Below are 56,184 nucleotides of genomic sequence, written 5' to 3'. Positions count from 1 at the left end.
CGATCATCGCGCGGTTGCGCATCATCGCCGGTTGCAGGTTGCGACGGTTGTTTGGGTTGTAGGTCGGCTGGTTAACCATGGCGAGGATCTCGCCGGTCTTCACGTCCATGATCACCAGGCTGCCAGCCTTGGCGCCGTTCTCGATGATCGCGTTACGCAGTTCGCGGTTGGCCAAATATTGCAGACGCAGATCAATGGACAACGCCAAGGGCTTGCCGGCCTTGGCGTTTTTGGTCACCTGAACATCTTTGATAAGTCGACCGCGCCGGTCCTTGATGACCTGCCGCTTGCCGGGGACACCGGCCAGCCATTCGTCATAAGCCAGCTCGACACCTTCTCGACCGTGATCATCGATGTCGGTGAAGCCGACCATATGGGCGGTGACTTCACCGGCCGGGTAGAAACGGCGGAATTCTTCGATGCCGTAAACGCCCGGCACTTTCAGGTCGAGCACAGACTGCCCCTGCTCGGGGGTCAGCCCGCGCACCAGGTAGATGAATTCTTTATTGGCTTGGGCTTCGAGACGCTCGGCCAGGGCTTTAGGGTCCTGGCCCAGAGCGGCCGCCAGTGCAGGCCACTTCTCTTTGGCCAGCTGCATTTCCTTGGCGTTGGCCCACAGCGTGGTGACCGGCGTACTGACGGCCAAAGGCTCGCCGTTACGGTCAGTGATCAGACCACGGTGAGCCGGAATCGGAATATGACGAACGCTGCGCGCATCGCCCTGACCTTTAAGGAAGGCACGGTCAACCACTTGCAGGTCGATAATGCGCCAGGCAATCGCCGCGACCATAACGCCAAGCAAACCCAGCACCAAGCGGAATCGCCACGGAAAGAGTGCGCCCTCGAGTTTCATCATGGCGCCACCATCTGCACTTCAGCTGCGCCAGGAATACGCATCTTCAGTTGCTCGGTCGCCAGGACTTCGATACGGCTGTGGGCGGTCCAGGTGCTCTGTTCGAGAATCAAACGGCCCCACTCCGCTTGCGCCTTGTCACGCACGCTCAATTCGTTGTACAGCGAATTCAACAGCTGACGGTTCCAGTGGGCGCTGTAGGAAACACCGATGGCCGACACGAGCACGCCAATAAACAGCAGCAGCATGAAAAAGCTTCCGCCGGGAAGTGGCTTGGCGAAAAGCTTGCTCACCGCAGCTTCTCGGCGACGCGCATGACGGCGCTACGGGAACGTGGGTTGGCTTTGAGTTCGGCCTCGGAGGCGGACTGGGCTTTGCCATGGATTTTGATGATCGGTTCGAAGGCGACGTGACGTACCGGCAGGTTGCGCGGCAGGTTGTCGGCTTCGCCTTTCACCAGTTTGCGCATGAACAGTTTGACGATGCGGTCTTCCAGCGAGTGGAAGCTGATGACGACCAGACGGCCGCCGACTTCAAGGCATTCCAGTGCGGCTTCGAGGCCGGCTTCCAGATCGCCCAGTTCGTTGTTGACGTGAATCCGCAAGCCCTGGAACGCACGGGTCGCCGGGTTCTTGCCCTTTTCCCACGCCGGGTTGGCCACTTTCAGGACTTCAGCCAGATCGGCAGTGCGCTCGAACGGCTTGATGTCGCGACGCTCGGCCACGGCACGGGCCATCCGGCCGGAGAAACGTTCTTCGCCGTATTGCTTGAACACCCGGGCGATTTCTTCCACCGGGGCGGTGTTGACGAATTCGGCAGCGCTGATCCCGCGGGACGGATCCATGCGCATGTCCAGCGGGCCATCATTGAGGAAACTGAAGCCGCGCTCAGGGTCGTCGAGCTGCGGCGAAGACACGCCGAGGTCGAGCAAAACGCCGCTGACCTTGCCGGCCAGACCCCGTTCGGCGACTTCCGAACCGAGCTCGGCAAAGCTGCGCTGTACAACGACAAAGCGGCCGTCTTCGGCCGCTAGCGTTTGCCCGGTGGCAATCGCTTGAGGATCTTTATCGAATCCGAGTACCCGTCCATCGGGACCGAGCTGGCTCAAGATCAACCTGCTGTGTCCGCCACGCCCGAACGTACCGTCCAGATAGCAGCCATCAGGACGTACGGCGAGAGCCTCCACGGCTTCGTCAAGCAGTACGGTGATGTGGTTAAAGCCGCTATCAATAGTCACAGGATCAAATCACGCAGTTCATCAGGCATGGCGCCCGGTTGTTGAATGGCAGCCAGGTCAGCGGCAGAAACCGCATCCCAGGCATCCTCGTCCCACAATTGGAACTTGTTCAGTTGGCCTACCAACATCGCGCGCTTATCCAACTTGGCATATTCACGAAGACGCGGCGGAACCAGAAAACGACCACTGCCATCGAGCTCGAGGTCGACGGCATTACCAATCAGTAAACGTTGCAGGCGGCGGTTCTCTTCGCGAAGCGAAGGCAGTGCGCGCAGTTTGGTTTCAATAATTTCCCACTCATCGAGGGGGTAAACACACAAACACGGATCAACGGCATCGATTGTGACGATTAACTGACCGGAACTACGCGAAACGAGTTCGTCACGGTACCGGCTCGGCATAGCGAGACGGCCCTTTGCGTCGAGACTGATAGCGTTAGCTCCGCGAAACACGTCAGCGTTTCTCCAAATATTAGCGTTTTGAGTTCAAAAAACCCACTTCATGCCACTTTCCGCCACTTGTGCACACTATAGGAATGCGGCCACTGCACCGTCAAGGCGCGGATTAAAGGAAAAGCCTTACAGAACTGAGATTTAGGAGCGTATTAGGAGGGGCAAGGAGAATCAGACGTGTCTTTCGGCTCAATAACTTGAACCAGCACTGATGGCTGCGTTCGAAAGTTAAAGTAATTTATTAAGAGTAAGATTTTTTTGGTATTACGAAAGTGCTTCTGCCGACGATTGTGTAAGGAAGGGAATTGCCATCACCAGCGCCCTGCTCAATGATTTAAGCAGAGGAGAGAAAAAGGTGGAGAGTCGATCTGTAAGCCGGGTTCTGTCTTGAACAGTCATTCGTCTACGATGGCCATCACTGGACATCTTTAGCAACCTACCCGGTCCCAGCGCGGGCCACGCCTTGGGACCCTATTTGGTCTTGCTCCAAGTGGGGTTTACCTAGCCACGAACTGTTGCCAGACGTGCGGTGCGCTCTTACCGCACCTTTTCACCCTTACCGGCGCCGAAGCGCTTAGGCGGTTATTTTCTGTGGCACTTTCCGTAGGCTCACGCCTCCCAGGCATTACCTGGCACTTCGCCCTATGGAGCCCGGACTTTCCTCCCCCCCCTAATTTTCATAGAGGGCAGCGACTGTCCGATCGACTCTCCGCCGCAAAGGTTAACGGCAGAGCGTCTGAAGAACAAGTGCTAAACGCCTTGAACCCCTTCTACACGTCGGGTTTTACTCGCCCTTCTGTTTGTCCAGCGCAACCTGGTAGAGAACATTTTTGCGCTCCCCGGTAATTTGCGCCGCCAAGGCTGCGGCACGCTTGAGCGGCATTTCTTCAAGCAACAGATTCAGAATGCGCATCGCTTCACTGCTGACGGCGTCCTCGGTCTCGGGGGCAGACCAACCCGCCACCAACACCACGCACTCGCCGCGCTGCTGATTGCTGTCTGACTCGACGAACTCGCGTAATTCGGCCAGCGGCAAGCCTTTAAGGGTTTCGAAAGTCTTGGTCAGCTCGCGCGCCAGCAACGCTGGACGTTCGCCGCCGAATACCAGCTCCATGTCTTGCAGGCACTCAAGGATCCGGTGCGGGGCTTCATAGAAGATCAGCGTGCGCGGTTCTTCCTTTACCAATTCAAGACGAGCGCGCCGACCGACAGCCTTGGCCGGCAGGAAGCCTTCGAAGATGAAACGGTCCGACGGCAGCCCCGCCGCCGACAACGCCGCGATCAGAGCGCAGGCGCCCGGAACCGGCACAACATTAATTCCCGCAGCACGGGCCTGACGCACGAGGTGATAACCCGGATCGGAAATCAACGGCGTGCCGGCATCGGAAATCAGCGCCACATCGTCGCCGGCGAGCAAGCGGGCGATAAAGCGGCTACCTTCATCCCGTTCATTGTGTTCATGGCAGGCCGCCAGCGGTGTAGGAATGCCGAAATGCTGCATCAATCGCTGGGAATGGCGGGTATCTTCGGCGGCGATCAGGGCGACCTCGCGCAGGATCTTCAGCGCACGCGCACTGATATCGTCCAGGTTGCCGATGGGCGTCGCCACCACATAAAGCGAGCCAGCAGCGGAATTCAAAGCACCTGGAGCAGTCAAAGCGCACACCTCATGATCGGTAAAAGCCGCCATTGTAGCGCGTCGTGACGCTCGCGATACGCGCAAGCAGCCCTCGGCTTTGCAGCTTTTTTTGCAGTGCCGCAACATTTGCACGAGCTAAATTGATCGATTCACACCAGTAACATCGCGCCCCGGCCAGTGCTTGGGTACAATTCCACGCTAATTTGATCGAGTATCAGGAACACTTACATGATCGCTTGCCTGCGGCTGCTCACTGCCCTCTGCCTCGCTGCCTTGCTGGCGGCTTGCGCCAGCTCGCCCTCCTCCAGCCTTGGCGAACTTCCACGGACCCCGGATGCCAGTATCGAGCAATTGCTCGCACAGGCCGCCCAAAGCAAAGACCCGGAAAAAGCCGCCCTGTTGCGCCTGAGCGCGGCTGACCTGGCTTATCGTCAGGGGAATGCCGGCCAGTCCGCGCAAATCCTGCAACAAGTCCCCGTCGAACAACTCAAGCCTGGCCAACAGGTTTTCGCCAGCACCCTGGCGGCTGAACTGGCCATGGTTCGCAATCAGCCCAAAGCGGCGCTGACGGCCTTGAGTCATCCAAGCCTGCAACGCCTGAGCGAACTGCCGGTCGAGCAACAGGTTCGCACCGGCACCGTTCATGCACGCGCCCTTGAAGCCGATGGCCAGACCCTGGCCGCCGCACGGGAGCGCATCTTTATTGCGCCAATGCTCGAAGGTGAAGCGGCCAGCAAAAACCACGAAGCGATCTGGACCCTGATCGCTTCGTTGCCAACCGATCAATTGCAGCCAACCTCCACCGACGACCTCGGCGGCTGGATGGGCCTGGCACTGGCGGTGAAAACTGCCGGCACCCTGGAACAGCAGCAAGCCGCGATCGACAACTGGCGCGCGCAGAATCCAAAGCACCCGGCCGCCATTCAATTGCCGTTGCCACTGACCAAGCTCAAGGAGCTGGCCAGCCAGCCCCTGGGCAAAATCGCCCTGCTGCTGCCACAAGACGGCCCGCTGGCGTCGGTCGGCAAAGCACTGCGCGAAGGCTTCATGGCCGCTCACTACCAGGCGCAACAAGCCGGGCAGAAGCCGCCAGCCATCGAGTTCTATGACAGCTCGCGCCTGACGTCCATGGACGAGTTTTATCGCAAGGCGCAGGCCAATGGCGTGCAACTGGTCGTCGGCCCGCTGGAGAAGCCGCTGGTCAAACAGCTCAGCGCTCGCCCACAACTGCCGATCACCACCCTGGCGCTGAATTACAGCGAAGGCGAACAAGGTCCGGCCCAGCTGTTCCAGTTTGGTCTTGCTGCTGAAGACGAAGCTCGCGAAGTGTCGCGTCGTGCTCGCGCCGATGGCCTGCATCGCGCAGCCATCATGGTGCCAAAAGGCGAATGGGGCGATCGCGTGTTGAGAGCGTTCAGCCAGGATTGGCAGGCCAACGGTGGCAGCATCGTCGCTACCGAACGGGTCGACCAACCGGTTCAACTGGCCCAGCAGATTGCCGACATGTTCCAGCTGCGTCAGAGCGAAGGTCGTGCCAAGAGCCTGCAAAGCACCGTTGGCTCGCAGGTAGCCGCACAGCCTTCGCGTCGCCAGGACATCGAGTTCATCTTCCTGGCCGCAACGCCTCAGCAAGCCCAGCAGATCAAGCCGACCCTGAACTTCCAGTACGCCGGTGACGTGCCGGTTTACGCCACCTCCCACGTGTTCAGCGCCAGCGGTGATGTGAATCAGTACAACGACATGAACGGCATTCGCTTCTGCGAAACCCCATGGTTGCTGGAGGCCAACGATCCATTGCGCAAACAAGTGACGGCTCAATGGCCGCAAGCTGCTGGCAGCCTGGGCCGCCTGTACGCGATGGGTGTCGACGCCTATAGCCTGGCACCACGCCTGGGGCAACTCAAGGCCTTGCCCGACAGCCGCATCGAAGGTCAATCAGGCAGCCTGGGCATGACTCAGAACCAACGTGTCGTGCGTCAGTTGCCGTGGGCACAGTTCGTGAACGGTCAGGTTCAACGCCTGCCGGACACCTCGCGCTGATGCCCGACAGGTCACGCCAGCAAAGCGGTAAAGATGCCGAGCGTCATGCGCTCGAGCATCTTCAACAACAGGGTCTGTGCCTGCTGGCGCAGAACTGGTTGTGTAAACGCGGCGAGCTTGATCTGGTCATGCTTGATGGCGATACAGTAGTATTCGTCGAAGTCCGCTACAGAAAAAACACTCAATGGGGTGGCGCGCTTGATAGCATCGATGAGCGCAAACGGCAGAAACTGATATTTGCCGCGCAGTATTTTCTTCAGCGCGAGTCGCGTTGGGCCAATTCCCCTTGCCGTTTCGACGTGGTTGCCATCGACAGCAACCTTGATCAGCTGAACTGGTTGCAGAATGCCTTCGACAGCTGATCGCGTGCGTCCCGAACCGGATACTTTCACCCAACACTTTTGCTCTTTGCTTTGCGGGCTGCACATTCATGTGCCGAGTAGCCGCGCTAATTAAGGTCACACAGATGGACATGCAATCCCGAATTCGCCAGCTTTTTCAGGCCAGTATCGACACCAAGCAAATGGCGATGGACGTACTTGCACCGCACATCGAGCAAGCCAGCCAGGTGATGGTCAACGCCCTGCTCAACGAAGGCAAAATGCTGTCCTGCGGCAACGGCGGTTCCGCCGGTGACGCCCAGCACTTCTCGTCCGAGTTGCTCAATCGCTTCGAGCGCGAACGTCCGAGCCTGCCAGCCATCGCATTGACCACCGACAGCTCGACGATCACCTCGATTGCCAACGACTACAGCTACAACGAAATTTTCTCCAAACAGATCCGTGCCCTCGGCCAGCCGGGTGACGTATTGCTGGCGATTTCCACCAGCGGCAACTCGGCGAACATTATTCAAGCGATCCAGTCCGCACATGATCGCGAAATGATTGTCGTAGCATTGACGGGGCGCGACGGCGGCGGCATGGCGTCGCTGCTATTGCCCGAGGACGTCGAGATTCGCGTACCGGCCAACGTCACTGCACGTATTCAGGAAGTCCACCTGCTGGCGATCCATTGCCTTTGCGATTTGATCGACAGCCAACTGTTCGGGAGTGAAGAATGACCCCTAATCGCCTAGGCCTTCTGGCCTTGACCCTGTGCCTCGGTATCAGCGGCTGCACCTCGGTGGTTAACGCCAGCCGTGAAGCGCCGATTGAAGATGACCGCGGCACCCGCACCTTCGGCAGCAAGATCGACGACTCGCTGATCGACACCAAGGTCGGCGTGAACATCGCCAAGGCCGATCCAGCCCTGGACAACGACTCGCACATCGTTGTCACCAGCTTCAACGGTGTCGTACTGCTCGCCGGGCAAACCCCGCGCGCAGACCTCAAGGCCAAGGCCGAACAAGCCGCTGCGGCTGTTCAGCGCGTGAAGACGGTCCATAACGAACTGCAGGTCCTGCCACCCTCCGGCTTCCTTGCCCGCCAGAACGACACCTGGCTGACTTCCAAGATCAAGACCCAAATGCTCACTGACCCGAACATCCCGGGTTCGCGCATCAAGGTCGTCACCGAGAACGGCATCGTCTACCTGCTGGGCCTGCTGACCAAGCAGGAGGCGGCTCAGGCCACCAACCTGGTGCAAGGCGTTTCCGGCGTGCAGAAGATCGTGAAGCTGTTTGAATACATCGACTGACACGCAAACCGCAGGCACAAAAAAGGCGATCCATCCGGATCGCCTTTTTTATTACTTCACCACTTTCAAACTGGGTCGACCGCTGGGACGCGGCGGCTCGCTGTCGGGTGGCGGAATATCGTCCTCCGGCTCGATCTCTTCCTCGTCTTCCCCAGGCGATTCAAGATCGAACACCATGCCCTGACCGTTCTCCCGAGCGTAAATGCCCAGGATCGATGCGATAGGCACGTACAGGGTGTGCGGCACGCCACCGAAGCGCCCCTCGAAGCTGACCGCTTCGTTGTCCATGTGCAGATGACGCACGGCTGCCGGCGATACGTTCAAGACAATCTGTCCGTCACTGGCAAAACCCTGAGGCACCTGCACCGACGGATACTCAGAATTGACCAGCATGTGCGGGGTGCAATCGTTGTCCACAATCCACTCGTAGAGCGCGCGGACCAGATAAGGTCGACTGGAGTTCATAGCGGCTCCTTAAGCCTTAGCGCATATCGCGTTCGACACCAGACAGACTCGCCTGGAAAGCCTCACGCGCAAACGAGCGCTCCATGTAATCAAGCAGCGGCTTGGCAGGCCGCGGCAGTTCTATACCCAAAATCGGCAATCGCCAGAGTATTGGTAATAGGCAGCAATCCACCAGACTTTGTTCCTCACTGAGGAAAAACGGCTTGTCGGCAAACAACGGCGATACGCCGGTCAGGCTTTCGCGCAGCTCTTTACGAGCCACAACACGGGCTGCTTCCTTGGTCTTCGAATCCAGGATCAGATCCACCAGACCACACCAGTCACGCTGAATACGATGAATCAGCAGACGGCTGTTGGCACGCGCCACAGGATAAACCGGCAGTAACGGCGGGTGCGGGTAACGCTCATCCAGATATTCCATCACCACGGTCGACTCCCACAACGCCAGGTCGCGATCGACCAGGGTAGGCAGGCTGCCGTAAGGGTTCACTTCAATCAGTTTAGGCGGCTGGCGACCAGCTTCCACGTAAATGATCTCGGCGCTGACACCCTTCTCTGCAAGTACGATACGTACTCGGTGGGAATAGTGGTCGGCGGGGTCGGAGTAACAGGCCAACCGATTGGTCACGCCCATGGCGGTCCTCCTCGCTTGTTGAAATTATCGGAAGCGGAAAAACGCGCGCGCCCAGAGGGCGCCTCCCGTAACGCCTGGTTCACCAGGCTCGTTACACCTTCAGAGACGCCCTTGGGCGCGCGCGATTAACAGCAATTGCTTACAGCTTTATCAATGGACGTCTTTCCAGTATTCACGCTTGAGCAAGTAAGCGAATACGAAGAAGAACGCCAGGTACAGCAACACATAGGTACCGATGCGCTGATGCTGCAGCTTCACCGGGTTGGCCGAGTAGGCCAGGAAGGTCACCAGATTCTTGACCTTCTCGTCGAACTGCTCTTCGTTCAGCGTGCCGGTTTTCGGCAGTATGGTCAGCTGGTCGCAGGCTTCATGAGTCAAAGCCGTACCGGTCAGCGGATCGTATTGCTTCTTGCCGTCTTCGACGATTTGAACTTGTTTACAGCCTACCACCTGACGCCCCTGCAGGCCGACCAGAACGTTAGGCATCCCGACGTTCGGGAACACCTTGTTGTTCACGCCCCAAGGACGCGACGGGTCTTCGTAGAAGGACTTCAGGTAACCGTAGAGCCAGTCAGTGCCGCGAACGCGGGCGACCAGGGTCAGGTCGGGCGGTGCCGCACCGAACCAGGTTTTGGCGTCAGCCGGTTGCATGCCGATGCTCATGTGGTCGCCGATCTTGGCGCCGGTGAACACCAGCTTCGAGAGCATCAGGTCGTGCGGAATGCCCAGATCATCGGCGACACGCTCGTAGCGCTGGAACTTGGCGCTGTGGCAGCCCATGCAGTAGTTGGCGAAGGTACGTGCGCCGTCCTGCATGGCAGCTTTATCGGAAACGTCGATGTCGACTTTTTCCATCTCCGGACCACCAGATGCAGACGCAAAGGACAGTACAGGCATCGCAGCAAGAATCAGTACAGCAAATAGCTTTTTCATCAGCCAGTCACCCTTTCCGGAACCGGTTTGGTCTTCTCGAGCCTGGTGTAGAAAGGCATCAGAATGAAGTAGGCGAAGTACAGGAAGGTACATACCTGCGACAGCAGCGTACGGCCTGGCGTCGGGGCCAGAACACCCAGAATGCCGAGGATCACGAACGAAACGCAGAACACCACCAGCCAGATTTTGCTCAGCCAGCCTTTGTAGCGCATCGACTTGACCGGGCTGCGGTCCAGCCATGGCAGGACGAACAGCACCGCGATGGCCGCCCCCATGGCGATAACGCCCAGAAGCTTGTCCGGAACCGCCCGCAAAATCGCGTAGAACGGCGTGAAGTACCAGACCGGGGCGATGTGCTCTGGCGTCTTGAAGGCGTTCGCCACTTCAAAGTTCGGCTTCTCGAGGAAGTAGCCGCCCATTTCCGGGAAGAAGAACACGATCGAGCAGAAGATGAACAGGAACACCACCACGCCGACGATATCTTTCACGGTGTAGTACGGGTGGAAGGCAATGCCGTCCAGCGGTACGCCGTTTTCGTCTTTGTATTTCTTGATGTCCACGCCGTCCGGGTTGTTCGAACCGACTTCGTGCAGCGCCAGAACGTGCAGCACCACCAGACCGAGGATCACGATCGGCAAGGCAACAACGTGCAAGGCGAAGAAGCGGTTCAGGGTAATACCGGAAATCAGGTAATCACCACGGATCCACTGAGTCAGGTCGTTGCCGATGACCGGGATCGCACCGAACAGCGAGATGATCACCTGGGCGCCCCAGTAGGACATCTGCCCCCACGGCAGCAGGTAACCCATAAAGGCTTCCGCCATCAGCGCCAGGTAAATCAGCATGCCGAAGACCCACACCAGCTCACGCGGCTTCTGGTACGAACCGTAGAGCAAGCCACGGAACATGTGCAGATAAACCACGATGAAGAACATCGAAGCGCCGACCGCGTGCAGCAGACGCAGGATCGAGCCGTACTCGACGTCGCGCATGATGTATTCGACGGAAGCAAACGCCTCTTCCGCCGACGGGGTGTAGCTCATGGTCAGCCAGACACCGGTAACGATCTGGTTGACCAGAACGAGCAGCGCAAGGGAGCCAAAGAAATAGAAGAAGTTGAAGTTTTTCGGAGCGTAGTACTTGCTGAGATGGTCTTCCCACATTTTGGTCGCGGGAAAGCGCGCATCAACCCAATCCATGAACTTGCTCATCACGCTTTCTCCGTATCGACGCCAATGACAATGACGTCATCGGTCTCATAGGAATGCGGGGGAACTGGCAGGTTCAAAGGCGCAGGTTGCGACTTGTAGACGCGACCAGCCAGATCGTAGTGGGAACCGTGGCAAGGGCAGAAATAACCACCTACCCAGTCCTTGCCCAGATCCGCAGGCGCCACTTCTGGACGGAAGGTCGGCGAGCAACCCAGGTGTGTGCAGATACCGATCAGCAGCAGAACCTCTGGCTTGATCGAACGCGTTTCCGGGTCGACATAAGTCGGTTGTGTCGAGTTCTTGGAGGTCGGGTCAGATAGCTGGCCCTCGATCTTTTTCAGATTCCCCAGGATTTCCTCGGTACGGCGGACAATGAACACCGGCTGACCGCGCCACTCAGCAATCATCTGCTGGCCTGGCTCGATTTTGCTGACATTCACCTTCACCGGTGCACCTGCGGCTTTCGCCTTGGCACTGGGAAACCATGACCCCACGAACGGGACCGCAGCCCCCACCGCTCCTGCAGCACCCACCACGGATGTGGCTGCTACCAAGAAGCGACGCCGGCCTGCATTCACGCCGTCATTGCTCATTCAGTCCTCTCCCATCAGCTTTGTGGCCTGTTAAATCAGGCGTCTACTAAGTAAAAATCTGAACTTATAAAAATTTTGCCGAATGGTAATGAAAAGCCCCAATTCTGACAAGGTAATTACCGAGGGGCTCCACTGCCAAGCCTTGCAGTATAGGGCTTCTACGGCTGTGGCAAGTTGTCACAGAGCAATTCCCTGGTAAATCGCGCCCATAAAAAAACGCCCAGCTTCGCGAGGAAACTGGGCGTTCTTTTTGAACGCGAAAGCGAATTAACGCTTCGAGTACTGCGGACGCTTACGCGCTTTACGCAGACCAACTTTCTTACGTTCAACTTCACGAGCATCGCGAGTAACGAAGCCAGCTTTGCGCAGAGCGCCACGCAGGGTTTCGTCGTACTGCATCAGTGCGCGAGTGATACCGTGGCGGATTGCGCCAGCTTGACCACTTACACCACCACCGATCACGGTGACGTAGATGTCGAATTTCTCGACAGTCTCAGTCAGTTCCAGCGGCTGACGAACTACCATGCGGGCAGTTTCGCGGCCGAAGAAATTTTCCAGGGTGCGGTTGTTGATGGAGATGTTACCAGTGCCCGGACGCAGGAAAACGCGTGCGGTTGCGGTCTTGCGACGGCCAGTGCCGTAATTTTGAGTCGCCGACATAATGAACTATTCCGTTAAAACTTCAGTTCTTGGGGCTGCTGAGCAGTATGAGGGTGTACAGCGCCCGCATAGACTTTCAGCTTACGATACATGTCGCGACCCAGCGGGTTCTTAGGCAGCATGCCTTTGACCGCGGTCTCGATCACGCGCTCAGGGGCTTTAGCGATCAGCTTTTCGAAGTTGATCGACTTGATGCCGCCCGGAAAACCGGAGTGGGAGTAGTAGATTTTGTCGGTGGTTTTAGCACCGGTTACACGAATCTGCTCGGCATTGATAACGACGATGTAATCGCCGGTGTCAACGTGAGGCGTGTACTCAGCTTTATGCTTGCCACGCAGACGGCTCGCGATTTCGGTGGCCAGACGACCCAGGGTCTGACCTGCAGCGTCGACGACAAACCAGTCGCGCTGTACTGTTTCCGGTTTAGCAGTAAAAGTTTTCATTCTTTATAGCCTCAGGGGCCGCCCTGTAAATTAGACGGCGGATCTTACTGAATAGTGCGTACTTTGACAAGTCAAAGGCAGCCGGATACAGACGCTTTCGGGGGCTCGGGTCGGCGCGTCCGTTCAACGGCAAGATTCTTCGGCGGCGGCGCATCACTTCCACTGCAGAAAGAGGTGCGCAATTATGCAGATTGCGAAAAATAATTCAACCTGCTTTTATGATTGTTTTGCCAAGGGAGCACCCGATGGACTATCGCCAGCTAGGCCGAACCAATCTGAACGTGAGTGCAATCTGCCTCGGCACCATGACCTGGGGCGAGCAAAACAGCGAGGCTGAAGCCTTCGCCCAGATTGAACGGGCCAAGAGCGCCGGGATCAATTTCATCGATACCGCCGAGATGTACCCGGTGCCACCCAAAGCCGAAACCTACGCCACCACCGAACGCTACATCGGCAATTACTTCAAAAGTCGCGGCGATCGGGCCGACTGGATCCTGGCGAGCAAGATCGCCGGCCCCGGCAACACCATCGACTACATTCGCGACAAAAACCTGCGGCACAACCGCCAGCACATCACCGAAGCCGTGGACGCCAGCCTCAAGCGCTTGCAGACCGATTACATCGACCTCTACCAGCTGCACTGGCCGGAGCGCAGCACCAATTTCTTCGGTCAGCTCGGCTACAAACACAAGATCGAAGCCAACCTCACGCCACTGGAGGACACCCTCGAAGCGCTGGACGAACAGGTCAAGGCCGGCAAAATCCGCCACATCGGCCTGTCCAACGAGACGCCGTGGGGCACCATGCGCTTCCTCGCCCTGGCAGAAGCCCGTGGCTGGCCACGCGCGGTGTCGATCCAGAACCCGTACAACCTGCTCAATCGCAGCTTCGAAGTCGGTCTGGCGGAAATCGCCATCCGCGAACAGTGCGGCCTGCTCGCCTATTCGCCGCTGGCGTTCGGCTTCCTGTCGGGCAAGTACGAAGGTGGCGCGCGTCCACCTAAAGGTCGCCTGAGCCTCTACAGCCGCTTCAGCCGCTATTTCAACCCGCAGTCGGAAGCAGCGTGCAGCCGTTATGTCGCACTGGCGCGTGAACACGGCCTGGACCCGGCGCAAATGGCGTTGGCGTTTGTCACTCAGCAGCCGTTTGTGACCAGCAACATCATTGGCGCCACGACAATGGAGCAATTGGACAGCAACATTGCCAGCTTCGACTTGAAGCTGTCCGATGAAGTGCTGGCGGGGATTGAGGCGATCCACAAGGATCACCCGAACCCGGCACCTTGATCGATTTCTAGAGCCATTCGCGAGCAGGCTCGCTCCCACAGGAGATTACTTAACCTGTGGGAGCGAGCCTGCTCGCGAAGGCGGTCTAACGATCACGCTGCATTACAGCGACCGCGCAATAATCTCCTTCATGATTTCGTTGGTGCCGGCATAGATCCGCTGCACCCGCGCATCCGCCCACGCCCGGGCGATCGGGTATTCCCACATGAACCCGTAACCGCCATGCAACTGCACGCACTCGTCGAGCACCTTGCATTGCAAGTCTGTGCCCCAATACTTGGCCATCGCCGCTGTCGGCACGTCGAGCTTGCCTTGCAGGTGCAGCTCCAGACAACGATCGACAAAGACCCGACCGATCTGAATCTCGGTTGCCATCTCGGCCAGTTTGAAGCGGGTGTTCTGGAAGTCAGCGATCGCCTTGCCGAAGGCCTTGCGTTCACGGGTGTAGTCGAGCGTCCATTGCAGCGCAGCTTCAGCCGAAGCCAGCCCGCCAATGGCAACGGTGAGACGCTCCTGCGGCAACTCCTGCATCAGGTAGGCGAACCCCATCCCGGCCTGACCCAGCAGGTTTTCCTTCGGCACACGCACGTCCTGGAAGAACAGCTCCGACGTGTCCTGGGCTTTCATGCCGACTTTTTCCAGGCGCTTGCCCTTGGCGAAGCCAGGCGTGTTCGCTTCCACCAGAAACAGACTGGTGCCCTTGGCGCCGGCCTTCGGATCGGTCTTCGCCACGACAATCACCAGGTCAGCCAGAAAGCCGTTGGTGATGAAGGTCTTCGAACCGTTGATCACGTACTCATCACCCTCCAGCACGGCGGTAGTTTTCACCCCTTGCAGGTCGGAACCGGCACCCGGTTCGGTCATGGCAATCGCGGTGACCATCTCTCCGGACACCAGCTTCGGCAGGTATTTGTGTTTCAGCGCTTCACTGCCGTAATGCAGGATGTATGGCGCGACGATGTCCGAATGCAGGGAAAAACCGATACCGGTCAGACCGAGACGGCCTATCTCTTCGATGACCACCGCGCTGTAGAGAAAGTCCGCCCCCAGCCCGCCGTATTCTTCCGGCAGATGCGAGCACAACATTCCCGCCTCCCCTGCCTTGTTCCAGAGTTTACGGTCGATATAGCCTTGTTTTTCCCATTGTCCATGGAACGGCACGGCCTCTTTTTCGAGGAACGTTCGCACGCTGTCGCGAAAAAGTTCGTGCTCGGAACTGAACAATGTTCTGGGGATCATGCGGCACCTGTCGTTGTTGTTAGCCGGAATTGACCTTCAGAGACTAGCCTTGTATCCGATACAGGACACTGGACACATCCGACAAAAAATAAGACGATCCAGCCGTCTGGTGACCACTTTCCCCTATAAGAATAAAGTTGAATTATGTCTAACCAAGTCTCCACGCCCTTGCGGCGCGTCAGCATCCTGGCTATCGACCGGGTTTTCGCCTCCACCCTCATGCAAGCCAAGGATTTCTTCCACCTGGCCAGCCTGCGTTACGGCAAACAACTGGGCCACGGCCTGACGCCGGCGTTCGAAACCCGCCTGGTCAGCCCCGACGGCAAACCGGTGAACAGCTTCAGTGACGTGATCATGGCGGTGGACGGCGGCCTGGAAAACGCCGACATCATTGTCCTTCCAGCCTTCTGGGACGATTTCGACACCCTTTGCCAACGTTATCCACAGGTCCTGCCTTGGTTGCGCCAGCAACATGCTCGCGGCGCCGTGCTCTGCGGCGAAGCCACCGGGGTGTTCTGGCTGGCCGAGGCCGGGCTGCTCGATGGCAAGGAAGCGACCACTTACTGGCGCTTCTTCAATGCGTTTGCCGAACGCTTCCCACGGGTTCAGCTCAATCAGGACAAGCACCTGACCGACGCCGACAACCTGTATTGCGCTGGCGGCACCACCTCGGCCTGCGACCTTTACATCTACCTGATCGAACGCTTTTGCGGCGCCAACGTGTCCCAAGCCGTGGCGCGGGACATTCTCTATGAAGTGCAGCGCAGCTACTCGCCGGGACGCATCGGTTTCGGCGGCCAGAAGCTGCACCAGGACGTGATCATCCTGCAGATCCAGCACTGGCTCGAAGAACACTTCGCCGACAAATTCCGCTTCGAAGACGTGGCTCGCGAACACGGCATGAGCATCCGCAATTTCATGCGGCGCTTCCAGACCGCCACCGGCGACAAGCCGCTGCATTACCTGCAACGACTGCGTATCGAGACGGCCAAGGGCTTGCTGTCCGGCAGCCGCAAGAGCATCAAAACCATCAGCTATGAAGTCGGTTACGACGATGCGAGCTTCTTCGCGCGGTTGTTTCGCCAGCACACCGAATTGTCGCCGAACCAGTATCGGCAGCAGTTTCAGCAAGCGGCGTAGCCCAATACCGCAGGGATCCTTAGCCGGAGCCCTGCTGATCTTTTCCCACGCTAAAAAACGAATAAAGAGTATCTGCGAGCCTTGCTTGTCTCCTATACGCTGCGCGTTCAGAACCTCAACATCGTCCCTGAAAACACCATCAGGGACGATCAACAGTGACTATCGGATCAAGCTACAACTACCCCTCCTGTGCCACGAAGGATGCCGCTCGCCCAAAACGCTCGGCGGAAAACAAGTGGAAGGCCCGTTTCCCCAACCCGCCAGATTTGTGCTTCGACTATCGAGCATTGGTTGAACAGGAAAACGGCATCGCCAAGGCAACTGACCCACAACATAAAATTTGCATTATTGGCGCCGGCGTCACCGGACTGACTGCCGCCAGAGAACTTTATCGTTGCGGGTTCACCCATATCACCCTCATAGAACAATCCAGACGCATAGGCGGCAGGCACCTGACTGTCCCTGGAAGCCCGAGCTCGGCGATGAGTCATACACCGTTTGAAATGGGGGCCATGCGCATGCCCTTCTTCAACCGGGCGGACGAGTCACCGACAGAGGGCCGGTCGCTGATGGCTTACTACGCCAAGGCGTTCGACCTGGCGTTCTCAGATTTTGCCAATCCCGGAAGCCAATGGGTCACTTCGACCGGGATCTATCTACGAGAGGGCAGCATGGGCGACGGACCGGCTCCGCAGATGTTGATCTGGAAAAATGAAGATGGGCAGACACCACCTCCCGGTGAAGAACTGCAAAAGGTTTATGCAAAGTGGAAGGCCTTTGCCGATCGCATGACCCGGCACGTCGCAGAGGTTTACGCCCGTCAGGAATGGGAAGCCATGTGGGCCGCTATCGTCGAAAAATACGAGAGCGTTTCGTTTCGCGACCTGGTCAGCATGCCCGCCCTGCAAGCTTGGGATGAACGCTCACCGGGGGACTTTGGCGGAATGGGAATGTCCGCGCAGGAGTCCGCGATCTTCTATGCCATAGGCATCGGCGACGGTAGCTGGGGGGCCTTTTACGATGTCTGCTCCCTTTATCCCCTGCGCACTGCCATTTTTGGATTCAGCAGCCAATTGCAATTGATCCATGGTCGGGTCGACTCAACGGGCGATCCGCTGGATTCACCCTGCCTGCACAACGAAGCCGTTTTTGACTCAAGCGGGCAGAGTTTCGACAGGCCACGCTACATCGGACTCGCAGCGCTGGACGAATGCCTGCTGTTCATGAAAACCGACGAAACCGGAAAGTCCTTCTACGAACACTGCCAGGAAAGAAACAACGGATTGCTCATGGACTCATCCGTTACAAAACTTAAAAAACTGACGAACCAGAAAACACGCGTCTACTACAACTCGAAACATAGCCAACCCGAGCAAATCCAGGAGCACTACGATGACTTTGATTCGGTCATCATGACCCTTCCCTCCTGGCTGATCGAAACTCGCATCAAACTTGAAAACTTCACACCACAGATGCTGCCATTCGAGACGATCAATGCCTATAAAACCGCGCACTGGGAAACCAGTTGCAAAGTCTTCGCACCGTTAAAAAAATCCTTTCTTTCGAAGAACAGCAAAATCCCGCAAGCCATCGTCACTGACAGCTTCATTCACGACGTCTACACCTACCGCTACAACGATAACTACAGTTATGACTGCATCCTTTTAAGTTACACATGGGAGGATGACGCCACCAAACTGGCCTCTTTCACCGACAAGGAACTGGTGAACAAGTGTGCCAAAGAGCTGGACCGGATCCTTATGCATTCCGCCAATATCCAGGAGAAAATCACTCCCTACATTGGCTTGGATCAAGCCGTGGTCCAACGTTGGATCACCGATAAAAATGCGCTGGGTTGTGCAAAGTTATACCGACCCGGCACCTACTACGACGCCGTCAGCCTGATGAAGTACAACCGGGACTTCGCGCATGTTTCAGGTCTCCATTTTTCCGGGGAGTCGTTTTCAGTCGATGCTGGCTGGACCGAGCCGTGCTTTCGGGGCGCCGTCGATGCGGTCATTCATATCTGCAACAAAACCGGGGCAGCCTTCCATGGCGGTTTTTCCATGAGCGACTATCCGCACTATAACGTCAGGACCTGATCAACTTCCTTGCCCTGGAGCCATGCACGACGTGCATTGGCTTTACTTTGGCGACCCTCCTGTCAAGCGCCTCGCGCAATCATCTTGGGATACGGACTACACCCTAAACGGAATTAGCTGACTTACGCGCTCTCGCCGATTCGACTCTCATAAACACGCAATTAAACAGCGTGAACAACAATAAAAAAGAGGTCATCGACAATGAGCGATCCAACAAGCCCTGTTCGTGTAGCAGTCGTGCAATTCGATCCACAAGTCGGCATACAAAATCGCGAAACAAATCTGCGCAACAGCCTGGAATTAGCATTGGAAGCGGCAAATGACGGTGCGAATCTCATCGTCCTGCCTGAGCTTTCAAGCACAGGTTACTTCTTCGAAACCCGGCAGGATGCGTTCGAGCATTCGGAGGCCGTTCCCAGCGGGCCGAGCGTGCAGAGTTGGATGGACTTTGCCCGCCAACACAAGGTTTATCTGGTCGCCGGTTTGACGGAGCGCGACGGCATGCAGCTGTTCAACACCGGCGTTCTTGTCGGGCCTGACGGCTTCATCGGCAAGTACCGAAAAGCACATTTATGGAGTCTGGAAAAATTGTGGTTCACGCCGGGCGATCTAGGCTTCCCGGTTTTCGACACCCCCATCGGTCGCATAGGGTTGTTGATCTGCTGGGATATCTGGTTCCCGGAAGTCCCGCGCATTTTGAGCCAGCAAGGCGCCGACATTATTTGCAGTCTGAACAACTGGGTCTGGACCCCGCCGCCCCTGTTCGATGACGCCGGCAAGTGCATGGCGTCGTACCTGACGATGACGGCGGCTCACGTCAACAATGTGTTTATTGCGGCGGCGAGCCGGATCGGCGAAGAGCGAGGTGCACGTTACCTGGGTTGTTCGCTGATCGCGGGCACCAACGGTTGGCCGATTGGCCAGGTGGCTTCAGCGGACAAGCAGGAGATCCTGTTTGCCGACATCGACCTGACCAGCTCGCGCAGCGCGCCGATCTGGAACAACTTGAACGATTTGCATCGAGATCGTCGAGCCGATCTCTACGATCAAATGCTCGGTTACACCCAGCACCCTTGTCTGCCGCGCTGATAGGGGGGATGAGTGATGGAAACTGCAAACGAAAAACCGCAAAACCGGCTTGCCGCCAGGTCACCGCTGGATACGGCGATCATCTGGCTGATGCTCGGCACGGCACTGTTGATCATCTGGCTTTCATTCACCTACCGGGCATCCTGGTCAGCCCATTGGCCAGACTACAGTCACATGGTATCGAGCCTCCCGGAGCCGAGCGCCTGGCTGCGTTGGGTTTTGGGAGACATCAGCGAGGTGGCGTTCTACAAACATGAGTTCGCTTCGATCGGGCTGCTTGCAGGCGCTTATTTGGCCTACTGGGCGAATCGAACGGGAAAAGCCTGGCAAGGTTTTACCATTTGCTACGGCAGCGGATTATGGCCGTGGCTCGTCACCAGCTCGTTGCTTGGCCTGTTGCTGAGCAACCTTCTGTGGGGCTGGACGGTGACGGCCAATAGCTGGCAACCCACGTTTGCCGCCTTTGTTTCGTTGCCAGCGGCGATGGTGCTGATGTTTGGCGGCGGCTGGAAGGTCACGATCAATGGCGCAATCATGGGCACCGTGTTCGTCACGCCGATGTGCTTGTTGATCGTCAATTACGTCTGCAATCCCCTCGGATTGCCAGCTGTAATCGGCAACGTCACGGGAATGGCAGTCGCCAGCGTCGGCGCTTTTCTGCTCTGCCGTTACCTGCCGAGCCTGGTGAAGTCCGACCCACTCAAGGAGCCGCCCGCCCCTGTGTCCGCACCCGTCATCACCAAGACGCCGGACTATGGCGTCGTATGGAGTCTACGCCGGGTGCTGGCCGATTTTTCGGAAGCGCCGTTCTTCGGCAATGAATGGGCCAGTCTCGGCTTGATCGCGGGCGCCTTGCTGGCTTACACCTTGAACCCGACAAGCCCGGTGTATGGTACGGGCTTGCTGCCCCAACTGATCGCCGCGCAGGCGTTGACCTCGGCGTTAGGGGTAGTGATCTGGCGTCGGCAATGGATATTGCGCGGCTGGTATCCCACCTATGTTCCGTTGGTGTCAGTCGTGCCGGCGGCCGTTCTGACGTACGGTGGCAGTTGGCAGGTTATCGCCTCAAGTGCACTGTTGGGAGCACTGATTGCGCCACCGCTGGCGTGCGCGATTGCCAAGCGGTTACCGGCCGACATGCACGGCTTCATCGGCAATGTACTGGCCATGGCCATCAGTACGTTGCTGATCATTCCGTTTGTCGGACTGCTGGTAGCCCGCTGACGAACGTCGCGATTGGGCTGTATCACGGTCTCAAATCCGGATACAGCCACTTTTCATCACACGCAAATGAGGTATCACATGGACCTGCCCAAACTGGCCATCGCGGCGCTCGGCGGCACCGTGAGCATGCAAGCCAGGAACGCCGGCGAAGGGGTAATCCCGACCGTCAGCGGCGAAACCCTGCTGGCCTCGGTGCCAGAGTTGGCGACCTTGGCACGGGTCACCGTAGAAACGCTCGGACTGTTGCCCAGTGCCTCGCTGGATTTCGACTTTTTGCTGAGCGTCCTTTCCTGGGCGAAGTTTCAAATCAGGCAAGGTGCGGTGGGTGTTGTCATCACTCAAGGCACGGACACCCTCGAGGAAACCGCCACATTTTTTGACTATTTGTGGGACCACGACGAGCCATTGGTCCTGACCGGCGCCATGCGTTCGGCAGCCCAGGCAGGGGCCGATGGTCCGGCGAATCTGCTGGATGCTTGCCGGGTTGCACTGGCTGAAAGCAGCCGTCAACGAGGCGTTCACGTGGTGATGAACGGACAGATTCATTCAGCGAACGCCGTCCGCAAAACCGACTCATTGGCATTGCAGGCGTTTTCCTCCCCCGTCGTTGGTCCTGCCGGCATGCTGATGGAAAACACCGTCAACTATCTGCGCCTGCCAGGCCGGCGCAGGATCCTGCCGTTGCCACAGCTGACCACACAGAAGATTGCCCTGCTGGAAGCGTCGCTTTGCGCCGATACCCTGTTAATCGAGAACATCCTCGAACTGGGTTACGACGGGCTGGTGATTGCGGGTTTCGGTGCAGGACACGTTGGCGCGAGCTGGGTGGAAGTCATTGAAACCATCGCCAGAAAAATCCCTGTCATCGTTGCGACCCGGACAGGTTCCGGCTCCACGGCTCAATCGACCTACGGATTTACTGGCAGCGAGATGGACCTGATCAGCAAAGGTGCATTGATGGCTGGATTTCTCTGTCCACGCAAAGCCCGAATCCTGCTGTGGCTGCTCGTCGGCTGCCAGCGACAAGATGAACTGGCACGCTTTCTCGTTCAAAACTGACACACAGCGCACCCAAAAAAAGGGCCTGCAATGCAGGCCCTTTTTCATTTTTCAAAATATCCTACGGCCGGTGCGCCCGGGACAGGAATTCGTGAGACTGCATTTCCAACAGACGGCTGAGGGTGCGCTGGAACTCAAAGTTCAGGCGACCGCCGGTGTACAGATCCTTGAGCTCGACTTCAGCGGAAATGATCAGCTTCACGTTGCGGTCGTAGAACTCGTCGACCATGTTGATAAAGCGTCGGGCGATGTCGTCGGTGGTGACGCTCATCTGCTCGACACCGCTGAGCAACACGGCGTGGAAGATCTTGCCCAGCTCGATGTAATCGTTCTGGCTGCGCGGGCCATCGCAGAGTTCGCGGAAGTCGAACCAGGCCACGTCATCGCAGGTGCGCAGGGCACGGATTTCGCGGTTCTCGATCATCAGCACGTCGTTTTCGATGGCTGCCGTGCATTCCGGCGTCAGGGCGCGGAAGCTCTTGCGCAAACTTTCGTGGGATTCATCGTCGAGCGGGAAGTGAAACAGCTCCGCTTGTTCAAGGTGGCGCAGACGATAATCGACGCCGCTGTCGACATTGACGATGTCGGTGTTCTGCTTGATCAGCGCAATGGCCGGCAGGAAGCGCGCACGTTGCAAGCCGTCCTTGTACAGACCGTCCGGCACGATGTTCGAGGTCGCGACCAGGGTCACGCCGTTCTTGAACAACTCTTCCATCAGCGTGCCGAGGATCATCGCGTCGGTGATATCGGACACGAAGAACTCATCGAAACAAATCACCCGGGCTTCGTCGGAGAAGCGCTTGGCAATGATGGTCAGCGGGTTTTTTTCGCCGCTGAGGGTCTTCATCTCTTCGTGCACGCGCTTCATGAAGCGGTGGAAGTGAGTGCGGACCTTTTCCTTGAACGGCAGCGCTTCGAAGAAAGTGTCGACCAGATAGGTCTTGCCGCGACCGACGCCACCCCAGAAGTACAGACCCTTGACCGGCGTTGCGTCTTTCTTGCCAAACAGTTTGCCGAACAGACCCGGTTTGCTGTGCGAGGCCGCGACCAGATCGTCGTATAGGCGCTGCAAATGACGCACCGCAGTTTCCTGCGAAGCGTCATGGAAGAATTCCGGGCGTTTCAGATCAGCTTGATATCGTTCTAGGGGCGTCATAATTCGTTAGCAAGGCAACAAAAACGGGCCGTCACTGTAGCGATGGCCCGTGGGAATGGCAATCGGCCCTTGGTCGGACCGAGCCGTTGATTATTCCTGAACCGGCGTCAGGGCAACCCGCAAGGTGTCGATGGCGACGTCGCGAGCGGTGTCGTCAGCAAACGTCGGGCTGTCGGCCACGCACTCGCCTTCCAGCCAGACGCTGAAACTGCGGTCTTCACTGCGCACATCCAACGGCTGACCCGATTGCAACTGCTTGGTCACTTGACCTGCGGTTTTGCCGTCGGCGAAGTTGCGCGACAACAGCAGCTGCTCGCCATCGGCCGCCAGCAGACGGAAACGGAAACTGCTGTCTTCTTCGCGGAAGCTGACAAAACGCGCGGCTTTCGCGGTTTTCTTCTTGGTGGTGGCCGCGACTTGGGTCTGAGCGACGAAAGAGCGCAAGCCAACCGCTTCACGCAGTTCGTGTAGGAACGGTGTCGCCACCGAGCGAGCCTTTTGGGCGCCGATTTGCAGCATGTCTTCCAGGTCTGCCGGGCGTTCAATCAGCTGGTGATATCGCTCGCGGGACTCACCCAATTCGTTGTCCAGCAGCTGGAACAGACGATTCTTCGCCTCGCCCCAACCCAGACCCTGCAGCAGTTCGCTGCGGAATTCGTCGGCCTGCGCCCCCGTGGCGAATGCCTGGAACAGGGTGAACAGGTGCGAATTGTCCGGATCTTTCGCCTCGCCCGGCGCGCGGGAGTCAGTAACGATTCGCGAAATCGCGTCCTTCATTTCCTTGGCGCTGCTGAACAACGGAATGGTGTTGTCGTAGCTCTTCGACATCTTTCGACCGTCGAGGCCTGGCAGCGTCGCGACGCTTTCTTCGATCAGTGCCTCGGGCATGGTGAAGAATTCTTTGCCCTGGCCGAACAAGTGGTTGAAGCGCTGGCCGATGTCACGGGCCATTTCCACGTGCTGGATCTGGTCACGACCGACCGGCACCTTATGGGCGTTGAACATCAGAATGTCCGCCGCCATCAGCACCGGGTAGCTGTACAAGCCCATGGTGATACCGGCGTCCGGGTCTTCGCCGGTTTCAACGTTCTTGTCCACCGACGCCTTGTAGGCGTGGGCACGGTTGAGCAGGCCCTTGGCGGCGACGCAGGTCAGCAACCAGGTCAGCTCGGGAATTTCCGGGATGTCGGACTGGCGATAGAAAGTCACGCGGTCCACGTCCAGGCCACCGGCCAGCCAGGTCGCGGCGATTTCCAGACGCGAGCGCTGGATGCGCAGCGGGTCATCGCATTTGATCAGGGCGTGGTAGTCGGCCAGGAAGTAGAACGAATCGGCATTGCTGTCACGGCTGGCCACGATCGCCGGGCGGATGGCGCCGGCGTAGTTGCCCAGGTGCGGCGTGCCGGTGGTGGTGATGCCGGTGAGGATACGGGTACGAGTCGTCATGGGTAATCGCTTGTCAGACTGCAATCAATTCGAAAGACGCGGCAGGATCAGATCCTTGAGATCGGTCAGCTTGCCATGAAAAAAGTGTCCGCATTCTGCCACTTTCAGCAGCTCATGGGGGCGCTCGAGTTGGTCGGACCAGTCGTAGACAGCTTGCGGATCGATGACTTCGTCGGTTTCCGGCTGGATCAGGGTCAACTCGCCTTGCTGCGGCAGTTGATCCTGATCACCCAGGCGCATGACCGCTGGCGCCACCATGAACAAATGCTTGAGTTGTTCGCCCTTGGCTTCCAGGCGTCCACCGAGACTTGCGGCAACAAAACCGCCGAAGGAGAAACCGAACAGTGTCAGCGGCAAATCTGGATGTTTGGCCCGCAGCCATTCGGCGACCGCTTGAGCATCGTCCACTTCACCCGTGCCCATATCGTGGGTGCCTTCGCTGGCACCGACGCCGCGATAATTGAAGCGCACAGTAATAAAACCGGCATCGCGCGCGGTGCGCTGCAAGGTCGAGACGACTTTGTTGAGCATGGTGCCGCCCTGCACCGGGTTTGGGTGGCAGATCAGCGCCAGGCCGCGGGGCTGGTCGTTGTCCAGGCTCTCGTTATTTAAGTACAGGGCTTCCAACTGGCCGACCGGGCCATCAATCACTACAGGGGTTTCGCGCATAAGCAAGGAAGGAACTCCGTGACCTCGAATCGGGTCGACTCGTCTAGCAAATTGTCTGTGCCAATCTATTGCGAGTGAATCGCGGTATACAGCGCAGGTTCGAGCCGTTAACGTAAAGCAAAGCCGTTTATAGAGGAAGGACTCGTGGAACACTCGCTCTTAGTTTGGTTGTTGCCGACTCTTGCCCTGGTTGTGGGTGTCGCCATTGGATTCCTGATCGCTCGCCTGGTGCCGAATGCCGCTCCCAGCAGCACACAACGTCAGCTGGATGACGTTCAGGAACGTTTCGACAGTTATCAGAACGAGGTGGTCACCCACTTCAACAGCACTGCAACCCTGGTCAAGAAGCTGACTCAGAGCTATCAGGAAGTGCAGGATCATCTCGCCGAGGGTGCCAACCGCCTGGCCCTGGACGAGCAGACTCGTCAACGCTTGCTGGCCTCCCTGCACGCCGATGCGTCAGTGGCCCCACGGGAACGTCTGACGCCGCCGCGCAATCAGGAGCCGCCTCGTGATTACGCCCCCAAAGCCCCGAACGCGCCGGGCATGCTCGATGAGCATTACGGCCTGAAAAAGTAATCAGGTTTCGCGCGATACAAAAAAACCCGCCCGATCTGTTGAGGATCGGGCGGGCTTTTTTACGCCTGGGGTTCAGTCAGGCTGTTACTGGTACTGCTGAGTCGGTTGCTGATACTGCTGGCCCGGAATCGCCTTCAGGTTGACCTCGACCCGACGGTTCTGCGCCCGGCCATTGACGTCGCCGTTGCTGGCAATCGGGTTATCCGGCCCGGCACCGCGAGCCGACAGGTTGGCACCGCTCACGCCTTGCGACGTCAGGTAGGTCGCCACGCTCTGGGCACGACGCTGGGACAGGTCCATGTTGTGCTGGCGGCTGCCGGTGCTGTCGGTGAAACCGACGATCTCGATCTGGTTCTGACTGAACTCCTTGAGCGAGCCTGCCAGATTGTTCAGCGGCTGGTAGAAACTCGACGCGATGTTCGCCGAATCGGTAGCGAAGGTGATGTTGCCCGGCATGATCAGTTTGATCTGATCGCCCTGGCGCTGCACCTCTACCCCGGTGTTGGCCATGCTGGCGCGCAGCTTCTTCTCCTGCTGGTCGGCGTAATACCCGTAACCGGCGGCGGAAGCACCGACCACCGCGGCGCCAATCAGCGCGCCCTTGCCACGGTTGTCGTGACCGATGGCGGCACCGGCCAACGCACCGGCCAGAGCGCCGAGGCCGCCGTATTTGGCGGTTTTACTCATGCCCGTGGAGCCACCGTCGGCCTGACCCTGATTGTCGTAAGGGTTAGGCGAGGCGCAGCCAGACAACAAGGCCACGGCAGTAGCGACAATAATCAAACGACGCTTGGTGAACATGAAGAGCTCCTGATTTTTGCATTCTGTGGTGCAACGGACCAAGGCATTAAACCTTTGCGGGCGTTGGATCATTGTGGATGAAAAAAATTCCGCGACGCGTCCTCCCAACAGCAGAAATCAGGCCCGCACAAAAGGGTTCTCGCGCATTTCGTCGCCCAGACGCGTGTCCGGACCATGCCCGGTTACCACCGTCGCCTCTTCATCGAGGGTGTACAGCCGCTGCTTGATCGACCGCACGATGGTCGCCTGATCGCCACCCCACAAATCCGTGCGCCCTACCCCGCGACGAAACAACGTGTCACCGGCAATCAGCAGCTTAGCCTCTGAAAACCAAAAGCTCATGGAGCCCGGCGTATGACCCGGCGTATGCAACGCTACGCCGCAACCGCACGCCAGTTCTTCATCATCGGCCAACCAGCGATCCGGCGACGGCACCGGCGTGTAAGGCACACCGAACATCTGGCACTGCATCTCCAGGTTGTCCCAGAGAAATTGATCTTCTTTATGCAAATGCAGGGTTGCACCGGTTTTCTCCTTCAACTGACCGGAAGCCAGGAAGTGATCGAGGTGCGCGTGGGTGTGAATGATGCTGACCACCTTCAGCCCCAGAGCGTCGAGCCGCGCGAGGATCAATTCGTGATTGCCACCAGGATCGACCACGATGGCCTTTTTGGTGATCGGATCGCCGATGATCGTGCAGTTGCACTGGAGAGGGCCGACGGGGAAGGTTTCGCGGATGAGAGTGGGCTGCAGGGACATCGGGGCATGCTCGAGAAACGGGGATGGGCAATTTTCGCACACATTTGCATCGAGTCATTTGCGGTCATGCACTTCAAAAAAATACGCTACCCCAACACCCCCAGCTCCTTCGCCCGCGCCACCGCCTGCGTACGCCGCTCCACCCCAAGCTTGCTGTTGATATGGCTGGCATGGGTTTTCACCGTGTGCAGCGAAATAAACAGTTGATCGCTGATTTCCTGATTCGAACAGCCCTGGGCGATCAGTCGCAGGACGGCCATTTCCCGCGCACTGAGTTGTTCCGCCGTGGCGGATGACTCCGCTGCGGGACGGGCTGTCACTGCCGGAAGTTTTTCTGAAAGGCTCAATGAAACGGGAGTCGGCACACCGAGTTGAAGTTGGTTACGCAGCCAGTCCGGGTGTACAGCCAACAACCCGTCAAACGGTTGCAGCACCCCACCGGCCGCCGCCTCCAGGGCTTGAGCCAGCGCTTTGCGGGCTTCGGGTTCGCGCCCGCCCCCCAGCAACAACGTCACTTTCTGAGTCAACGCCATCACGCAGAGCATCTGCCTGCCGGTTTGCTGCCCATGCTCAAGCAACGCATTCAATCGACCTTCGGCCAGCATCGGCTGCCCTTGAATGACCTCCAGCAAGGCCTGCTGCAACTCGATATGCAGCGGCAGTTGCGGATGGAACTCCGGAGGCGCTGCAGCGTGTTCGCCGTTATAGGTCTGGCCCAAGCGAGCGAGCCAGGCTTCGGCCAGATCGGTGCGACCCTGGGCTAGCCAGAGCTCGCATTTGACCAGCGTAATCATCGCCAGGTAGTAAATCGGCGGTACGTCCCAGATGTGCATCAAGCGCTCGGCTTCGGCGAGTTCGGCAAAGGCTTTGGCGAATTCGCCGCTGCTGCCCTCAAGCCTGGCGATCACGCAGTGACCGATCAATACGCTGATGTCGCGACAGGCTCGTGCTTCATTCAAACCGGCTTGCAAACGTGCCCGTGCAGCTTGCGGTTGCAAGCGCAGGGCCAGTAAAAAGCCCTCGTACAAGGTCAGTCGGGCGCGCACCGCATAGAGCCGTTGCGGGGATAACTGTTGCAGGCGTTGCAGCCCCTGACGCACTTCATCCAGCGAACGGAGGATTTCCCCTCGCGCTTGCAGCACGCGAGCGCGGTCGTAATGGGCCAGCGCTTCGAACAGCGGGTTGCCAACCCGTTGCGCCAACTCCAGGGACTCTCGGTTCAACCCGCGTGCGCGCCACAAGTCGCCGTCGGCAATGGCCAGGTTGGACAGGGTCGAGAGGCACATCAGGCGTTGCCCGTAGCGTTTGGCCGGCAGGCTCTCCTGCGCTTCGGTGCAATAGAGCAACGTCAGTTCGCGATTGCCGCGCCCGCGAGCGATAATTCCGCTCAGGGCCAGCCATTGCGCCAGCATGGATTTCTGCGCAGTGGCTGACGGGGCCGGCAGGAAGCGGCTTAAATGACTGACCAGTTCCTCGGCGGCGTCCAGCTGACAAGCCAGCCCCAATGCCCAGCTGTACAGCACGATCAGCCGTGGCGTGCTGATCAGCAGGCTGTCGGGCAAGTCCATTTTCCAGCGCAGCAACATGCCGACGTTCTGTTCGGCCAGCAGTTGTTCTTCGGAGAGGTTCTGGACCAGGTTCGCCGCGACATCCAGGTGCCCGGCACGCAACGCCTGCTCGACCGCCTCATCGAGGAGCCCCTGGGCATTGAACCATCGACAGGCGCGCAGGTGCAGGCTGGCCGCCGGCATCATCGCCTGCGCGGTAGGCCGGGTGCGCAGCAGGTCGGAAAACAAATGGTGGTAGCGATACCAGTGACCGTTTTCATCCAGTGGCACCAGGAACACCTGATGGGCCAGCAGAAAACGCAGGATCTCGGCACTGTCATGGGCTTCGCGAACCGCGTCGCACAGTTCGCTGCAAAAGCGTTCCTGGGGTGCGGTGTCGTAAAGGAATGACTGCACCTCGGCGGGCAGACAATCGATGACTTCTTCGAGCAGGTAATCGCGGATCAGCCCTTCCCCGCCATGCAGCGTCTGCGGCAAAGCACCCTGGGTGCCCGCTTCGGACGCCGCCAGCAGCCAGAAACGCAGTCCGGCGACCCAACCTTCGCTGCGCTGGATGAGGCTCTCCAGCGCTTCGCCGCGCAAGGAACTGCTGTGGCGATCAAGCAGGGTCAAGGCTTCATCGTGAGTCAGGCGCAAGTCCTGTTCATTCAACTCGAGCAGTTGCCGTGACAGCCGCAGACGCGCCAGATGCCAGTCCGGCCGCTGCCGACTGGTGACCATGACCAGCAAGCCGTCGGGCAGGTGATTGAGGAAAAATTGCAGGCAGCGATCGAGCACCGGGCCCTGTGCCAAATGGTAGTCATCAAGCACCAACAGCAGAGGCGTACTCGATGTCAGGTGCACGACCAGCTCATCGAGCAAACCGTCCAGCCATTCTTCAAAAGCAAACGGCTGATGCCGCTGCCGCATTTTCAGCAGGCCCAGGGACTGGCTGCCGAGTTGCGGATAATAGTCCTGGAGGCCTTCGAGCAACCGCTCAAGAAAACGCCCTGGGTCGCTGTCTCGCGGACTCAACCCCAGCCACAGGCTTTGCCAGTGAGCCGGCAAGCCCTGACAGAACTCCACGGCCAACGAACTTTTGCCAAACCCCGCCGGTGCGCTGACCAGCAACAGCCTGCCACCGAGCCCCGCACTCAGGCGCTCGCACAGACGAGGCCGCAGCACATGGCCGTCGGGCAACGGAGGCCGAAAAAAGCGCCCGTCCAGTGCCGCGACGGAAACGCTTGCAGGGCCCGGGTGTGGGGACAGATCAGTCATGGCCGGCTCTTGTTTGAATGGCGGTTGGCGGCGTTGCAGATGTCCGCAGCCTAGCGGTAAACGAAGAGGGAATGAAGGTTATTGCTACAAATGGCTACAAAAAGAATACAAGCAAAGGTATCGGTAAAACCCGACAGCCACGCCTGACCTGAATTCGACCGCTACAACGGATCGTTATGAGATTCAAAAAAAACGCCCCAAACCAGTCGGGGCGTTTCTCGAGGATGCGGCCTCTGTTCAGTACCGCTTAGCGAACACCCTCCTGGCGCAGCGCGGCCGGAGTGAAGTCGCTGGTGGTGGTGGTGAAGCCGAAGTCATACGCCGATTTCTCTTCGTTCTTCATGCCCAGCGCCAGGTAGCGGCCCGATTGCAGGTCGTACAAGGTTTCCAGGGTGTACCACGGCACCTGAACGTTGTAGTAGTTCTGGGAGTGAGCTTCCGCCACACGCCACAGTTGATTACGACCGTCGTAGTGGTCGATCACGGCCGCCTGCCAGGTGTCTTCGTCGATGTAGAAGTCACGCTTGGCGTAGATGTGACGCTGACCTTCCTTCAGGGTCGCAACCACATGCCAGACCCGGCGCAGCTCGTAACGAGCCAGGTCCTGGTTGATGTGACCGGCCTTGATGATGTCGTCGTACTTGAGTTGAGGTGAGTCGAGTTTGTAGCTGTCGGAGGCGATGTACATCTCTTTCTTGCCTTCGAGCTTCCAGTCGTAACGATCCGGCGCGCCGTTGTACATGTCCAGGTTGTCGGAGGTACGCAGGCCATCCGCCGCAGTACCCGGTCCGTCATAGGACACTTGCGGTGCGCGGCGCACGCGACGTTGACCGGCGTTGTAGACCCACGCCGAACGCGGCTCCTTCACCTGGTCGAGGGTTTCGTGCACCAGCAGCACACCACCGGCCAGACGTGCCGGCGCGGTCACTTTCTGCTTGAAGTAGAACAGGATGTTGCCCGGGTTCGCCGGATCGTAATCCTTCATCTTGTCGCGGAACACGAACTGGTCCTGGAAGTACACCAGGCTGTACGAGCCATTCGGTTGTGGCGTGGCCTGGGTTACCAGGCGGGTCACGCTGCCACCGCGATAGCGGGTGATGTGGTTCCAGATGACTTCAACGCCGGTCTTCGGGATCGGGAACGGAACTGCGGTTTCGAAGTTTTCCAGGCCGTTGCCGCCAGACACCAGGTTGGTGCTGGTGGCGTTTTTCTTGATGGAGGCAAACACGGCATCCGGCACGGTGGCGCCGCGATGGGACGGGTAGACCGGGATCTTGAAGGTTTCCGGGTAGCGCTTGAACATCGCGTACTGGCCCGGTGCGAGCTTGTCCTTGTACTGGTCGACGTTCTGCGCAGTGATGGTGAACAGTGGTTTTTCACTGGCAAACGGGTCAGACAGGAAACCTTTGCCGTCGACAGCGCCGGCGTTTTTCGGCAATGGTTTCCAGGCCGGAATCGAACCGTCAGCATTGCCCGCCATTTCGGCGCCCATCGGGGTCAGGCTCTTGCCCAGTTTGTCCGCTTCGGCCGCAGGGACCGCCGCCATCACGCCGGTCGCCAGCAGCGAAAGCCCCAGAACACCGACTTGGAACAGACTCTTGGTTATTTTCATAGGTGTGTTCGTCCTGATAATCAGTGCTTAGAAGTTCACGCCGAAGCTGAGCGCAACGAAGTCGCGGTCATCCACGGTGGTGTACTTGCCGTCGAAGAAGTTGGTGTACGCCAGGCTTGTGGTGTAGGTGTTCTGGTATTCGGCATCGACACCCAGGCTCACTGCTTTGCGACCTTCCTCGAAGTTGCCGCCAGGGCCAGGCGAGTAACCGCTCACGTCATGGGACCAGGCCACGTTCGGCTTGAGGTTCACGCCGGCGAATACGCTGTTGTATTCCCAGATGGCACGACCGCGGTAACCCCAGGAGTTTGCGGTGGTGAATCCGTCGTTTTCACAATAGCGGCTCACGTTGTTTTGTGGTCCACCGGCCAGGGTGCCGCTGTTCAATGTCTGGCACTGACCACCTGGCAACGGGCCAGGGCCGTAGCTCGGGTCACGACCGTAACGCGCTTTGGAAGTGCTTTCCAGACCGCCAACGTGAGTAAAGCCGACCTCGCCAACCAGGGTCAGTCGCTCGGCGCCCATCACCTGGTCGAAGAAGTGAGTAAGGGTCGTCTGGAGCTGGGTCACTTCTTTGCGGCGATAGCCTTTTTGATCCTGCCCTGGCGTACCCTGGAGCACGGAAACGTTAGGGTTCAGAGGCGTCAGACCGGAAAAGAGAATGTCGGTGGTGTTGAGCTGAACCGGCGCATTCGGCCGGTAGCTGACTTCACCACTCCACGCAGTACCTGTCGGTAACGTGGTGGAGAAGCTCAAGCCATACAGACGAATATCTTCAGGGTACTCGACGTAATAGCTGGAGTTACCCGCCACTGCCAATGGCAACAAGGTAGGTGCCAGGTTACGCGCGACAGCGAGAGGAACACCCCTGGCCACCAGCGAGCCCACCAAGCCCGCCGCGCTGTAAGCGCTCGCCGGAGCACCTTTGCCGCTGAAAATCGGCGCACGGCTGTGGTAGTTCATGAAGTAGGCGCCGAACTCGGTGTCCAGCGGATCGAACATGTATTTGAAGGACACGCCAAATTGACCGCTGTCACGGGCATCGCGATCCGGACCGCGACGAACGATGACACCTTCATCCGGGTCACCCCAGGTCACGCCCCTGGCAGCCAGTGTGTTGATGCTGGCATTACGCAGCGAAGCCGGCAGCCTCGCAGCCGTCAGTGCGTTGTTGAGTCCGTTACGGGTACGCAGTACCGCCAGGTTGTTGTCACAACCATCCGAAATCACGTCCGGTTGCGAGAAGAAGGTGCCGCAGTTGTCGGTAACGGTCTGGTCCCATTCGAGCTGGTAGAAAGCTTCGGTCGAGAGGTTCTCGGTGAGGCTCTGGGACACGTAGAACATGTTGACCGGGATCAGACCTTCCTTGATCTCGGCACCTGGACGACGGAACGCGGACACGTCGATCGGGTTGATCGAATTGATACCGCCGCCGATGAAGGTACTTTCACCCCAACTCACTACTTGCTTGCCCAGACGCACGGAGCCCGGCTGATCGGCAACGGAGTAGTTGTGGTAGACGAAAGCGTCGAGGATTTGGCCGCCGGAGGACTTGGCGCCTTCCTTGCGGTTGCTGTCGCTGATGTCCTTGAACGGACGGCTTTCGTCCTTGAGTTCAAAGTCATACCAGTATTTGCCACGGACGAAAACGCCGGTGTCGCCGTATTTCAATTCAAGGTCATGGATGCCCTTGAAGATCTTGGAGAACGTTTCGCCGCTCTTGAAGTTCAGGTGACCGTCGTCGGAAGTCTGGGACAGGCCGCGGCCGCCGTTGTTGACGCCGATGAGGTTCTTGTTGGCACCTTCAGTAGACCAACTGGCACCGACCGACAGGGATGAGTCGAACTGACCTTCGATTTCACCAACATTGAAACTGACGCCGAATGCTGGCCCGGCGAGCGTAGAGGCAAGACTGACCGCCAGGGGCAGTTTAGCCCGGCGCCAGAACTGGTTTACTGATGTCATCGACGCTACTCCATGTGCATTATTGTTATGGCAGTGAGCACTTCTAAAAACGCTGTGGATGACTGGGAGCCAAACTGTCCTTAAGTCATTCCAAAGATGCATCGCCCCGTTTTGTGCGTTTGCTCCGTTCTTAAAAATCCTTGAGCGGACTATAGCCAGCAGGTAGTACTGCTTGATCCCTCTAAAGTGTGATTTGCAGCTGCCAGCCACTCTGGAACAGTCCTTTGCCAAGCCGACACCTGTCGGCCCGGCAAGGATGGCTGAAAATTCAGATTTAACAAGCCAAGCGCTTGCTTGGTGGGGCTGGCGTGCCCTTTCGGGCACGCCAAATGACGCTTAAAGCGTCGAGAGGAAGGTGCTGTTGTTGGCTTGCCATTCGGTGATGTCGACGCGAATACGCTTCTTGTCGAGCTTGCCGACACTGGTCTTGGGAATTTCAGTAACAAGAGCGATCTGGCTCGGGATAGCCCACTTGCTCAGGTGCCCCAATTCCACGAATGGCTTTAGGTGCTCCTTCAGCTCCTTCGCCCCAATCACATGGCCTTCGCGGACCACCAGCAGTGCGAACGGACGCTCGCCCCACTGCGGATCGGCAATCCCCACCACTGCTACTTCGCGTACCGCCACGTGGCGACTGATCAGGTCTTCCAGGTCCAGGGAGGAGATCCACTCGCCGCCGGTCTTGATCACGTCTTTGATCCGGTCGCGAATATCGATCACACCCATGCTGTCCAGGGTCGCAACGTCCCCGGTATGCAGCCAGCCGCCGGCCCAGAGCTCGGCGCCTTTCTGTGGCTCGTTGAAATAGCCTCCGGTGAGCCACGGCGCACGCAGCACCAGTTCGCCTTGAGTCTCGCCATCGGCGGGCAGAAAGTTGCCATCGGTGTCGACGATCGCCGCTTCCACCAATGGCCCCGGCACACCGGCCTTGATCCGATACGTGGTGCGCTCGTCTTCGGTGCCCGCCATCAACTCGTCGTTGAGGTGCGCGCACGAGATCAGCGGTCCGGTTTCCGACATGCCGTAAGCGGCGGTCAGCTGAATGCCATTGGCCTTGGCGGCTTCGTACAACGTGCGGTTCAACGCACTGCCGCCGATCACAATTTTCCAGCCACCAAAGTCGGTACCTTGCGCGGCCTTGGAATTAAGGAGCATTTGCAGAATGGTTGGCACGCAATGGGAAAAAGTGACCTTCTCCTTGCGCCACAGCTCCACCAGATATTCCGGGTCGTAACGGCCGGGATAGACCTGCTTGAGCCCGAGCATGGTCGCCACATACGGTAGGCCCCAGGCGTGCACATGGAACATCGGGGTGATCGGCATGTAGACGTCGTTGGTGCCCAGCAAACGTACGCTGTCGATGGCACCCATGATGGTCGACACGCCCATGGTGTGCAGCACCAGTTGCCGATGGGTGAAGTACACGCCTTTGGGATTACCGGTGGTGCCGGTGGTGTAGAACGTGGTCGCGACCGAGTTTTCGTCGAAGTCCTGGAAGTCGTACTGCGTGCTCGCGGCCGCCAGCAACTGCTCGTACTCGCCGATGAGGTTCGGCAAGTCGGCGGTTTTTTCCGGCAGGTCGGTCAGCAGCAGGGTTTTCTCTACCGTGGTCAAGTGCCCGGCAATCGCATTGTACAGCCCGACGAACTCGCTGTTGACCAGCACGAAGCGGTCCTCGGCGTGGTTCATGGTGTAGAGGATCTGTTCCGGCGACAGGCGCACGTTGATGGTGTGGATCACCGCGCCGATCATCGGGATGGCGAACATGCATTCCAGATAACGATGGCTGTCCCAGTCCATCACCGCCACGGTATCGCCAGCCTTGACGCCGGCGGCCGTCAGCACGTTGGCCAGCCTTGCAACCCGTTCAATCAGGGTCGGATAGCTGTAGCGCAACTGGTCGCGGTAAATGATCTCGCGGGTTTTCTCATAGCGAGCGCCGGACATCAGCAGCCGTTTAATCAGCAGCGGATACTGGTAAGCGCCTTCGGCTGGGGGGATAACGCGAGTCTGCAACATAAGAGTCCCTTTTCTGACTGCACGGTCGTGGCTGAAAGTAAGCACTCTAGTGACCTTGGTCGACAGCCAAATCAGCCAAAGGAATGATTTGCAGATCCGGGTAAAATGCTAGCTTTGCGCCACTACTTGGCGTGTTTCGTCGGGAGTTCGGAATCTGCGCTGTAAAACGTTGCAACGCATGCACGTGACACTTGCCTGTGAGCCTACGTACCATACGTACACGATGAGCCGATGGGTTGGCAGCCGAACGGTTGCCCCAAGTCGCACGACCTCCACCTCATCTTCAAGAGAAGGATCTTGTTCACTAGACCTGTCTGGTCATACGCCATCGGTATTGCATACAAAAATGAGTATTGAACTGACCACCCCCGAGAACGGCCCCTTCAAACAAGCGCCTCTGGTGTCCATCGTGGCGCCCTGTTTCAACGCGCAAAAGTACCTGGAAGACGCCATCAAGAGCATCTTCGCCCAAGACTACCCGAACATCGAAGTCATCATCGTGGACGATGGCTCCAGCGACGACAGCCTCGCAATACTCAAGCGTTTACAACAAACCTATGACTTCCAGCTGTACTCGCAACCGAACCAGGGTGTGAGCGCGGCGCTCAACCACGGTTTGCGATACGCCAAAGGTGTCTATGTGTCGACACCGGACCTGGATGACATCATGCTGCCGGAGTCGGTGCGCATTCGCGCCGACTATCTGGACCAGCACCCGAACGTCGGCTGCGTGGGTGCGCTGATCAGCTACATGGACAGCGATGGCAACACCATCAAGCAGCAGCAACGCGACCAGATCCACACCTACAACTTCGATCAGGTCCTCAGAGGTGCCGTCGTGATCGGCGCCCCTGTTGCGCTCTATCGCATGAAAGCAATGCGAAGTGCCGACTTCTACGCGCCGAAGCTGCGGGTTCAGGACTTCCAGATGACGTTGCGAATTGCCCGGCTGGGTTATGAGATCCATGAACTGCCGGTCTGCATAACCCGCTATCGCCGCCATGCCAACAACCTGTCGAGGAAATACCGGATATTGCTCCAGGCGGACCTTGAGGCCATCGAACCGTACGTGAACCATCCCGGCTACCAGAGCGCCCGCACCAAACTGGTGAACAAGGCTCTCAAATATGCCGTCGTCGAAGACAAGAAAGAGGCCTGGCAGCTGTTGCGCTCGATCCCCTGGCGACACCTCAACAGAACCAGCTTCAAACGTTTTAAGCGGCTGGTATTACATCGCTAGCCGCATCACAGGGCCTCAGTGCATCTCGGTAAACGCGAGTTTCACACCGATGGCGATCAGTACCGCGCCCATGGTCCGGTCGAACCAGTGGCCCATCCGGGCAAAACCGGCGCGCACGCGCTGCTGGCTGAACAGCATCGCCACCAGGCAGAACCACACAGCGGTGGCCACCGCGAGGTAGACGCCGTAGCCAGCCTGTACTGCCAGCGGCGTGTGCGGATTGATCACCACGGTGAACAGCGAGAGGAAAAACAGCGTCGCCTTCGGGTTCAGACCGTTGGTCACGAAACCCGAAGTGAAGGCGCCACGAGCAGTGCGCTCACCCGTTTCCTTGTGCAGATCGTCAGCCGCAGGTTGGGCCGGTTGTGCTCGCAACGCCTTGAAGCCGATATACAGCAGGTACGCGGCGGCAGCCCATTTCAGGGCATTAAATAACACGATCGACTGGGACACGATCAGGCCGATGCCGAGCAGCGAATAGCCAACGTGCAGGAAAATCGCCATGCCAACACCCAGCGCCGTCCAAGTACCCGCTTGACGACCATGGGTCACGCTCTCACGCACCACCACAGCAAAGTCCGGGCCAGGGCTGGCCACGGCCAGCAAGTGAATCAGGGCAACGGTCAAAAACTCTGTCCAGTACATGGGGGCTCCTTTTGGCCAAGCGTAACTGTTTGTTTCATCTGGTAGGCTCGGCAGGTTACGCCTTCAGTTCACTGCACAAAAGGTACAGTTGATGACGAACACTCACCGCGCCGTTTTCCTCGACCACCCGTCCCTGGACCTGGGCGACCTCGACCTCAGCCCGCTGCAAGAGTGTTTCAGCGACTTACAGCTTTTCGCCCAGACCACGCAAGACCAGGTGATCGAACGCCTCAAGGGCGCCACCGTCGCCATCAGCAACAAGATCCTGATCGATGCCGCCGCCATCGCGGCCAGCCCCGCGCTGAAGCTGATCCTGATCACCGCCACCGGCACCAACAACGTTGACCTCGCGGCTGCCAGCGCCCACGGGATTACCGTCTGCAACTGCCAGGGTTACGGCACGCCGTCGGTGGCGCAGCACACGATCATGTTGCTGCTCAATCTGGCAACGCGCCTGACCGATTATCAAAAGGCTGTGGGCGAAGGTCGCTGGCAGCAGGCGAAACAGTTCTGTCTGCTGGATTACCCGATTGTCGAACTGGAAGGCAAAACCCTCGGCCTGCTCGGCCACGGTGAACTGGGCGGCGCGGTCGCACGACTGGCTGAAGCCTTTGGGATGCGCGTACTGCTCGGTCAAATTCCCGGGCGCCCTGCCCGGCCGGACCGTTTGCCACTGGAAGAGCTGCTGCCGCAGATTGATGCGCTGACCCTGCACTGTCCGCTCAACGAACACACGCGCCACTTCATCGGAGCCCGTGAGCTGGCTTCGATGAAACCCGGTGCGTTCGTGATCAACACCGCACGCGGTGGTTTGATCGACGAACAGGCACTGGCGGATGCCTTGCGCAACGGTCACCTGGGAGGTGCGGCCACCGATGTGTTGAGTGTCGAACCGCCGACCGCCGGCAATCCGCTGCTGGCCCACAACATTCCACGGCTGATTGTCACCCCGCACAACGCCTGGGGCAGTCGCGAGGCTCGGCAGCGAATCGTAGGCCAGTTGACCGAAAACGCTCAGGGATACTTCAGCGGTAAAGCGCTGCGGGTCGTCAGTTGATAAACTGCGGCACTTTTTTTCACAGGAGCAGATTATGGATCCGCGCAGTGAAGTACTGCTTCGTCAGGCCGAGTTATTCCAGGGTACGGTGCTGCTGGCCGGTTTGCCCGCTGATGACCTGCTGGGCCGTCTGCCCGACGCTCATGGCTGGTGCTGGCATGCCGGCGATCAAGCAGCGCTGGACGCCCGCTTCGCCGAGCGCAGCCATTTCGGTGTGACTGTACCGGAGCGCGCGTTCGACACCGCCGTGGTGTTTCTGCCCAAGTCCAAGGACCTGACCGACTACATCCTCAACGCCATCGCCTCTAAACTGGCCGGTCGTGAACTGTATCTGGTGGGTGAAAAACGCAGCGGCATCGAAGGCGCGGCCAAGCAACTGAACCCCTTCGGCAAACCGCGCAAGCTCGACAGCGCGAGGCATTGCCAGCTGTGGCAGGTCACCGTGGCCACTGCGCCAGAAGCCAAATCGCTGGAAAGCCTGGCCGAGACTTATGAGTTGCCGCTGGCCGAAGGCCCGTTGAAAGTCATCAGCCTGCCGGGCGTGTTCAGCCACGGGCGGCTGGATCGCGGCAGCGCGTTGCTGCTGGAACATCTCGATAAGCTGCCGAGTGGCCATTTGCTCGACTTCGGTTGCGGCGCGGGCGTTTTGGGTGCGGCGGTCAAGCGGCGTTATCCACACAACCAGGTCACGTTGCTCGACGTTGATGCCTTTGCCGCCGCCAGCAGTCGCCTGACATTGGCTGCCAACGGTCTGGAAGCTGACGTGATTACCGGTGACGGCATCGACGCTGCACCGATGGGCTTGAGTGCAATTCTGAGCAACCCGCCGTTCCATGTCGGCGTTCACACCGACTACTTCGCTACCGAGAACTTGCTGCGAAAAGCAGCCAAACATCTGAAAAACGGTGGCGAACTGCGCTTGGTGGCGAACAGCTTCCTGAAGTACCAGCCGCTGATCGAAGAGCACCTCGGGGTGTGCGCAATCAAGGCTGAAGGACAGGGTTTCAGAATCTATCGGGCCAAACGCGGCTAGGTCTTCTTTCTAAAAAAGAGGCTTGCCCAATCGGATTTGTCTAGGCAGAATCCGCTCCGTCCTAGGGGAGTAGTCTCCCACGAGCGCCATGCTCGTCCGGCATACGTCAACATACTTGGTCAACAGACCATGGCGTATGCGACCCAAGCGTCCGCATCAGACGGATCGCAGGGTTTGACAAGACCTATGACACGAACACCTTACCCGGGGCGGGAAGGCTGTACGTGTCATAGCCGTGTCGACCCGCCCCTTAGGAAAACCCTGATGCTGGACTCTCTACTCGTTCCCACCGCAATCGTTGCCTTGGCCGAAATCGGCGACAAGACGCAACTGCTCGCACTCATTCTCGCCGCTCGCTTTCGCAAACCCTGGCCGATCATCGCCGGCATCGTTGCCGCAACCCTGGCCAACCACGCGGCAGCCGGTGCGGTAGGCGCTTGGGTCGGTGGCTTCTTCTCGAATGCGATGTTGCACTGGATCCTCGCCGCGAGCTTCACCGCGACGGCGTTGTGGACCCTGGTGCCGGACAAAATGGACGACGACGAAGCCAGCACCGCCCGCAAGTTCGGACCGTTCCTGACCACGTTGATCGCGTTTTTCCTTGCGGAGATGGGCGACAAGACCCAGGTCGCCACCGTGATGCTCGCTGCGCAATACCCGGAACTGTGGCTGGTGATTATCGGCACCACCGTCGGGATGTTGATTGCCAACGTGCCGGTGGTTTTGGCGGGTAACTTTGCCGCGGATAAATTGCCGCTCGCCCTGATCCGTCGCCTGGCGGCGTCGGCGTTCTTCATCCTCGCCATTGTCGCGGTGTACAAGGCGATGCAGAGCAGCGGGTGGGTTTGACGCGGTAGGTCGGTAGACCGCGTTATCGTTCTTCGCGGGCAAGCCTCGCGCCTACAGATCAGCGTAATCCTGTAGGAGCGAGGCTTGCCCGCGAAGGCGTCAGCAGCCGCGCTGCATGAACATCAGGACTTTTTGGCTTTCTCGTACAGCGGCATGACTTTCGGAATCGCCGCTTGCAACGAAGCAACCCGACTGGCCGACGCCGGGTGCGTGCTCATGAACTCTGGCGGCGAACCTTGCGACGCCTTGCTCATCTTGTTCCACAAAGTGATCGCCGCGTTCGGGTTGTAGCCGGCGCGAGCAGCCAGTTCGAGGCCGATCAGGTCCGCCTCGTTTTCATTGGAGCGACTGTTGGGCAAGGTCATGCCGTAGTTGGCCACAGTGTCAGCCAACGCCAGGCTGTCCTGACCCAGACCGAACAAGGCACCGGCGCCCTGCTTGGCCATTTCGATGCCGTACGCTTTGGACATTGCTTCACGACCGTGCTCGCGCAGGGCGTGGGCGATTTCGTGGCCCATGATCGCGGCGATTTCATCGTCGGTCAGTTTTAGGCTGTCGATCAGGCCGGTGTAGAAGATGATCTTGCCGCCAGGCCCACAGTTGGCGTTGAGTTCGTCGCTCTTGATCAGGTTGACCTCCCACTTCCACTGGGCCGAATCCGGTCGAAAAATCGGCGCCTGGGCAATCAGCCGGTCGGCAATGGCCTGGACACGTTTGGCCTCGTTACTGGTCTTGTCCAGCACGCCTTTACTGCTCGCCTCGCCGACTGTCTTTTGATAAGACTGGGCGTACATCTGATTGACCTGATCGGTCGACAGCATGCTGAACATGTACTGTTTGCGCTCAACGCCCACCGCGCCACCGCTGGTGGTGTTGACCGACTGACAACCCGCGAGCAGCAGACCTGCGCTCAGCGCACACAAAACCAATGTCTTATTCATCAAAAATTTCCCTGAAAACATGCCGGTTATCCTAGGCGGTGAATTGTATTGGCGCCAGATACAACAGAGGTGTAGACGCACATTTCAGACAAAGCTCTCATGACCGTAGGAAAAAATTCACCTAACAGCGCCCACCGCGGTCGATAACGGACCGTAATGATTCATTTGCGACATTAACGCCTGCAAAACAGCCAATTCGCCAAACCCCGCTCATGGCCATCGACACCCCTGCCGATACAGCACCGCAGACGTCCTCTTGCGTGCGGAGCACCCATGAAATTCAAGTCGATCCAGTTTTCCGTGGCAGCCCTCGCTGGCGCCATCGTACTTAGTGTCGTGGCAGCCCTGGTGCTGTACGCGCTGTTTTCCGGCGCACGGACACAAGACATGGTCCAGGAGCGGACCCAGGCACAATTCGAGCAAGTCATCGAACAGCGCTTGACGTCACTGGCGCAAACCCAGGTCAGCCAGATTCAACGTGAGCTCGAAGCGCCACTGCTGATTGCCGGCGGGCTGGTGCGAGTCAACGCATTAATCGGTACACCGGGCGCCGATGGCCAGCCACAGTTGAGCCTGAGCCGTGAGCAATTGATCAGCCTGATCAAGGAAAACGTCACCAAGAACCCGAAAATTCTCGGCACCTACGTCGGTTGGGAAAAAAACGCCCTCGATCACAACGATGCGGCCTACGTCGACACCAAGATTGTCGGCATCGACGCCAGCAACGGCCGCTTCCTGCCGTGGTGGTTCCGCAACGAAGACGGCAGCCTGGGCCTGGACAAACTGGTGGACGTCGACGACCAGAAAACCCTGTCCACCGGCGTGCGTGCCAGCGAGTACTACCTGTGCTCAAAAGAAACCAAAAAATCCTGCGTGATCGATCCGGCGCCCTACAAGGTCGGCGACAAGATCGTCATGCTCGCCTCCTTTATTGAACCGATCATGCTTAACGGGGCCTTTCAAGGCATCGTCGGCGCCGACTTGTCGGTGAACTTCATTCAGGAAATGCTCCTCGGCGCAAATCAGAAGTTGTACAGCGGCTCAGGTGTTATGGCCTTGATCGGCGGCAACGGTCGGATCGTCGCCTACACCAAGGACCCGAGCAAATTTGGTGAGAAGGTCAGCGACATCCTCGATAGCCAGCAGATTGCCAACATGGCCAATCTCAAACGCGGTGAAGTCACCTACACCGTCGACAAGGCCCAGGGCCGGATCGAGTTGTACCTGCCGTTTGGCATCGGCCAGACCGACGCTCGCTGGACCCTCATGCTGCAACTGCCGCTGAACGCGGTGATGGCCGACCTGCAAACACTTCAGGGCGATCTGGATACTCAGCGCAAGTCCGACACCTTTGGCATGGCCATGGTCGGTTTGTTGATCGCGGGTATCGGTTTGCTGGTGATCTGGCTGGTGGGCCACGGCATTGCCCGGCCGTTGAAGCAGATGGTCGCCATGCTCGACGACATCGCTCAAGGCGAAGGCGACCTGACTCGCCGCCTGACCAGCGACCGTGCCGATGAACTGGGCTCGATTGCCAAAGGCTTCAATACTTTCCTGGCCAAGTTGCAGGCGATGATCACCCAGGTGGTGACTTCGGTGCAGAGCGTCAGCGACTCGTCGGAACACACCGCCGACATCGCCATCCGCACCAACATTGGCGTGCACAAGCAAATGGCCGAGATCGATCAGGTGGCCACGGCGGTGCATGAAATGACCACCACCGCCCAGGACGTCGCGCGCAACGCGACCCAGGCTGCGCAAGCCGCCAGCCATGCGGATCAGGCGGCGGCACAGGGCATGCAGATCGTACGGGACACGTCGAACTCGATCGGCGTACTGGCGGTGGAAATCGGCAAGGCCGTCAGCGTGGTACAGACCCTGGCCAAGGACAGCGAGAACATCAACGCAATCCTCACCGCCATTCGCGGGATCGCAGAACAAACCAATTTGCTGGCCTTGAACGCGGCCATTGAAGCGGCCCGTGCCGGTGAGCAGGGACGTGGTTTTGCGGTAGTGGCCGATGAAGTGCGCAATCTGGCGCAGAAAACCCAGAAAGCCACTGAAGAAATTCAGACCATGATTCAGCAGCTGCAACAAGGCACGCGCGATGTAGTGCGGGTGATGGAAGACAGCCAGAACCGCACCGACGAAAGCGTGCAGCATGCGGCGAAAGCGGCCGAGGCGTTGGAGACGATTACTCAGGCGGTGTCGGTGATCAACGACATGAACACGCAGATTGCCAGTGCAGCCGAGGAACAGAGCGCGGTGGCTGACGACATTAATCGTAATGTGATCAACATTGGGCAAGTGGCCAATGAAGTGGCAAGTGGAGCAGATGAATCGAGTGCGGCGAGTGCGGATTTGACCAAATTGGCGGAACAGCAGCGGCGGTTGATTAATCAGTTCAAGGTTTGATCCTAAGGCCTCTTCGCGGGCAAGCCTCGCTCCTACAGGGGATCACATAACCCGTAGGAGCGAGGCTTGCCCGCGAAGGCGTCCGCACAGACGCCACATCAGTTAGCCGGGGGTCAAACACTCCGGCCCATTCAGCTTCGGATCATTCACCAAATTCGCCAACACCCGCTCGCGCAACGCAGCAGGTTCACTGGCGAGCAATGCCTGCAAAGTATGCAACGGCGTTTCGGGATTGAGCCACGCTTCCTGCCCCTGCGCATCGAGAATCAACGGCCGGCGCTGACTCGCCGCCGGCTGCGTGATCACCGCCGTGCTCAGCCACACCTGCTCCTGCACCGGATACGCTTCCCAGATCGCTGCAAAGAACAGCGTCGAACCCTCCCCCGGTGTCAGCCAGAACGGACGCTTACGAGTCGTGCCGCGCCACTCGTAAAAACCATTGGCCGGCAGTAAACAGCGGCGTTCGCGCAGGGCCTGGCGAAACATCGGTTGTTCAGCGACGGTTTCGGCACGGGCATGGGCCGGGGTACGGGAAAGATCGGTCAGCCACGGCGGCGTCAAACCCCAACGTGCCCGAGCCAACTCGCGCTGACCGTCAACGCCTGCACGCAGCATCAGCACCGAATCGTTGGGAGAAATATTCCACTGGGCCTGCTGATCGGCGGGGAAGCCAGGCAGGGCCGCGAAGGCGGGGTTCCAGCGAAACAGGGCATAACGTCCACACATGGGGCAACACGACTCTTGATAAAACGAACGCCAGCCTAACAGACCAGCGTGCCGGGAAAACCTTCCGGTTCGTCGCCGGGCAGTGGCAGCGCGGCATTGTACGCGGTGATCAGCTCCCGGGCGTATTCGGCCTGGTCGTTATCGACCGATAAACCCAGCAGGCCGAAGATCGGCAATTCGCCGGTGCCGCCGAGTAAATCACGTCCCACCAGATGCGCCTCAATGCCCTCGCTGGCCAGCATGCCTTGCAGCAACTCACCTTCCATCAGGTTTTCAGGCTCGTAGATTCGCTGCATAGACGCCCCTCACTCATTTTCGCTGATCACGTCGAGATGCCATTCCTCTCCGTGAACCTGCAACACAAACTTTATCGGCCGACAGCACACCGGACAGTCTTCGATATAGGTCTGATCGCCACCGGACAAGTCCAGAACAGCCTCAGCCTCTTCACCACAATACGGACATTCATACTGCGCAGTTTCCAGCATCGCGGTCTCCCAGGTGACTTGTGCGTATAATCGCCGGTCTATTTGCAGGGCCATTTTTGTCTGGCTACCGCTTCAGACCGTGCCCCGTTGGTTTTCGATCAAAACCTTTACTTACCCTAGCCGTTTCTAACAAGAGAGCATGATGGGCGAATTCGATGCCATCCGACCGTACGACGACAGCGAAGTCCCAGCGGTGCTGGACCGGCTGCTCGGCGACAAGGCGTTTCTAGATATCCTCATCCACTTCCGCTTCCCGCGTTTTGCCGGTGCTTTCGGCTGGGCGCTCAAACCTCTTATAGCTCATCGGCTGCGCCGTGAGTTCGCTGGCATCACCTCCGTGGCCACGCTGCAGGATAAAGTTGAGATGTACGTCGACCACACCATCGAGCGCGCTACGGACGGTGTGACGTACACCGGCGTCGAGCAGTTCAAGTCCGGCAGCGCCTACCTGTTCATCGCCAACCACCGCGACATCGTGATGGACCCGGCCTTCGTCAACTACGCCGTGTACCACGCCGGCCTGCCGACACCGCGCATCGCGATTGGCGATAACCTGCTGCAAAAGCCCTTCGTCAGCGATCTGATGCGCCTGAACAAGAGTTTCATCGTGCACCGTTCGATCAGCGGTCGCCGCGAGAAGATGGCGGCGTATCAACTGCTGTCGGCCTACATCAACCACTCGATCCGCAACGATTGCGCCTCGATTTGGATCGCCCAGGCCGAAGGCCGGGCCAAGGACGGCGACGATCGCACCGAGTCGGCCATCCTCAAGATGTTCCACATGAGCCGCAAGGACGAGCCGTTCGGCGAGGTCATCCGCTCGCTGAACGTCACCCCGGTGTCGATCAGCTACGAATATGACCCGTGCGATCAAGCCAAGGCTCGCGAGCTATTTATCCGTGCCACCACCGGCAGCTACAACAAAGTGCCGGGCGAGGACGACGTGAGCATCGCCAAGGGCATCACCGGCTACAAGGGCCGGGTCCACGTAAACTTCGCTTCGCCGATCACCGAGCTGTTCGACGACACCAAGCAATTGGCGATCGAAATGGACCGGCAGATCCTCGGCGGTTACCGCCTGTTCCCGGTGCACTACCTGGCCTATGCCCAATGGAAAGAGGCCGACCCGCAATTGCAGGTCCCGAAAGCTGCTGAGGTGTTTGCCGCCGATGAACTGGCCAAGGCTCAGGAGCAATGGCAGCAGCGTCTTGACGCTTGCCCTGAGGAACATCGTCCGTTCCTGGTGCTGCAATACGCGACGCCGGTGCGCAATCAGTACCGCGTGAAAGCAGGTTTGCCGCTGTAAGGTGTTTGGCTGAATACGACAACGGCGCCTTTGGGCGCCGTTTTCATTGCTGCGATTTTTGCGGTCAGACTCGCGTGCTGATCCACGACACCAGCAGCGCCAACCCCAGCTGCCCTGCCTTTGCGACAAATAACGAAACATCTGGCCAAATGCTGCCCTGTGTCACGGCTCCGTCATCTGGATACGCCAGTCTGGCGCCCCTCGAAACCGACACGGATACCGTCATGCTGCACGCCGAAAACCAGGATCGCCTCTACCTCATCGCCCAGAGCGACGAACAACAAAACCTTGTTGGCAGCCTCGCCTTTAACGTTCAGGACCGCCATTGGCTGGTGTATTGCGCGTTGAGTGGGCATCAACATGCGGATTTGCCGGAGACGGATTTGTTGACTGGGGTGAGTGTGCTGGATTTTTACTCGCAAGCGGCCTGACACAGCGGCCCCCTGTGCGCACCTGACAGTCGGCATAAAAAAGCCCGGAATCATGACTGACACCGGGCTTTTTGTTACCAGCAAAAGCTTACTCGCCGAGAATCTGACCAATCGTCGGATCCTTGAACAGACGCGTCAACGCATCGCTCAACACATCACTGACCAGCTTGGTATTGGTCTCCTGATTCGGCGCCATACCAAAACGCTGATCCAGGGACGCACCGTACCGACCGCTGTAACGACGATTGGCATTCTGCACATCGGAGCGGAACGTCGCGCCAATGGTCGCCTCAGTCACATACATGCCTTCTTTAGGCGACTGATACTTCAGCTCCGCCAAGGTCACGGTCAACTGCGGAGCATTCATGCCGCTGGACACCGGGGTGAAACCCAGCAAACGCACGGCCGCTTCAGCCTGAGCCTGCAACTTCGGCAGAATCTGCGCGCCCTGCACGGTGATCGCGCTGGTCTCAGGGTACAGACCACCACGGGTGCCCAGTGTCGGCGACGGACGACCGTCCACCACACGCACCACCACCGGCTGACCATGGCCGACCGGTGCCAGCTGAGCCGTCAGCTTGGGTTCCGGATTCAGTCGTTGCGGGCTGTGGGCGCAGCCGACCAGGGTCAAACTGGTCACAGTGATCAAACCGAACAACAGGCGTTGCAACATGCGCTTCTCTCCAGAATCAGGCACAAACAGGCCCGCAGTATAGCGGTGGGCCACTGCGGGTAACTAGCACCTCACAGTGAATACTGAAATCTCTGACAAACCCTTCAGACCGCGGTTCCTGTCACACATTTTTCACCTGCCTTTCACGTGTACGTCACGACTCGCTGTCAAGTTCGTCGGTAGTCACCCACAAGGTACTTCGCCATGCGCTATCTCACCTCGCTGTTCACCCCACGCCCTCTGCATCGCTGCTTCGCCCTGCTCGACCGCAACGGCCACTGCCTGGCTTTCAAACAGTGCAGCCTCCAGCCCATGGGCGATAGCTGGGTCGAAATCGAAGAAATCCGTCTCAATTGGTTGCACCATCCCCTGCCCCCTAGCGCCCGTGTCAGCCAGCGCCAGCCACGTGCGCGGGCTCATCAGTGGTTGACCACCTGACCGAACGCTTAATAAAAGTCATTAAACACGACCATTTCCCTGCGTTTCTTCGCTACAATCTCCCCCCGATTATAAGGACGTCTCCTGATCGGGCCTCGCAGCATCGTCAATGCGTTTGTATTGACACCCCGCACCGCCCACAGAGAGCCGCCCACACAGATCGAGTGAAGCTGGCGCGCTTGCTGTTCCTTAAGCAAAAACTCCCCACTTTTCGCGAATCTGCAGAGCTGTCATTACGCTCGGTTACTGAGCTGTTTGCCCGTTTTGCCTGTCATGTATCCCATGGCGGCAATCCATCCGGGCACGGTGCCAGGCTAGGACAGCCCTTTTTTGAGGTTCACGTCTTCAAAAGAGCGTGAAAAAAACGGGTTTTCACAACTTCACAAGAGTGTGGCGAGCAAATGAATAGTTTTGCGTCTGAATATGCACCATTAGCGTCTGAAACAGCCCAACGACACAGGACCGAGTACTCCTCGAACACCGGAGCCTGAAGCCTGTCCTCTACGGATTTGGTTGCACAAACGGATGTATCGACCATAAGTCGAATTGCCAGCCGCGCGTTGAAGTGAGTTCATGTAACTCTTTTAGACTCGGCCGGTAGCGTCCGTCGAAGTTGCGATAAATTGCGAAGATTCGGACATGGCGATACTGCCATGGGTACCTGGGGCATCACTGACACGCCCCTGAACGCCTGGCAGCCATGCCGACAATTTGGTGCTGCAGATTTTGGAGACGCGTTAAATGGCGCATAACGAAGCAGTCGACGTAGTACTGGTTGGGGCCGGCATCATGAGTGCCACCCTCGCTGTACTGCTCAAAGAGCTCGACCCCGCGATCAGGCTGGAAGTCGTCGAGCTGATGGATTCCGGTGCCGCGGAGAGTTCGAACCCGTGGAACAACGCCGGTACCGGTCACGCCGGGCTGTGTGAGCTCAACTACACGCCGCAGGCCGCCGACGGCACCGTCGACATCAAGAAAGCCGTGCACATCAACACCCAGTTCGAGGTGTCGAAGCAGTTCTGGTCCTATCTGACCAAGAAAAGTACCTTCGGCTCGTGCAAGACGTTCATCAGCCCGGTGCCGCACCTGAGCTTCGTCCAGAACGACGATGGCGTTTCCTTCCTCAAGGAACGCTTCAAGACGCTGAGCAAGCACCACGCCTTCTCGGACATGGAATACACCGAAGACAAGGCCACCATGGCCGAGTGGATGCCACTGATGATGCCCGGCCGGCCGGCCGACGAAGTCGTCGCCGCCACCCGCGTGATGAACGGCACCGACGTCAACTTCGGCGCCCTGACCAATCAACTGCTCAAGCACCTGACCAGCGCACCCGATGCCCAGGTCAAGTACTGCAAGCGCGTGACCGGCCTCAAGCGTAACGGCAGCGGCTGGACCGTCAGCATCAAGGACGTCAACAGCGGCAACTCGCGTGACGTCGACGCGAAATTCGTGTTCCTCGGTGCCGGTGGCGCGGCACTGCCGCTGCTGCAAGCTTCGGGCATTGAAGAAAGCAAAGGCTTCGGCGGCTTCCCGATCAGTGGCCAGTGGCTGCGTTGCGACAACCCTGAAGTGGTCAAGCACCACCAGGCCAAGGTTTACAGCCAGGCCGCAGTCGGTTCGCCGCCGATGTCGGTGCCGCACCTGGACACCCGCGTGGTCGATGGCAAGAAGTCCCTACTGTTCGGACCTTACGCCGGCTTCACCACCAAGTTCCTCAAGCACGGCTCCTTCATGGACCTGCCGATGTCGGTTCGCGCCGGCAACATCGGCCCGATGCTGGCCGTGGCCAAAAACAACATGGACCTGACCAAGTACCTGGTCAGCGAAGTGATGCAGTCGATGGAACAGCGTCTGGACTCACTGCGTCGTTTCTACCCGGAAGCGAAAGCCGAAGACTGGCGCCTGGAAGTGGCCGGCCAACGGGTGCAGATCATCAAGAAAGACCCGAAAAAGGGCGGCATTCTGCAGTTCGGTACCGAGCTGGTCGCGGCCAAGGACGGTAGCCTTGCTGCCCTGCTCGGCGCTTCGCCAGGCGCGTCGGTGACCGTTTCGATCATGCTGGAACTGATCGAAAAGTGCTTCCCGAACAAAGCGTCTGGCGAGTGGGCTGCCAAGCTCGCGGAAATCTTCCCGGCTCGCGAAAAAGTTCTGGAAACCGATGCTGCGCTGTATCGCAAGCTCAATGTGCAGAACAACGTCGCGCTGGAACTGGTTGAAGCCAGCAACGAGACCGAAAGCTACGCTTGATTCGGCCGCATAAAAAACGCCCCGTTCTCATTGAGAGCGGGGCGTTTTTTTGTGCCGCTTAAAGATCTTAACCGCGCGCCTTGGCGATCAACTCGATGTACTCGGCCGCATTGCGCTGATCCTTGATCAAAGCAACGAAGTCATTGCCGTGCTCATCCTTGCCGTCCAGATCCAGACCGGCTTCGACAAAAAACGTCAGAAACCGCTCGAAGTCATCGATGCGCAGGCCGCGGTAGGCCTTGATCAGTTTGTGCAGCGACGGCGACGTGGCGTCGACCGGTTCGAAATCGAGGAACAGCTTGATCTGCTCATCGCCGATCTCGTCACCAATCACTTGCTTCTTATCTTTACGCATTGCCGACTCCAGCTCGCAGTCATTTCACGGGGCGGGCAGTTTACCCCTCCCCGGGCACAGGGCTCAACGCGGACGAACGCTGCCGGTGTGCAGATCGGCCCAGATATGGCCATTGGCGTAGCTGAGAAACTGGCAATACACCGTGTCATTGCGCAACAAGTCGATCACCACCCGGTACTGCGCCATCGGGTAAAAGAGCGTCAGGGTTTTGCTCTTGTCGTCGTAAATCGGCTTTTTCAGGCTTTTGCTTTCGCCATCGAAGTTGAGCAGCACCTGGGTGATGGTCGCGCCTTTGTTCAAGGATTTGCCCTTGAGACGGATCAGCAACGGTGACGTAACCGGAATCGGCTGCTGGTTGGACTGGCGTTGACTGCCGACCACCACCGAGTACTCGGTAACCTGCAACAGCTGTTGCTGCTCGGGTTCCGCGTCACGCAGGGTCAGGTCATCCGGGGGCAGGAACTGCGCGTGCATCGGCGCCGGGGCGGCGGCCAGGGGCAGGCTCAAGGTCAGCAACAGGGCGGCGCAGCTGCGGATCAAAAGGCTCATGAATGGCTCCGAGGGCGGGACCGAGCACTGTAGCAGCTGCCGAAGGCTGCGTCCGGCTGCGAAGCAGTCGTGAGATCAGGCATCGCGGTTCTTCAGCGTTAAACCGTGGATTCAGGATTTACGACGGCTTCGTCCGATCGCGGCCCGCGCCGAACGCAGGCTGCGCCAGGTGCTACAGATCGCGTCTGGATTACATGCCTTTAACGGCAAAAATCCCGTTGGCGTTACGCCAGTAGCCTTTGTAGTCCATGCCGTAACCGAAGATATAACGATCGATGCATGGCAGGCCGACGAAATCGGCTTTCAGGTCCGGGCGGGCCTTGCGGTCGTGGTCCTTGTCGATCAGCACGGCGGTGTGCACTTTGCGGGCGCCGGCGTGTTTGCAGTAATCGATGATCGCGCCCAGGGTGTGACCTTCATCGAGGATGTCGTCGATGATCAGCACATCACGGTCGAGGAACGAAACTTCAGGCTTGGCTTTCCAGAACAGGTCGCCGCCGCTGGTTTCGTTGCGATAACGGGTGGCGTGCAGGTAGGACGCTTCCAGCGGGAAGTTCAGATGGGTCAGCAGCTTGCCGGAGAAAATCAGCCCGCCGTTCATCACACAGAACACCACCGGATTGCTTTCCGCCATCTGATCGTTGATTTGTGCACCGACACGGGCGATGGCCGCCTCGACTTCAGCTTCGGTGTACAGGCAGTCAGCCTCTCGCATGATTTGACGGATATGCTCGAGATCAGCAGACATGGCGCTCTCCAGGGGGGTGACGGACTGAGGAAAAGCGGGCAAAGGTACGCATCCCTCACGGCCAGATCAAGCGTTTATGGACTAACGTACTCTATGTCTATAGGACAACACCCTCGGATAGATTAATCTAGGCCGGTTTTTTTGCCCGCCGCCGGAGCCTTTCCCATGCCCATCCTCGAGATCCGCCATCCGCTGATCCGTCATAAACTTGGCCTCATGCGCCGCGCCGACATCAGCACGAAGAATTTCCGTGAGCTCGCTCAGGAAGTCGGCGCCCTGCTGACCTATGAAGCCACCAAAGACCTGCCGCTGGAATCCTACGATATCGAAGGCTGGTGCGGCACTGTGTCGGTCGAGAAAATCGCCGGCAAGAAAATTACCGTGGTGCCGATCCTGCGCGCCGGCATCGGCATGCTCGAAGGCGTGCTGAGCCTCATCCCGGGCGCCAAAGTCAGCGCCGTCGGCGTGGCCCGCAACGAACAAACCTTGCAGGCCCACACCTACCTGGAAAAACTGGTTCCGGAAATCAACGAACGCCTGGCGATGATCATCGACCCGATGCTCGCCACCGGCAACTCCATGGTCGCGACCATCGACCTGCTGAAAAAAGCCGGTTGCCGGGATATCCGCGCGATGGTGCTGGTGGCTGCCCCTGAAGGCATCGCTGCTGTAGGGAAAGCTCATCCAGACGTTATGATCTACACCGCCTCCATTGACGAAAAACTCAACGAACACGGTTACATCATCCCAGGCCTGGGCGATGCCGGTGACAAGATCTTCGGCACCAAGCAGAAGGACGCTTGAGCATGCAGGATGAGTTCAACGATCCGCTCTGGCGCACGGTGCTGTCGGGTGCGCAGATGCTGTTCGTGGCCTTCGGCGCCCTGGTGTTGATGCCGCTGATTACCGGTCTCGACCCGAACGTGGCGCTGTTCACCGCCGGCCTGGGGACGATTCTGTTCCAGATTGTCACCGGGCGTCAGGTGCCGGTATTCCTGGCATCGAGTTTTGCCTTCATCACCCCGATCATCCTCGCCAAGGGCCAGTTCGGCCTCGCGGCGACCATGGGCGGTGTGATGGCGGCGGGTTTCGTCTACACCTTCCTCGGCCTTGCGGTGAAGATCAAAGGCACCGGTTTCATCGACCGTCTGCTGCCACCGGTGGTGATTGGCCCGGTGATCATCTCCATCGGCCTGGCCATGGCACCGATCGCCGCCAACATGGCGATGGGCAAGGCGGGCGACGGCACCGAGCTGATTCAATACCAAACGGCAATGTTGATCTCGATGCCGGCGCTGCTGACCACCCTGATCGTCGCGGTGTTCGGCAAAGGCATTTTCCGCCTGGTGCCGATCATCTCCGGCGTGCTGGTGGGTTTTGCGATGGCGTTCTATTTCGGCGTGGTTGATACCGCGAAGATTGCCGCTGCACCCTGGTTCGCGATCCCGAACTTCACCGCGCCGGAATTCAACTGGCAGGCAATTCTGTTCATCGTTCCAGTGGCCCTGGCCCCGGCCATCGAGCACATCGGCGGCGTGATTGCAGTCGGTAGCGTGACCGGTCGCGATTACCTGAAGAAACCCGGCCTGCACCGCACCCTGCTCGGCGACGGCATTGCCACCACCGCGGCGGGACTGTTTGGCGGCCCGCCCAACACCACCTATGCCGAAGTGACGGGCGCAGTGATGCTGACCAAGAACTACAACCCGAAAATCATGACCTGGGCGGCGATTTTCGCCATCAGTCTGGCGTTCGTCGGCAAGTTCGGCGCGCTGCTGCAAAGCATTCCGGTGCCGGTGATGGGCGGGATTCTGTGCCTGTTGTTCGGCTCGATTGCGGCGGTGGGCATGAACACGCTGATTCGCCACAAGATCGACCTGGGCGAGGCGCGCAATCTGGTGATTGTCTCGGTGACCCTGGTGTTCGGGATTGGCGGCGTACTGGTCGGCACCGGCACAGGGCCTGACGACTTCGGCCTCAAAGGCATCGCACTGTGCGCGGTGACGGCGATTGCGCTGAACCTGTTGCTGCCGGGTAATGACAGCTGGAAGCACAAGAAGGCGAATGAGTCGCTGCTGTAACCCCACCTGATCGTTCCCACGCGCGTGGGGACGATCATCTACAACGCCAACGGGGCCCTTTCGCACAAGGTGTTCAACGCCTTCGCCCACTGCGGGTCATCGTTGAGACACGGCACCAGCACCAACTCCTCCCCTCCCGCCTCGCGGAACTGCTCTTTGCCGCGATCACCGATTTCTTCCAGCGTCTCAATACAATCGGCGACAAACGCCGGGCACATCACCAGCACTTTCTTCACGCCCATTCCAGCCAACTCATCGAGGCGCGCTTCGGTGTAGGGTTCGATCCATTTGGCTCGACCCAGTCGCGACTGGAATGACACCGACCACTTGCCATCCGGCAGGCCCAGACGTTTGGCAAACTCGGACGCCGTGCGCAGGCATTGGGCGCGGTAGCAGGTCGCCAATACTTCTGGCGAAGCGTTCAGACAGCAATTATCGCTTTTAAAGCAATGGTGCCCGGTCGGATCGAGCTTGGTCAGGTGCCGTTCCGGCAAGCCGTGAAAACTCAGCAGCAGGTGATCGTGATCCTGCTGCAGATAAGGCTTGGCACTGGCCACCAACGCATCGAGGTATTCCGGCTGATCGTAGAACGGCTGGAGAATCGAGAACTGTACGTCGAGCTTCTTCTCGCGCACCACTCGTTTGGCCTCTTCGATCACCGTGGTCACGGTGCTGTCAGCGAACTGTGGATAAAGCGGCGCGAGCGTGATTTTTTTGTGGCCTTGGGCGGCCAGCTGCACTAATTTCGACTCAATCGACGGCTCACCGTAACGCATCGCCAACTCCACCGGACCGTGGGTCCACTGGGCCGTCATGGCCTGTTGCAGGCGACGGCTGAGCACCACCAACGGCGAGCCCTCCTCCCACCAGATCGAGGCGTAGGCGTGGGCTGACTGCTCCGGGCGCTTGAACAGGATCAGCGACACCAACAAACGTCGCACCGGCCATGGCAGGTCAATCACATACGGGTCCATTAGAAACTGATTGAGGTAACTGCGCACATCCGCCACCGAGGTGGAGGCCGGTGAGCCCAGATTGACCAGAAGCAATGCGTGATCGGTCATGCAACGTCCTATTTCAAAGGCGGCTGGAAAGGTCGTCCAGAGCCGCGCGCAAATCAGTGAACTGGAAAGTGAAACCCGCTTCCAGCAAGCGAGCCGGAACTGCCTTCTGGCCGCCCAGCAACAGCAATGACAACTCGCCCAGACACACCTTTAAAGCCAGGGCCGGCATGGGCATGAACGTCGGGCGGTTCAGCACGCTACCCAACGTCTTGGCGAACTCGCGATTGCGCACCGGCTTGGGCGCGCAGGCATTATAGGGACCGCTAGCGTCTTTCTGATGCAGAAGAAAATCAATCAGGGCGATTTGATCGTTGATATGGATCCACGGCATCCACTGCCGGCCATTGCCGATAGGCCCGCCCAGCCCCAGTTTGAATGGCAGTAACAGCCGCGACAAAAAGCCGCCCTCGGCTGACAACACCAGCCCGGTGCGGATGAGGGTCACGCGGATGCCCAACGCCTCGGCACGCTGGGCGGTTTCCTCCCACGCGATGCACAACTGGCTGGCGAAATCATCGATGACCGGTGGAGATTTCTCGGTCAGTTCCCGCTCGCCTCCGTCGCCATACCAACCAACGGCAGATCCGGAGATCAATACCTGCGGTTTTTGCTCACGGGTTTCGAGCCAGGCCAGCAGGGTTTCGGTCAGGGCGATTCGGCTACTCCACAACAGCGCTTTGCGTTTGGTTGTCCAAGGCCGATCGGCAATCGGTGCGCCCGCCAGATTTACAATCGCATCGATCGGTTCCGGGCCGAGGTCTTCAAGCCGGGCAACACCACGCACCTGGGCACCGCATATTTTCGCGACTTTTTCAGGACTTCGACTCCAGACCGTCAGACGATGACCCTGACTCAACCAGTGTCGGCAGAGCTGAGGTCCTATCAAACCAGTACCGCCGGTCAGCAATATGTGCATGACTTCTTCCTCGCGTGGCGTTTTACCTTGATCACTAGTCTATTTTTATAAGCAGGGATCTTTGGTATCGGGCAGGCCTTGTGTTTAACAATAGGCCAAGCTGTCAGAACGAGAACGCTAAAAGTTATACCAAAAAACAATATTGTACAGGTTTAAACCACGGCGTAGTCTGTACAGAAAGGTAAACGAGGCCCCTATGACTGTACCTATCGCA

Annotated in this window: 56 protein-coding genes, 1 other RNA gene and 1 riboswitch (2 of these 58 only partly in view); of the genes, 23 read left to right on the top strand and 34 right to left on the bottom strand. The window is 58.6% G+C overall.

Annotated features, from left to right (window positions below; all coding sequences use genetic code 11):
• The 6 genes from QK293_RS16915 to rsmI all read right to left on the bottom strand — a co-directional run.
• On the bottom strand, positions 1-853 hold the start of the coding sequence (locus QK293_RS16915; RefSeq protein WP_282379075.1) for a penicillin-binding protein 2. 887 nt of this gene lie to the left of the window's left edge; 853 of the gene's 1,740 nt are visible here — the first part of the coding sequence; it begins with the start codon at positions 851-853; the stop codon falls past the left edge of the window.
• Positions 853-1,146, bottom strand: coding sequence for a cell division protein FtsL (gene ftsL / locus QK293_RS16910; protein ID WP_003205353.1), 294 nt, complete (start codon positions 1,144-1,146; stop codon positions 853-855). Before ftsL ends, QK293_RS16915 begins: the two co-directional genes overlap by 1 nt.
• Positions 1,143-2,084, bottom strand: coding sequence for a 16S rRNA (cytosine(1402)-N(4))-methyltransferase RsmH (gene rsmH / locus QK293_RS16905; RefSeq protein ID WP_123365926.1), 942 nt, complete (start codon positions 2,082-2,084; stop codon positions 1,143-1,145). The genes ftsL and rsmH overlap by 4 nt, the downstream gene beginning before the upstream one ends.
• Before the next feature lie 2 nt (positions 2,085-2,086).
• Positions 2,087-2,542 (bottom strand): division/cell wall cluster transcriptional repressor MraZ, encoded by a 456-nt coding sequence (gene mraZ, locus QK293_RS16900; RefSeq protein ID WP_008147486.1) that lies wholly within the window; start codon positions 2,540-2,542, stop codon positions 2,087-2,089.
• 355 nt (positions 2,543-2,897) lie between these two features.
• Positions 2,898-3,251: RNase P RNA component class A (gene rnpB, locus QK293_RS16895), an RNA gene on the bottom strand.
• Between the two features lie 75 nt (positions 3,252-3,326).
• Complete coding sequence (gene rsmI, locus QK293_RS16890) at positions 3,327-4,232, bottom strand: 16S rRNA (cytidine(1402)-2'-O)-methyltransferase (protein ID WP_282378997.1); 906 nt, start codon at positions 4,230-4,232, stop codon at positions 3,327-3,329.
• Positions 4,233-4,409: 177 nt separating this feature from the next.
• Here rsmI and QK293_RS16885 point away from each other — a divergent pair, with 177 nt between their 5' ends.
• The 4 genes from QK293_RS16885 (at position 4,410) to QK293_RS16870 (ending at position 7,856) form a co-directional block, all read left to right on the top strand.
• A complete protein-coding gene (locus tag QK293_RS16885) occupies positions 4,410-6,221 on the top strand; it encodes a penicillin-binding protein activator (RefSeq protein ID WP_282378996.1) in 1,812 nt (603 codons plus the stop codon).
• Positions 6,221-6,583: a YraN family protein gene (locus QK293_RS16880; protein WP_282378994.1), complete on the top strand. Its 363-nt coding sequence runs from the start codon at positions 6,221-6,223 to the stop codon at positions 6,581-6,583. The genes QK293_RS16885 and QK293_RS16880 overlap by 1 nt, the downstream gene beginning before the upstream one ends.
• Before the next feature lie 104 nt (positions 6,584-6,687).
• On the top strand, positions 6,688-7,281 hold the full coding sequence (locus QK293_RS16875; RefSeq protein WP_282378992.1) for a phosphoheptose isomerase: 594 nt from the start codon (positions 6,688-6,690) through the stop codon (positions 7,279-7,281).
• On the top strand, positions 7,278-7,856 hold the full coding sequence (locus tag QK293_RS16870; protein WP_008147477.1) for a BON domain-containing protein: 579 nt from the start codon (positions 7,278-7,280) through the stop codon (positions 7,854-7,856). Before QK293_RS16875 ends, QK293_RS16870 begins: the two co-directional genes overlap by 4 nt.
• Positions 7,857-7,907: 51 nt before the next feature.
• Here QK293_RS16870 and QK293_RS16865 read toward each other — a convergent pair whose 3' ends face one another.
• The 7 genes from QK293_RS16865 to rplM form a co-directional block, all read right to left on the bottom strand.
• Positions 7,908-8,321: a ClpXP protease specificity-enhancing factor gene (locus tag QK293_RS16865; RefSeq protein WP_282378988.1), complete on the bottom strand. Its 414-nt coding sequence runs from the start codon at positions 8,319-8,321 to the stop codon at positions 7,908-7,910.
• A gap of 16 nt (positions 8,322-8,337) precedes the next feature.
• Positions 8,338-8,955: a glutathione S-transferase N-terminal domain-containing protein gene (locus QK293_RS16860; protein WP_027922678.1), complete on the bottom strand. Its 618-nt coding sequence runs from the start codon at positions 8,953-8,955 to the stop codon at positions 8,338-8,340.
• 150 nt (positions 8,956-9,105) lie between these two features.
• Positions 9,106-9,888: a cytochrome c1 gene (locus QK293_RS16855; protein WP_282378983.1), complete on the bottom strand. Its 783-nt coding sequence runs from the start codon at positions 9,886-9,888 to the stop codon at positions 9,106-9,108.
• Positions 9,888-11,099 (bottom strand): cytochrome bc complex cytochrome b subunit, encoded by a 1,212-nt coding sequence (locus tag QK293_RS16850; RefSeq protein ID WP_282378980.1) that lies wholly within the window; start codon positions 11,097-11,099, stop codon positions 9,888-9,890. Before QK293_RS16850 ends, QK293_RS16855 begins: the two co-directional genes overlap by 1 nt.
• A complete protein-coding gene (gene petA / locus QK293_RS16845; RefSeq protein ID WP_038981621.1) occupies positions 11,099-11,692 on the bottom strand; it encodes a ubiquinol-cytochrome c reductase iron-sulfur subunit in 594 nt (197 codons plus the stop codon). The genes QK293_RS16850 and petA overlap by 1 nt, the downstream gene beginning before the upstream one ends.
• A gap of 267 nt (positions 11,693-11,959) precedes the next feature.
• The gene (gene rpsI / locus QK293_RS16840; RefSeq protein ID WP_003216038.1) at positions 11,960-12,352 is read right to left on the bottom strand and encodes a 30S ribosomal protein S9; all 393 of its coding nucleotides are present in this window, start codon (positions 12,350-12,352) and stop codon (positions 11,960-11,962) included.
• Between the two features lie 14 nt (positions 12,353-12,366).
• Positions 12,367-12,795, bottom strand: coding sequence for a 50S ribosomal protein L13 (rplM, locus tag QK293_RS16835; protein ID WP_007905295.1), 429 nt, complete (start codon positions 12,793-12,795; stop codon positions 12,367-12,369).
• Positions 12,796-13,040: 245 nt separating this feature from the next.
• On the opposite strand from rplM, the gene QK293_RS16830 reads away from it, so the two are divergent.
• Complete coding sequence (locus tag QK293_RS16830; RefSeq protein ID WP_282378969.1) at positions 13,041-14,081, top strand: NADP(H)-dependent aldo-keto reductase; 1,041 nt, start codon at positions 13,041-13,043, stop codon at positions 14,079-14,081.
• A gap of 102 nt (positions 14,082-14,183) precedes the next feature.
• Here QK293_RS16830 and QK293_RS16825 read toward each other — a convergent pair whose 3' ends face one another.
• Positions 14,184-15,320, bottom strand: a complete 1,137-nt coding sequence (locus QK293_RS16825) for an acyl-CoA dehydrogenase family protein (RefSeq protein ID WP_282378968.1) — start codon at positions 15,318-15,320, stop codon at positions 14,184-14,186.
• 243 nt (positions 15,321-15,563) lie between these two features.
• On the opposite strand from QK293_RS16825, the gene QK293_RS16820 reads away from it, so the two are divergent.
• The 5 genes from QK293_RS16820 (at position 15,564) to QK293_RS16800 (ending at position 21,934) form a co-directional block, all read left to right on the top strand.
• Positions 15,564-16,460 (top strand): GlxA family transcriptional regulator, encoded by an 897-nt coding sequence (locus tag QK293_RS16820; protein ID WP_282379066.1) that lies wholly within the window; start codon positions 15,564-15,566, stop codon positions 16,458-16,460.
• Positions 16,461-16,615: 155 nt separating this feature from the next.
• Positions 16,616-18,562: an FAD-dependent oxidoreductase gene (locus tag QK293_RS16815; RefSeq protein WP_282378967.1), complete on the top strand. Its 1,947-nt coding sequence runs from the start codon at positions 16,616-16,618 to the stop codon at positions 18,560-18,562.
• Between the two features lie 201 nt (positions 18,563-18,763).
• Positions 18,764-19,651 (top strand): nitrilase family protein, encoded by an 888-nt coding sequence (locus QK293_RS16810; protein ID WP_282378966.1) that lies wholly within the window; start codon positions 18,764-18,766, stop codon positions 19,649-19,651.
• 15 nt (positions 19,652-19,666) lie between these two features.
• Positions 19,667-20,875 carry a hypothetical protein gene (locus tag QK293_RS16805; RefSeq protein ID WP_282378965.1) on the top strand — a complete coding sequence of 403 codons (1,209 nt, stop codon included), beginning with the start codon at positions 19,667-19,669 and terminating at the stop codon, positions 20,873-20,875.
• 78 nt (positions 20,876-20,953) lie between these two features.
• Complete coding sequence (locus tag QK293_RS16800) at positions 20,954-21,934, top strand: asparaginase (RefSeq protein WP_282378963.1); 981 nt, start codon at positions 20,954-20,956, stop codon at positions 21,932-21,934.
• Positions 21,935-21,995: 61 nt separating this feature from the next.
• On the opposite strand, the gene zapE is transcribed toward QK293_RS16800, so the two are convergent.
• From zapE to QK293_RS16785, 3 genes are all read right to left on the bottom strand, one after another.
• On the bottom strand, positions 21,996-23,090 hold the full coding sequence (zapE, locus tag QK293_RS16795; RefSeq protein WP_282378960.1) for a cell division protein ZapE: 1,095 nt from the start codon (positions 23,088-23,090) through the stop codon (positions 21,996-21,998).
• Positions 23,091-23,180: 90 nt separating this feature from the next.
• Entirely contained in the window at positions 23,181-24,536 is a 1,356-nt protein-coding gene (locus QK293_RS16790) for a tryptophan--tRNA ligase (RefSeq protein ID WP_282378958.1), read from the bottom strand.
• Positions 24,537-24,560: 24 nt separating this feature from the next.
• A complete protein-coding gene (locus QK293_RS16785; RefSeq protein WP_282378954.1) occupies positions 24,561-25,205 on the bottom strand; it encodes an alpha/beta fold hydrolase in 645 nt (214 codons plus the stop codon).
• A gap of 144 nt (positions 25,206-25,349) precedes the next feature.
• Between QK293_RS16785 and QK293_RS16780 the strand changes: the two genes are divergently transcribed.
• Positions 25,350-25,784 (top strand): DUF1043 family protein, encoded by a 435-nt coding sequence (locus QK293_RS16780; protein WP_282378951.1) that lies wholly within the window; start codon positions 25,350-25,352, stop codon positions 25,782-25,784.
• A gap of 84 nt (positions 25,785-25,868) precedes the next feature.
• Here the strand turns inward: QK293_RS16780 and QK293_RS16775 are convergent, their stop codons facing one another.
• From QK293_RS16775 to QK293_RS16750, 6 genes are all read right to left on the bottom strand, one after another.
• Entirely contained in the window at positions 25,869-26,585 is a 717-nt protein-coding gene (locus tag QK293_RS16775; RefSeq protein WP_282378948.1) for an OmpA family protein, read from the bottom strand.
• Positions 26,586-26,702: 117 nt separating this feature from the next.
• Positions 26,703-27,344, bottom strand: coding sequence for an MBL fold metallo-hydrolase (locus QK293_RS16770; RefSeq protein WP_282378946.1), 642 nt, complete (start codon positions 27,342-27,344; stop codon positions 26,703-26,705).
• Between the two features lie 86 nt (positions 27,345-27,430).
• Positions 27,431-30,169 (bottom strand): LuxR C-terminal-related transcriptional regulator, encoded by a 2,739-nt coding sequence (locus tag QK293_RS16765; RefSeq protein ID WP_282378943.1) that lies wholly within the window; start codon positions 30,167-30,169, stop codon positions 27,431-27,433.
• A gap of 247 nt (positions 30,170-30,416) precedes the next feature.
• Entirely contained in the window at positions 30,417-31,781 is a 1,365-nt protein-coding gene (locus QK293_RS16760) for a DUF1329 domain-containing protein (protein ID WP_282378940.1), read from the bottom strand.
• Between the two features lie 27 nt (positions 31,782-31,808).
• Entirely contained in the window at positions 31,809-33,746 is a 1,938-nt protein-coding gene (locus tag QK293_RS16755; RefSeq protein ID WP_282378937.1) for a DUF1302 domain-containing protein, read from the bottom strand.
• A gap of 336 nt (positions 33,747-34,082) precedes the next feature.
• Positions 34,083-35,765 (bottom strand): fatty acid--CoA ligase, encoded by a 1,683-nt coding sequence (locus QK293_RS16750; protein WP_282378934.1) that lies wholly within the window; start codon positions 35,763-35,765, stop codon positions 34,083-34,085.
• A gap of 346 nt (positions 35,766-36,111) precedes the next feature.
• On the opposite strand from QK293_RS16750, the gene QK293_RS16745 reads away from it, so the two are divergent.
• Positions 36,112-37,005, top strand: coding sequence for a glycosyltransferase (locus tag QK293_RS16745; RefSeq protein WP_282378926.1), 894 nt, complete (start codon positions 36,112-36,114; stop codon positions 37,003-37,005).
• A 15-nt stretch (positions 37,006-37,020) separates the two neighbouring features.
• Here QK293_RS16745 and QK293_RS16740 read toward each other — a convergent pair whose 3' ends face one another.
• Positions 37,021-37,650, bottom strand: coding sequence for a LysE family transporter (locus tag QK293_RS16740; protein WP_282378924.1), 630 nt, complete (start codon positions 37,648-37,650; stop codon positions 37,021-37,023).
• Between the two features lie 91 nt (positions 37,651-37,741).
• On the opposite strand from QK293_RS16740, the gene QK293_RS16735 reads away from it, so the two are divergent.
• The 3 genes from QK293_RS16735 to QK293_RS16725 all read left to right on the top strand — a co-directional run bounded on the left by QK293_RS16735 (position 37,742) and on the right by QK293_RS16725 (position 40,589).
• Positions 37,742-38,707: a 2-hydroxyacid dehydrogenase gene (locus QK293_RS16735; RefSeq protein ID WP_282378921.1), complete on the top strand. Its 966-nt coding sequence runs from the start codon at positions 37,742-37,744 to the stop codon at positions 38,705-38,707.
• Between the two features lie 34 nt (positions 38,708-38,741).
• Complete coding sequence (locus QK293_RS16730) at positions 38,742-39,740, top strand: class I SAM-dependent methyltransferase (RefSeq protein ID WP_282378918.1); 999 nt, start codon at positions 38,742-38,744, stop codon at positions 39,738-39,740.
• A gap of 52 nt (positions 39,741-39,792) precedes the next feature.
• A riboswitch (yybP-ykoY riboswitch) is annotated at positions 39,793-39,915 on the top strand.
• 89 nt (positions 39,916-40,004) lie between these two features.
• A complete protein-coding gene (locus QK293_RS16725; RefSeq protein ID WP_282378915.1) occupies positions 40,005-40,589 on the top strand; it encodes a TMEM165/GDT1 family protein in 585 nt (194 codons plus the stop codon).
• 122 nt (positions 40,590-40,711) lie between these two features.
• Here the strand turns inward: QK293_RS16725 and QK293_RS16720 are convergent, their stop codons facing one another.
• Positions 40,712-41,530 carry a M48 family metallopeptidase gene (locus tag QK293_RS16720; protein ID WP_282378912.1) on the bottom strand — a complete coding sequence of 273 codons (819 nt, stop codon included), beginning with the start codon at positions 41,528-41,530 and terminating at the stop codon, positions 40,712-40,714.
• A gap of 273 nt (positions 41,531-41,803) precedes the next feature.
• Here QK293_RS16720 and QK293_RS16715 point away from each other — a divergent pair, with 273 nt between their 5' ends.
• Entirely contained in the window at positions 41,804-43,945 is a 2,142-nt protein-coding gene (locus QK293_RS16715) for a methyl-accepting chemotaxis protein (protein WP_282378909.1), read from the top strand.
• Positions 43,946-44,047: 102 nt separating this feature from the next.
• Here the strand turns inward: QK293_RS16715 and QK293_RS16710 are convergent, their stop codons facing one another.
• Genes QK293_RS16710 through QK293_RS16700 form a run of 3 tightly spaced genes read right to left on the bottom strand, consistent with a single transcriptional unit; the run spans position 44,048 to position 45,159 of the window.
• A complete protein-coding gene (locus tag QK293_RS16710; RefSeq protein ID WP_282378905.1) occupies positions 44,048-44,671 on the bottom strand; it encodes an SOS response-associated peptidase in 624 nt (207 codons plus the stop codon).
• Between the two features lie 35 nt (positions 44,672-44,706).
• The gene (locus tag QK293_RS16705) at positions 44,707-44,967 is read right to left on the bottom strand and encodes a DUF2007 domain-containing protein (RefSeq protein ID WP_282378900.1); all 261 of its coding nucleotides are present in this window, start codon (positions 44,965-44,967) and stop codon (positions 44,707-44,709) included.
• 9 nt (positions 44,968-44,976) lie between these two features.
• A complete protein-coding gene (locus QK293_RS16700; protein WP_282378897.1) occupies positions 44,977-45,159 on the bottom strand; it encodes a CPXCG motif-containing cysteine-rich protein in 183 nt (60 codons plus the stop codon).
• A gap of 142 nt (positions 45,160-45,301) precedes the next feature.
• Here QK293_RS16700 and QK293_RS16695 point away from each other — a divergent pair, with 142 nt between their 5' ends.
• Both QK293_RS16695 and QK293_RS16690 read left to right on the top strand, forming a co-directional pair.
• Positions 45,302-46,465 carry a 1-acyl-sn-glycerol-3-phosphate acyltransferase gene (locus QK293_RS16695; RefSeq protein WP_282378894.1) on the top strand — a complete coding sequence of 388 codons (1,164 nt, stop codon included), beginning with the start codon at positions 45,302-45,304 and terminating at the stop codon, positions 46,463-46,465.
• Positions 46,466-46,689: 224 nt separating this feature from the next.
• A complete protein-coding gene (locus QK293_RS16690; RefSeq protein ID WP_282379064.1) occupies positions 46,690-46,896 on the top strand; it encodes a hypothetical protein in 207 nt (68 codons plus the stop codon).
• 88 nt (positions 46,897-46,984) lie between these two features.
• Here the strand turns inward: QK293_RS16690 and QK293_RS16685 are convergent, their stop codons facing one another.
• Positions 46,985-47,569, bottom strand: coding sequence for a YajG family lipoprotein (locus tag QK293_RS16685; protein ID WP_282378891.1), 585 nt, complete (start codon positions 47,567-47,569; stop codon positions 46,985-46,987).
• A 204-nt stretch (positions 47,570-47,773) separates the two neighbouring features.
• Between QK293_RS16685 and QK293_RS16680 the strand changes: the two genes are divergently transcribed.
• Positions 47,774-48,007, top strand: a complete 234-nt coding sequence (locus QK293_RS16680) for a hypothetical protein (RefSeq protein WP_282378889.1) — start codon at positions 47,774-47,776, stop codon at positions 48,005-48,007.
• A gap of 741 nt (positions 48,008-48,748) precedes the next feature.
• Positions 48,749-50,257 (top strand): malate dehydrogenase (quinone), encoded by a 1,509-nt coding sequence (gene mqo / locus QK293_RS16675; RefSeq protein WP_282378887.1) that lies wholly within the window; start codon positions 48,749-48,751, stop codon positions 50,255-50,257.
• 67 nt (positions 50,258-50,324) lie between these two features.
• On the opposite strand, the gene QK293_RS16670 is transcribed toward mqo, so the two are convergent.
• The 3 genes from QK293_RS16670 to QK293_RS16660 all read right to left on the bottom strand — a co-directional run bounded on the left by QK293_RS16670 (position 50,325) and on the right by QK293_RS16660 (position 51,909).
• A complete protein-coding gene (locus tag QK293_RS16670) occupies positions 50,325-50,612 on the bottom strand; it encodes a PA4642 family protein (protein ID WP_090180157.1) in 288 nt (95 codons plus the stop codon).
• Between the two features lie 63 nt (positions 50,613-50,675).
• Positions 50,676-51,161 (bottom strand): hypothetical protein, encoded by a 486-nt coding sequence (locus tag QK293_RS16665; RefSeq protein WP_282378877.1) that lies wholly within the window; start codon positions 51,159-51,161, stop codon positions 50,676-50,678.
• 190 nt (positions 51,162-51,351) lie between these two features.
• Complete coding sequence (locus tag QK293_RS16660) at positions 51,352-51,909, bottom strand: hypoxanthine-guanine phosphoribosyltransferase (protein WP_282378875.1); 558 nt, start codon at positions 51,907-51,909, stop codon at positions 51,352-51,354.
• 165 nt (positions 51,910-52,074) lie between these two features.
• On the opposite strand from QK293_RS16660, the gene upp reads away from it, so the two are divergent.
• Together upp and QK293_RS16650 are read left to right on the top strand one after the other, a co-directional pair.
• Positions 52,075-52,713: a uracil phosphoribosyltransferase gene (gene upp, locus QK293_RS16655; protein ID WP_282378873.1), complete on the top strand. Its 639-nt coding sequence runs from the start codon at positions 52,075-52,077 to the stop codon at positions 52,711-52,713.
• Between the two features lie 2 nt (positions 52,714-52,715).
• Positions 52,716-53,990, top strand: coding sequence for a uracil-xanthine permease family protein (locus QK293_RS16650; protein WP_282378870.1), 1,275 nt, complete (start codon positions 52,716-52,718; stop codon positions 53,988-53,990).
• Between the two features lie 38 nt (positions 53,991-54,028).
• Here QK293_RS16650 and hemH read toward each other — a convergent pair whose 3' ends face one another.
• Both hemH and QK293_RS16640 read right to left on the bottom strand, forming a co-directional pair.
• Complete coding sequence (gene hemH / locus QK293_RS16645) at positions 54,029-55,054, bottom strand: ferrochelatase (protein WP_282378868.1); 1,026 nt, start codon at positions 55,052-55,054, stop codon at positions 54,029-54,031.
• 13 nt (positions 55,055-55,067) lie between these two features.
• Entirely contained in the window at positions 55,068-55,970 is a 903-nt protein-coding gene (locus QK293_RS16640) for a TIGR01777 family oxidoreductase (protein WP_282378865.1), read from the bottom strand.
• Between the two features lie 196 nt (positions 55,971-56,166).
• Between QK293_RS16640 and QK293_RS16635 the strand changes: the two genes are divergently transcribed.
• Positions 56,167-56,184, top strand: partial view of an NAD(P)/FAD-dependent oxidoreductase gene (locus QK293_RS16635; RefSeq protein WP_282378862.1) — the beginning only. Its footprint extends 969 nt past the window's final position; only the first 18 of its 987 coding nucleotides appear in the window; it begins with the start codon at positions 56,167-56,169; its stop codon lies off the right edge, out of view.

Origin of the sequence: Pseudomonas sp. AL03, assembly GCF_029960815.1 — a bacterium.
GTDB lineage: Bacteria > Pseudomonadota > Gammaproteobacteria > Pseudomonadales > Pseudomonadaceae > Aquipseudomonas.
This window is presented reverse-complemented; position numbering and strand designations above follow the sequence as displayed.

Bases quoted from the DNA above. Each gene is read 5' to 3' on its own strand.
- rsmI (WP_282378997.1), bottom strand. From the start codon at position 4,232: ATGGCGGCTTTTACCGATCATGAGGTGTGCGCTTTGACTGCTCCAGGT.
- QK293_RS16885 (WP_282378996.1), top strand. From the start codon at position 4,410: ATGATCGCTTGCCTGCGGCTGCTCACTGCCCTCTGCCTCGCTGCCTTG.
- QK293_RS16880 (WP_282378994.1), top strand. From the start codon at position 6,221: ATGCCCGACAGGTCACGCCAGCAAAGCGGTAAAGATGCCGAGCGTCAT.
- QK293_RS16875 (WP_282378992.1), top strand. From the start codon at position 6,688: ATGGACATGCAATCCCGAATTCGCCAGCTTTTTCAGGCCAGTATCGAC.
- QK293_RS16870 (WP_008147477.1), top strand. From the start codon at position 7,278: ATGACCCCTAATCGCCTAGGCCTTCTGGCCTTGACCCTGTGCCTCGGT.
- QK293_RS16865 (WP_282378988.1), bottom strand. From the start codon at position 8,321: ATGAACTCCAGTCGACCTTATCTGGTCCGCGCGCTCTACGAGTGGATT.
- QK293_RS16860 (WP_027922678.1), bottom strand. From the start codon at position 8,955: ATGGGCGTGACCAATCGGTTGGCCTGTTACTCCGACCCCGCCGACCAC.
- QK293_RS16855 (WP_282378983.1), bottom strand. From the start codon at position 9,888: ATGAAAAAGCTATTTGCTGTACTGATTCTTGCTGCGATGCCTGTACTG.
- QK293_RS16850 (WP_282378980.1), bottom strand. From the start codon at position 11,099: ATGAGCAAGTTCATGGATTGGGTTGATGCGCGCTTTCCCGCGACCAAA.
- petA (WP_038981621.1), bottom strand. From the start codon at position 11,692: ATGAGCAATGACGGCGTGAATGCAGGCCGGCGTCGCTTCTTGGTAGCA.
- rpsI (WP_003216038.1), bottom strand. From the start codon at position 12,352: ATGTCGGCGACTCAAAATTACGGCACTGGCCGTCGCAAGACCGCAACC.
- rplM (WP_007905295.1), bottom strand. From the start codon at position 12,795: ATGAAAACTTTTACTGCTAAACCGGAAACAGTACAGCGCGACTGGTTT.
- QK293_RS16830 (WP_282378969.1), top strand. From the start codon at position 13,041: ATGGACTATCGCCAGCTAGGCCGAACCAATCTGAACGTGAGTGCAATC.
- QK293_RS16825 (WP_282378968.1), bottom strand. From the start codon at position 15,320: ATGATCCCCAGAACATTGTTCAGTTCCGAGCACGAACTTTTTCGCGAC.
- QK293_RS16810 (WP_282378966.1), top strand. From the start codon at position 18,764: ATGAGCGATCCAACAAGCCCTGTTCGTGTAGCAGTCGTGCAATTCGAT.
- QK293_RS16805 (WP_282378965.1), top strand. From the start codon at position 19,667: ATGGAAACTGCAAACGAAAAACCGCAAAACCGGCTTGCCGCCAGGTCA.
- QK293_RS16800 (WP_282378963.1), top strand. From the start codon at position 20,954: ATGGACCTGCCCAAACTGGCCATCGCGGCGCTCGGCGGCACCGTGAGC.
- zapE (WP_282378960.1), bottom strand. From the start codon at position 23,090: ATGACGCCCCTAGAACGATATCAAGCTGATCTGAAACGCCCGGAATTC.
- QK293_RS16790 (WP_282378958.1), bottom strand. From the start codon at position 24,536: ATGACGACTCGTACCCGTATCCTCACCGGCATCACCACCACCGGCACG.
- QK293_RS16785 (WP_282378954.1), bottom strand. From the start codon at position 25,205: ATGCGCGAAACCCCTGTAGTGATTGATGGCCCGGTCGGCCAGTTGGAA.
- QK293_RS16775 (WP_282378948.1), bottom strand. From the start codon at position 26,585: ATGTTCACCAAGCGTCGTTTGATTATTGTCGCTACTGCCGTGGCCTTG.
- QK293_RS16770 (WP_282378946.1), bottom strand. From the start codon at position 27,344: ATGTCCCTGCAGCCCACTCTCATCCGCGAAACCTTCCCCGTCGGCCCT.
- QK293_RS16765 (WP_282378943.1), bottom strand. From the start codon at position 30,169: ATGACTGATCTGTCCCCACACCCGGGCCCTGCAAGCGTTTCCGTCGCG.
- QK293_RS16760 (WP_282378940.1), bottom strand. From the start codon at position 31,781: ATGAAAATAACCAAGAGTCTGTTCCAAGTCGGTGTTCTGGGGCTTTCG.
- QK293_RS16755 (WP_282378937.1), bottom strand. From the start codon at position 33,746: ATGACATCAGTAAACCAGTTCTGGCGCCGGGCTAAACTGCCCCTGGCG.
- QK293_RS16750 (WP_282378934.1), bottom strand. From the start codon at position 35,765: ATGTTGCAGACTCGCGTTATCCCCCCAGCCGAAGGCGCTTACCAGTAT.
- QK293_RS16745 (WP_282378926.1), top strand. From the start codon at position 36,112: ATGAGTATTGAACTGACCACCCCCGAGAACGGCCCCTTCAAACAAGCG.
- QK293_RS16740 (WP_282378924.1), bottom strand. From the start codon at position 37,650: ATGTACTGGACAGAGTTTTTGACCGTTGCCCTGATTCACTTGCTGGCC.
- QK293_RS16735 (WP_282378921.1), top strand. From the start codon at position 37,742: ATGACGAACACTCACCGCGCCGTTTTCCTCGACCACCCGTCCCTGGAC.
- QK293_RS16730 (WP_282378918.1), top strand. From the start codon at position 38,742: ATGGATCCGCGCAGTGAAGTACTGCTTCGTCAGGCCGAGTTATTCCAG.
- QK293_RS16725 (WP_282378915.1), top strand. From the start codon at position 40,005: ATGCTGGACTCTCTACTCGTTCCCACCGCAATCGTTGCCTTGGCCGAA.
- QK293_RS16720 (WP_282378912.1), bottom strand. From the start codon at position 41,530: ATGAATAAGACATTGGTTTTGTGTGCGCTGAGCGCAGGTCTGCTGCTC.
- QK293_RS16715 (WP_282378909.1), top strand. From the start codon at position 41,804: ATGAAATTCAAGTCGATCCAGTTTTCCGTGGCAGCCCTCGCTGGCGCC.
- QK293_RS16710 (WP_282378905.1), bottom strand. From the start codon at position 44,671: ATGTGTGGACGTTATGCCCTGTTTCGCTGGAACCCCGCCTTCGCGGCC.
- QK293_RS16705 (WP_282378900.1), bottom strand. From the start codon at position 44,967: ATGCAGCGAATCTACGAGCCTGAAAACCTGATGGAAGGTGAGTTGCTG.
- QK293_RS16700 (WP_282378897.1), bottom strand. From the start codon at position 45,159: ATGCTGGAAACTGCGCAGTATGAATGTCCGTATTGTGGTGAAGAGGCT.
- QK293_RS16695 (WP_282378894.1), top strand. From the start codon at position 45,302: ATGGGCGAATTCGATGCCATCCGACCGTACGACGACAGCGAAGTCCCA.
- QK293_RS16690 (WP_282379064.1), top strand. From the start codon at position 46,690: ATGCTGCACGCCGAAAACCAGGATCGCCTCTACCTCATCGCCCAGAGC.
- QK293_RS16685 (WP_282378891.1), bottom strand. From the start codon at position 47,569: ATGTTGCAACGCCTGTTGTTCGGTTTGATCACTGTGACCAGTTTGACC.
- QK293_RS16680 (WP_282378889.1), top strand. From the start codon at position 47,774: ATGCGCTATCTCACCTCGCTGTTCACCCCACGCCCTCTGCATCGCTGC.
- mqo (WP_282378887.1), top strand. From the start codon at position 48,749: ATGGCGCATAACGAAGCAGTCGACGTAGTACTGGTTGGGGCCGGCATC.
- QK293_RS16670 (WP_090180157.1), bottom strand. From the start codon at position 50,612: ATGCGTAAAGATAAGAAGCAAGTGATTGGTGACGAGATCGGCGATGAG.
- QK293_RS16665 (WP_282378877.1), bottom strand. From the start codon at position 51,161: ATGAGCCTTTTGATCCGCAGCTGCGCCGCCCTGTTGCTGACCTTGAGC.
- QK293_RS16660 (WP_282378875.1), bottom strand. From the start codon at position 51,909: ATGTCTGCTGATCTCGAGCATATCCGTCAAATCATGCGAGAGGCTGAC.
- upp (WP_282378873.1), top strand. From the start codon at position 52,075: ATGCCCATCCTCGAGATCCGCCATCCGCTGATCCGTCATAAACTTGGC.
- QK293_RS16650 (WP_282378870.1), top strand. From the start codon at position 52,716: ATGCAGGATGAGTTCAACGATCCGCTCTGGCGCACGGTGCTGTCGGGT.
- hemH (WP_282378868.1), bottom strand. From the start codon at position 55,054: ATGACCGATCACGCATTGCTTCTGGTCAATCTGGGCTCACCGGCCTCC.
- QK293_RS16640 (WP_282378865.1), bottom strand. From the start codon at position 55,970: ATGCACATATTGCTGACCGGCGGTACTGGTTTGATAGGACCTCAGCTC.